A 57671-nucleotide genomic window follows, 5' to 3' on the forward strand; every position below is an offset into this window, starting at 1 on the left:
AAAATTTCAAGCAAATACAATTAAAAATCGTAGGGTACTGTCATTTCTAACTTTAGCCAAACAAGTAATAAAGCAATTCAAAAGGCGTATCACGCTGAACTATATAGAAAAAAGTTTAAAATACTTCATTTTGAATTACCAAAAAGAAGCGTTCAACTAAAATGGGGATCCCTCAGCCCTATGGGGGTGTCTGAGCAAATCATGTTATTCGTTGCATCTCTTTTTAAGGACGCTACATGGATGTAGCTTATTAGTGAATGCAGGAGCACATTCTCCTGAATAACCATTAATAAAAAGATGCGCCTTGATCATGAATCGCTCATACATCCTGAAACGCACATTTTGAGGTATCACGGGTATAGACTAAAATACACAACAAATATCATCTAACATGGAAGTAACCACCCAAACATTTTTGTAGCCCACACGCGTTAATTGCTCAGCCGCAAAGGTAGCTCTTGCACCCGTAGCACAATGAATGAAAATAGCTAAATTTTCATCAGGATGCATTTGTAGCATTTTCATTTCTAACAAACCACGGGGAATGTTGATGGTATTTTCACCCGCTTTTTCAGCAAATTCAGCAGGCTCTCTAACATCAATAATAAGGCCATTTTCAGCCTTACATTTAACAGCAGCATCTGCCGCTGTAATAGTATTAAGCGACTGTCTCGCTTGGGCAATCACTTCAGGGATAGTTTTTAACATAGTTATTCCTTGATTTTTTCTCATTAATTTCAATTTGACACTAATCACTAACTAATCACTACAGCTAGCATTATTGTCCTTCAAACCGAGTTTTTTCAAAATTGTCATCATTAAACACCATTTAGTAAATGATGATTGTAGTAGATTTACGCCAATAAAAGCAGTAAACCATAACCAATTTTGCGAGTAAAAGTGAGTAAGCAGTAATGAAATTAAAATCATAATACCTGCGACAAAACGAAGTGCTTCATTGACCGTCATAATATATCCTCCAAACTGATTCCTTCGAACTAAATAAACATGAATGCTTATTTGCTAATTTAACATTGTCTAATTTATGTTTTTCTTATTAATATATATTAGCCTTTACTAAATTAAAGTTCAATAGTAGACTGAAGTATATTAAATATTCAGTTTGGGGCTTATATGACAAACGATAAAACTAAATTACTAGAGAATGCTCAATACGTTTCCGCTATTTTAAAACAGTTAGCTAACCCCTACCGTTTAATCATTTTATGCTCTTTAGCAAACAGTGAGCTTACTGTTGGCGATTTAAATGAGCAGGTTGATCTTTCACAATCTGCACTTTCCCAACATTTAGCTAAACTAAGGGAAAGCAAAATAGTGACCACGAGACGTGAATCACAAACAATTTACTATCGAATTTCCAATCCAAAAATAAAGGGTTTATTAGAAATTTTACAGCAACAATTTTGTGAAGATATTTAATACCAAATGAAATAATGAATGATTACTTCAATTGGTATAAGTCATTCTTATTTGATTAAATTATTATCTTCCCATTGCGGCATTAACCCATATACCCGCTCCACATTTTAAAGGACTGCTAACTCATTATGCAGACTCCAACTAATTTTATTGCAAAATTGATCAGTAGGGTTTTAGCAAGCAAACTACCCTTTATTATTTTGGTTTTATCCATGCTAGCAGGCATGATGGCACTAAATTACACACCACGAGAAGAAGAGCCACAAATAGTGGTTCCTATGATTGATGTAGTGGTTAACGCTGAGGGTGTTAATGCGCAACAAGTGGAACGCTTAGTCACCACTCCCTTAGAGAAACTTCTCGCACAGGTAAGTGGCGTTGAACATGTTTACTCCGTTACTAATAACGGCCAAACGGTAGTAACGTTGAGATTTTACGTGGGCGAAAATCGCGAAAATGCCTTACTAAATACTTATAACAAGCTTCACTCAAATACCAATAGAATTCCAGCCATTGTCACCAACTGGCGGGTACAACCGATAGAAGTAGATGATGTTCCTATTATTATGCTTGGTTTGTGGAGTAGTGATAACACCACAGTAGATGACTATGGCTTGCGCCGGTTAGCCGAAGAAGTTTCAACATTTTTACAAGCCATAGATAATACCAGTGAAGTGAATATTGTTGGAGGTCGGTCAAGAGAGATACAAGTTAACTTAGCTCCAGAACAAATGACCGCGCGTTCAGTCGCTATCGCTGATGTTTTAAATGCTATTCAAGCCTCTAATACTTTACAATATCATGGTAACCTTGCCTTAGAAAATCAGTCATTTCGTCTCGAAAGTGGTGATGTTTTTCGTGATATAGATACCTTAAAGCAGGCCCCTATTAGTGTTGTTGATGGCAGTGTTATTCTATTAAAAGATATCGCAAATATTACCGATGGCCCAGAAGAACAAAGTAGTTATACTTGGATTGACTTCGCTAATGGTCATCAACAAAAACACTATGCAAGTCATCATTCAAGTAGTAATGGCGATCATCCCATGGTTACGATCAGTGTAGCCAAACAACCGGGTAGTAATGCCGTTACCGTAGCTCAAGCGGTACATGATAAAATAGCCGCGTTACAGCAATCAATTTTTCCTCAAAATGTTCATGTCGAAGTATTACGTGATTATGGTGAAACGGCTAATGAAAAAGTAAACAACCTCACCACTAGCTTAGCGTTTGCTGTATTTACCGTGGTGGTATTTATTGCCGTTTTTTTAGGCTGGCGATCCGCTGTTGTTGTTGGCTTAGCCGTACCTATTTGTTATGGCATTACCTTGTCATTAGATTTAGCCTTCGGCTACACTATTAATCGTGTCACCTTATTCGCACTCATTTTATCTCTGGGTTTATTAGTCGACGATCCTATTACCGGTGTTGACAATATTGAACGCTATTTAAAGAATAAAAGTGGTTCTTTGCAAGACAAAATAGTGGCTGCCATCAATGAAATTAGAGTGCCCTTGTTAATGTCTACGTTAACAATCGTATTAGCTTTTATTCCCCTCGCCTATATAACCGGCATGATGGGACCTTACATGGCTCCCATGGCATTTAATGTTCCCTTAAGTGTTATCAGCTCCACCTTGGTAGCCTTTTTAGTCACCCCTTGGTTAGCATCAAAATTGATCAAACCAAAATCAGCGGCAGAACTGAATGAGGGTATTGAACAAAACCAAGGCTTCAGCCAATTTTATCGTCGTATGCTGACCCCCTTATTAGAAAATAGAAAAAAAGGTAAATTGGTTCTCTGGGTAGTACTCGTACTATTCATCGTTGCTGCCATGTTGCCCGTTATGCGTTTAGTACCACTTAAATTATTACCCTTTGACAATAAAAATGAGCTACAAGTTATTATTGATATGCCAGAAAATGCAACGTTGGAACAAACCGCAGCGATGGCTAAAATAGTGTCAAAGAAAGCACAGCAATTACCTGAAATTAAAGCAATAGCAAGCTACGTAGGTACGCCATCACCGATAGATTTCAACGGTATGGTTCGTCAATATTATCAGCGCCAAGCACCGTACATGGCTGACTTACGCATAATTTTATTGGATAAAACAGCACGGGAACACCAATCTCATGCCATCGTATTAAGATTAAGGCAGCACTTAGCGGCACTTAGCACTGACGGCGTAAATATTAAAGTAGTGGAAGTGCCACCCGGACCACCCGTATTGAGCACGTTGGTTGCCGAGCTTTATGGAGACGAATTTACTCAATACAGTGAATTACAACAAGCAGCAAAAATTGTTGAGCATAGATTAAAACAAGAGCCCTATGTGGTTGAAGTAGATTCAACGGTTGGTAGTGACCAACCAAGGGTGCGCTTTGTTAGTGATAAAATAAAAGCCGCTTTATCTGGTATTTCTACGGCGAATATTAACCAGGCTCTAGCAGTCGCTAATACAGGGGAAATTGCTGGTTACCTACATGTAGATGATGAAGCAACTCCACTCGCAATTAAAGTACAATTACCGATTGAACAACGAGAAACACTCGCTGATTTTTATCGTTTAACCATCAAGGGGCAAGCGGGTATTGTACAAAAAACCACGCCTCAAGGTATCGATATTGCACCGCAGTCACTTGTTTCATTAGGCGAATTAGGACAATTCGAACAGCAAATAAATGATAAAGCTATTTTTCATAAAGACTTAAAACCCGTTGTCTATATTACCGCTGATATTTCAGGAAGAACGCCTGCGGCTATCATTGCTGATGTAAGTAGTGATCTACAAAGCGCTTCTGCCAGCAGTAATATCGCCAAAAACAACAACGCAACAACAGAGCCAAATGATTGGACCAACCGCACTTTTCTAACAAGCGGCGGTGGTCAGTTATGGCAACTACCCGACAACATCACCTTATCTTGGCGTGGTGAAGGAGAATGGAGTATTACCTTACGTGTTTTTATCGACATGGGTATTGCTTTTGCCTTTGCACTCACCGCTATTTACCTTGTTCTTAGAATTCAAACAGGCTCAGCAGCATTATCTGGCATTATTATGTCAGCAATACCATTAACCGTTATTGGTATTATGCCGGGGTTCCTTTTGCTTAATCAATTTGGTGAACGTGAAATAGCTAACGCTCCTGAACCCGTATTATTTACCGCAACCGCCATGATAGGCATGATTGCGTTAGCTGGCATAGTTGTTAGGAATTCATTAATTTTAATTGAGTTTATTACTCAAGCACGTAATCGAGGAGAACCGATTAAAGAAGCACTAATTCAAGCTGGTTCTGTGCGTATGCGACCTGTCCTCTTAACTGCAGGAACCACTTTGTTAGGTAATTTAATTATCACCCTCGATCCCGTCTTTAGCGGTTTAGCTATCGCTATTATTTTTGGCATAATTTCTTCAACCATCTTTACACTACTCGTTGTTCCTATTGTCTACTTATTAGTTTTTGACAATGAACAATTAAACCAAATCAACACAGCTGATAAAAAAAATCCAACAACTAGCTCTATGAACAAATCAACTAAGGCGCAGGTATAGTCATGACTCACACGAAAGCAGATAAAAGCACGATACAAAAAATACTTATTCCTGTGATAGCCGTAACTATTCTTCTGTTAATGGTGGCATGGCTTGCCGGATCATTTAATGAAAAAGTATCACCGGGATTGAATAATAAAATAAGCGCGGCAAAGATTGAACAGCAAAAAATCTATACTCTCGTGGCCAGTAAAAATACCATTTTCGAGCCGGTAGCTGCGAGTCTTGAAGCAAAACAAGCAACCATTATTTCCGCTAGAATTTTAGCGCGTATTGAAAAAATAAACAGTAGAGCAGGCGACCTTGTAAAAAAAGGTGACCTATTAATTCAATTAGAGCAAAACGACTTACAATCGCAAGTGTTACAAGCCAAACAAACTGTTAATGCGATGCAAGCTAGAGTTAAAGAAGCGAAACAAAACTTTGATCGCGCTGTTGAGTTATTTAAAACAAAACTAGTTTCTGAATTTGAATTAGATAAAAATCGCGCCTCTTATCAAACTATTCATGCTGAATTAACCGCAGCTCAACAAGCCTTTTCTCAAGCACAAACAACCTTAAGTTATGCCACTTTGATAGCGCCAATTGATGGACGCATAGTTGACCGTTTTGCTGAGCCCGGCGACACAGCTCAACCGGGAGTCAAATTATTATCATTGTATAACCCGTTATCTTTACGCGTAGAAGCACAAGTACGTGAGCAGCTTGCGTTAACATTAAGCAATGGGCAAGAGATAGAAATTGAATTACCCAGCGTAAATAAAACAATTATGGGTGAAATAGAAGAAATAGTCCCTGCGGCAAACACGGGTTCACGAAGTTTTTTAATTAAAGCACGTATTACTTACCATGAAAATTTATTACCTGGCATGTACGCACGTATGTTAATTCCCGCAGGCGAACAAATCCAGTTAACGATTCCCGCAATCAACGTTGCTCACGTTGGCCAACTAGATTTTGTTTGGCTTAATGTTGATGGTAAAATTCAACGTCGCTTCGTTAGATTAGGTAAAGAAAAAAATGGCAGGGTCACGGTAATTTCAGGCTTAATGGCTGGAGATGAAATAATAACACCTTAAATACAATTTTTTGATAAAGATTTAAACTTGTTAATTTACTATTAATAGCTATCAGCATCTTGATTTGAAAAATAGTCCTAATTATCTCTTAAATATTTAAAGGCTAAACTACAGCATTCATTAAGTTTGGTGCTTTTTATTTCTAATGGCTTATTCATTACATTTAACAGTATTAGACGACGGCATATTAGTACTGATCATGAATACTTAATTTCAGCTTAAATAGTTTTAACTGAAATCATCTAATCACATTTGCTTGCCTAGCCCCTTTACCCTAAAATATCGACAATTATAATTATCTTCAAATAAAAAGGTATCTACATGGCTCAGCCGTTACCAGATAAATTCATCATGACGATGAATCGAGTTTCTAAAGTAGTTCCACCAAAGCGTACTATTTTAAAAGACATTTCTCTTTCATTTTTTCCTGGTGTTAAAATAGGGGTTTTAGGTTTAAACGGTTCTGGTAAATCGACCCTACTTCGCATAATGGCCGGTGTTGATACTGAATTTGAAGGTGAAGCTACGGCATTAGCTGGCACTAATATTGGTTATTTACCGCAAGAACCAATCCTTGATGAAACGAAGACGGTTAGAGAAATCGTTGAAGAAGGCGTTGCTACCGTTAAAAATGCGTTAGCACGTCTTGACCAAGTCTATAACGAATACGCTGAAGAAGGTGCTGACTTTGATAAGCTAGCTAAAGAGCAAGGCGAGCTAGAAGATATTATTAATAGCAACGATGGTCATAATATTGATAACGTACTTGAACGTGCAGCTGACGCCTTACGTTTACCTGAATGGAATCAAGTAATTAAAGTATTAAGTGGTGGTGAACGTCGTCGTGTTGCCCTTTGTCGTTTATTACTACAAAAACCTGACATGCTACTGCTTGATGAACCAACTAACCATTTAGATGCTGAATCGGTTGCTTGGTTAGAGCGTTTCTTACATGACTACCCTGGCACTGTGGTAGCAATTACCCATGATAGATACTTCTTAGATAATGTTGCTGGTTGGATCTTAGAGCTTGATAGAGGACACGGTATTCCTTATGAAGGTAACTACTCTTCATGGTTAGAGCAAAAAGATGCGCGTCTTGAGCAAGAAAGTAAAAGCGAAAGTGCATTACAAAGAACCATCAAACAAGAGCTTGAATGGGTACGTTCAAACCCGAAAGCGCGTCAATCAAAAAGCAAAGCCCGTATGGCACGTTTTGAAGAGCTTAATAGCCAAGCTCATCAAAAACGTAATGAAACCAACGAACTTTATATTCCACCTGGGCCACGCTTAGGCGATAAAGTACTCGACGTTAATAACTTAACAAAATCTTTTGGCGATAGAGTACTCATTGATGACTTAAGCTTTAGCGTTCCTAAAGGTGCCATCGTAGGTATTATCGGACCAAACGGTGCGGGTAAATCAACACTATTCAAAATAATGTCAGGTGCTGAAAAACCAGATTCGGGAAATGTAGAGCTTGGTGATACTGTTAAGCTTGCCAGTGTTGATCAGTTCCGCGATGACATGGACAACAGCAAAACTGTTTACCAAGAAATATCTCAAGGCCATGAAATTTTACAAATTGGTACTTTTGAAATCCCAAGCCGTGCTTATGTTAGTCGTTTTAACTTTAAAGGTAACGATCAACAAAAGATCATCGGTGACTTATCTGGTGGTGAGCGTAACCGTGTTCATTTAGCCAAACTTGTGCAAACAGGTGGTAATGTATTGCTCCTTGATGAACCAACAAACGATCTAGATGTTGAAACGCTACGTGCACTTGAAGAGGCCTTATTAGAGTTCCCTGGTTGTGCTATGGTTATTTCACATGACCGTTGGTTCTTAGACAGAATAGCGACTCATATTTTAGATTATCGTGATGAAGGTCAAATCAACTTCTATGAAGGTAACTTCACTGATTATGAAGCTTGGTTGAAGAAAACATTAGGACCTGCGGCTACCGAGCCACACAGAATTAGATATAAAAAAATAGGTTAATCACTACGTGAAAATAGCCATTACTACTAACTTAGTAAATTTTCTGTGATTAGTTGATAAACTTATTATAAAAAGCCAGTTAAAATTTTGATTTTAACTGGCTTTTTTATGCCCTGTAACTTTGTACTTTTCAATAAAAGGGAGTTATGCTAAAGACACATAATACTAAAATGTAATAGTTAAAATGGAAGATAGAAGACAATTTACTCGCATTTTATTTTCAATAAGTGCAGAGATAGAAATTGAAGATAAGACATACCCTGTATCCATTCATGATATATCACTTAATGGTGCTCTAGTTACTGCCATAGACAGTGAAAACTCATTAAAAGGTAAACTAGGTACTTTAAGCTTTTTTCTGTCTGATAATGAATCAGAAGTGACCATGAACATTACTATTGTTCACGAAGAAGAAAACGAAACAGGTTTGCAGTGTAATGCTATTGATATTGACAGTGTTACTCACTTACGTCGCTTAATTGAACTAAATTTAGGTGATAGCGAACAACTAAACAAAGAGCTTAGCCAATTGTCTCGTACGAATTAATTTTATTTTCCTCTTACCAGAACTCATATTAACAACACCCATTACCGCATTTAAGGAAACCTTATGAACCATCTTGTTATTTCTTGTATTGGCCCAGATAGAACGGGTATCGTTGACACTTTATCTACAATTATTAGCCGTCATAATGGTAATTGGCAAGTGAGTAGCTTGCACCATTTGTCAGGTTTTTTTGCTGGTGTAATTGAAGTGGCTGTGGATGAAAAAAACACTCAAGTATTAACCTCTGACCTTAAAAACATAGCAGGTTTAAGCTGCCAAATAGAGTTAGCTGAGCCAAACTCATCACAAGTAAGCACTAACTTAGTCTTAGAATTAACCGCTAATGATAGAGCGGGTATAGTGCAAGAAATTTCATCAGTGATTCACCAACAGGGTGGAAATTTAATTAAACTTGTTAGTTCGCAATCAAGTGCTCCACATACAGGCCAACTAATGTTTAAAGCAAAAGTGCAAGTAGCAATGAAAGACGATAATCTAGATGACTTAATTAGTGCTTTAGAGCATATTGCTGACGATCTAATGGTAGATATTACTAAGTCATCTTAATGTAGATGCGTGACAGGGAGCGCGTAGTGAGTTTAAAAATACATTAACAAACTAAACCTTCATCAAAATAAATAGCAAATTCACTACCCTGCCCCCATTCACTAGTGATAACTAATTCTGCTTTATGATGAAGTAGAACATGTTTAACAATCGCTAATCCTAGGCCTGATCCACCTGTATCACGAGAGCGCGATTTATCAATACGATAAAAACGTTCAGTAAGCCTATTAAGTTGATCAGCCTTAATACCGTCACCATTATCTTTAACGCTAAAAATAACCTTATCGCCATTACGTCGCCAACTCACATCAATTATGCCGTCAGCTGGTGTATAAGCGATGGCATTCGAAATTAAATTAGCACAAGCACTCTTTAATTCTGTTTCAATACCAAAAACACCAATCCCTTGGGTAATGTGTGTACGAAGCTCATGTTGTTTGGTTTGATTAAGCCATTTAGCATCTTCAACAAGGTTTTCCACTAATGCTGGCATATCAACTTCTTTCATATCCTCGTCATCACGATTGTTTTCAACTTTCGATAAACTTAACAGTTGCTCAACTAAACGTTCCATCCGAGATACTTGACCTTCAATGGTAGTAAAAACTTTTTTCCAATGGGGATCTAACGCATGATCTGTTTCTTGGATCATTTCCACATAACCGCGTACTACCGTTAAGGGTGTTTTTAGTTCATGAGAAACATTGGCGACAAATTCTCGACGCATTTTTTTCAGGCGATGATACTTAGCAATAGCGCGAGACATAAGAATAACTCGCTCACCACCAAATGACATAACAGATATTTCTAACTGCAATTCATCATTAATGGGCGATTTAATCGAACAAGGTGTTTCAAACTTACCTTGTTGAAGGTAATCTGAAAATTCTGGATCTATAAGTAACTGCTCAATATGCTTACCAACATCATCAGGAAAGCGTACACCGAGTAAACGTTGCGCTTTTTTATTTCCTGACATTATCACTAAATCAAGTGATAAAATTAACGCCGCATCGGGTAATGCTTCAATACCAGAATGAAAACGAAAATCTTGCTTACTAGGAGTTAGAGTGTGCATTTTACATATCATATTTTTACGTACCTATGCACATGGATCAGGACGTCATCCCCGTAGTGTATTAATCGGGGATCCAGTTTCTAAAAAGTAATGGCTCTTCAACAAAAGACTTCGAAGATGACGCTATTAATGAACTCCTGAGTAAAGTAGATAGGCAAATTTATTAATAACTAAGCTAACTTTTTAACTTTACTCGTCAACTTTCCAGAGAAGCGATAACCTGAACCACGAACAGTTTGAACAAACTCTTCATGTCCTGCACCAGAAATTGCTTTTCTTAAACGTCTAATGTGTACATCAACGGTTCTATCTTCTACGTAAACATTGGTGCCCCAAACATTATCAAGAAGCTGCTCACGTGAATAAACGCGCTCTGTGTGAGTCATAAAGAAGTGTAATAAACGAAATTCTGTCGGCCCTAAATCTAAGGATTCTTCATTAATAGTCACTTGATGGGCAACGGGATCTAATTTCAAACCATGAAATTCAACTTTTTCTGATAACGAGGTTGGCGAAACTCGGCGAATAACCGCTTTAATACGGGCAATAAGTTCTTTAGGGGAAAAAGGCTTAGTTACATAGTCATCAACACCCGCATCAAGACCTTTAACTTTATCATCTTCATCGGCACGAGCCGTGAGCATAATAATAGGAATATTACGGCTATATTCATTCTGTTTTAATTCTTTGGCAAGCTTAACGCCACTTCCACCGGGTAACATCCAATCCAGTAAAATCAAATCTGGATAAGGTTCTACAATTTTTTCCTTAGCCTGCTTTATATCAATAGCCTCAACTGAATTAAAGCCATTTTGCTCTAAAACAAAAGTGATCATTTCCCTAATCGGGGTTTCATCTTCAACAACTAAAATGTATCCGCTCATACATACGCCTTAAATATATATACCCGTTCCACTTGAAGAGGCTCGTTTCAGGAAGTCTGAGCGATTCATAATCAAGGCACATTTTTTATTAAGGGTTACTCCCTTAAACAAATATGTAACGCAGAGTATGATTTGCTCAGCCTTCCCCAAAGGGCTGGTTTAGAAACGCTTTATGCTGCTTTATTGATTTCGACAATAGAATAACTATTCTCTTCAATCAATGCCTTGCCTAAAGGCGTTTCTAATTCCAGCTGAATCATGCATCTTCAAGTGAAACGGGTATAGTCTGAATGTAATTTCTTATTACGTTTTCTTATTACACTATTGTGCAGATCAAAAGTGACACTTTTATGACAACGCTTAAATAAACATCATCATTTACTAAAAATGTAATATTATTACGTCTGAAATATTATTCACTCAAGTGCACTAATTTTAAATTTTGCCATAATTTTTCCGCGACTGGCCCTAATAAATTTGATTTTAATTTTATTGCTTGATAATTCAAAGCTATTTTCGTATCAAAATTTTCCATATTCAATGCTAATAAAGTGTGTTGTGCTAATTCATCTTCAATCATGTAGTCTGGCAATCGTCCCCATCCTATTCCACTCATTATCAAGGTTTTTTTAGTACTAAAATCATTTACATACCAACATCGTTGTCCTGTTTGTACACTATAATTCACGCCTTGACTGCTTTGCCCAGAATCTTGCACAACTATTTGATATTCATTATTTAATTCTGCAACTGACATCAGCGTAGGATGGCGTTCGACAAAACGAGGGGCTGCAACGTTACATAAGTAACCTTGATAAAGTTTATTTGCTTCAAATTGCCCTGATTGCAATGCTAAATTATCAATAGTAGTCAGTGCTAAGTCTGCTTGTGCTGATTTCACTGCCTCTAATGCACCATTAATATATTCTTGTTTTAAAATAATTTGCGTATGCGGAAATTCAGTTTGTGTCATTTCTAGCACCGGTAATATTTTTTTTAAGTCATAAGAGGCTTCTATCGCTATACTCGCCTCATTACCTGCCGTTAGAAAAGTAGCTAACTGTTTCATATGCTCAGCTTCATCAAGCAATCGTAATGCATGTTGATAAATTTTTTTACCGTTACTGGTTAATGACAATCGATAACCTTGACGATCAAACAACTGCAATCCTAATTGAGCCTCTAGTTGTTTATATCCATACCACCTCAAGATGCGAGTTTCAGGACTACAGAGAAATTATTGATCAAGGCGCATATTTTATTAATGGTTGTTCCCTTAATAAGAGATATAACGATGAGCATGATTTTCTCTGTAGCCCCCGCAGGGCGAGTTTAAAAGGCGTATATACCGCGTTATCGATTTTGACAATAGAATAACTATTATCTTCAATCAATGCCTAGCCTATAAGCCTTTAAATTCTCGCTGAATCCTGCATCTTGAAGTGGCATGGGTATAATACCTTGGCTAATAGCCGGTTGCGTTTTGAAAAGTTTTGCGCTCGCACTTTTAAGGCTGCCTAATTCCGCTACTTGCTTTAGCATTTTTAATTGTTCAAGCGTCATCAACTTACCTATATTAATTATAATCAGAAACACTCACATTAAGTAAAAGTTAACAACTTACAAATAAAGCTTCAATATTTATTTATTAATTTCATGTCATACTACTACCTATCGATGAAGCACAACTTTTAGATGAGATAAAACAAAGCAATGAATAACACTCAAACCAATTATGGCTATGTCAGTATGTTTTTTCATTGGTTATCAGCGCTAAGCATTATTGGTTTGTTTGCTTTAGGTTATTACATGGTAGATTTAACGTACTACCATCAATGGTATAAAACAGCACCTGAATTGCATAAAAGTATTGGTGTTTTACTGTTTATTTTTATGGTAATTAGACTGATCTGGCGCTATAAACAATTAACACCAGCGCATTTAGCTAGTCACAGTAATTTAGAACGTAAAGCAGGTAAATTTATTCATTCCACACTCTACTTACTGATATTCATTATTATGATCAGTGGTTATTTAATTTCTACCGCAGATGATCGTGGCATTGACGTGTTTGAACTTTTTATAATACCTGGCTTTGGCTCATTTATTGAAAACCAAGAAGACATTGCTGGCCTCGTACATAAATGGTTAGCTTACGTACTGATAATACTTTCATTGCTACATGCAATAGCAGCACTTAAACATCACTTTATTGATAAAGATAACACCTTAAACAGAATGATTGGCAGACGCCGAAAAAATCTTAGCCAATCGACAATTAAAATGGATAATACTTAATGAAAAAAACAATAACTAAACTAGCCATAACATCCCTTATAACTGGCTCAATGTTTATGCCGGCAGTAAATGCGGTCAACTATGTTATTGATAATAAAGGCGCACATGCATCAATCAACTTTAAAATTAAGCACTTAGGCTATAGTTGGTTAACTGGACGCTTCGATAAATTCGATGGTAAATTTAGTTATGATCCTGCTAATGTGTCGGCTTCAAAAATTGAAGTAAATATCGATACCAGTAGTATAAACTCTAATCATGCTGAGCGTGACAAACATTTAAAAAGTGATGATTTTCTTGATGTAAGTGCTTTTGCTAATGCTAAGTTTGTTAGTGAATCAGTGACCAAAAAAGCTGATGGCCAATTAGCCGTAACGGGTGTGTTAACGCTACATGGCGTTAGTAAAACGATCACTATTGATGCACAAGCTATCGGTGAAGGAAAAGACCCTTGGGGCGGATACCGTGCAGGCTTTAGTGGCACAACCACTATAGCGTTAACTGATTTTTCTATCAAATTGAGCGCAGGTCCAGCCTCTACTCATGTGCAATTAGATTTACATATTGAAGGGATAAAACAGTAACATTAACCATATCCGTGAACATTCAAAGCGCATATTTCAGAATGCACTTTGCGTGATCGTGGGTATAAAGTGTTATATTAATTAATAATTCTATATAAAAGTTATAACCAATCTCGTGGTACTAAATAGTGACTAAGTTGAGCTTCATCGCTATTTTCTTCGGGTTGATAGTTATACTCCCACCGTGCTAATGGCGGCATCGACATTAAAATAGACTCTGTTCTACCGCCTGACTGTAATCCAAATAAAGTACCACGATCAAATACCAAGTTAAACTCAACATATCTACCACGGCGGTATAATTGAAATTGTCGCTGTTGTTCTGTGTATTCATCATTTTTACGACGATTCATTATAGGAACATATGCATCAATATAACCTTGACCCACTGCTTTAATATATTGTAAACACGTATCAAACTCCCACTTGTTCAAATCATCAAAAAACAAACCACCAACACCACGTGTTTCATCTCTATGCTTTAAGTAAAAATAGTCATCACACCATTTTTTATAATCGCTATAAACTTGTTCTCCAAAAGGAGAACATAAATCATGCGCTACTTGGTGCCAATGAACAACATCCTCATCGACAGGGTAAAAAGGCGTCAAATCAAAACCGCCGCCAAACCACCATACTGGCTCTTCTCCTTCTTTCTCCGCGATAAAAAAGCGCACATTGGCGTGTGAAGTAGGAATATGAGGATTTTTCGGATGAATAACTAAAGAAACTCCACAAGCCTGCCATGTACGACCTGCTAATTCTGGTCTATGTGCTGTCGCTGACGGGGGTAATTTATCACCTGAAACAACTGAAAAATTAACGCCTCCTTGTTCTATTACATCGCCATTGGTCAATACACGCGTGCGACCTCCACCGCCTTCTTTACGTTTCCAATTATCCTCAATAAACTTACCACTACCATCAGCTTGTTCTAATGCATGGCAAATTTGATCTTGTAATTGTTTTAAAAACTCAATAACGATTGAGATATCAGGAACTTTATTTGGGTTAGCGATAGACTGATTCATGAAATAATAATTTTCCGAAAGGGATACGTGAATAAGGCATTATTATACCAAGCAAATTCAAAATGCTAAACTAATACCAAGTGAATTAATCAATGATATGGCTTTTAACTAATCTAAACTACTGATGCCGTGCTGTATATTTGTGGTCACACCTTGATCATCTTCAATTTTAAAATGCACATCTCTTAAGGCATAAGGACGGTAGTCACTCACCTGTGCAAACCGCTCTGCAACACTGTGGTGAATAATAGGCGCATGGTCCGATATAACATCGTTGACATTTACCCGAACTAAACGAGGAGATAAGGTAACTGAATTGGTATTAGTGCGAACCTGAGTATGTAATTTCCCAGCAGGTAAAGGTTTTATATTCAGGTCATCAACACAAATAGCATCTTGAGCACCCGGTATTTTAAGCCCTTCATAATCAATATCTTTCACATCGATTATCGTTAATTCGTTCTCTACACATTTAAGCATATATTGCAGTGTTATATCAGACAAACCGTCAAACCAATAACTGCCGCCAATATCAGAATGTACGCCCGAAAACCAGAGTTCGTTAATCCGGCTATCATGATTAAAAAGAGTGGGTTGAAATAAAATGCGCTTTTCATCTAATGACAATAAATGTACCGCTTTTTTAACATGAGCACCAAGCGTACCATTTTCAAAGACAATACCACTAGCAGGATAAGTATCAGGGTTTAAATCCAGTGAGCCTCGCGTTGCAGCAACCGTATCAAAAACACCTAAAAACTTAACATTGTGCGATAAATTAGCGGCAAACATACGGGCAATTGCAGCACCGCGACTAAAGCCAAAAATATAAATATCATCACCTTCAGCAAAGTTAGCCTTTAAATCAGCCTGTGCTTCATCAAGAATATCATCCATATCACCGTAAGGCGGTGAAAACATAGCATTGAATTTACGTTTCAACCAATTACCACGTGTACCGACACCACTGTAATAAAAGCTATGTTGCTCTTTCAATGTGGCGTTAACGCCATTTTTCGGACTGAGTTTACCACCAAAAAAAGCATGCAGCTTCAGTACATTACTAATACTAGTATCTTCAAAAAAATCTGCTGAGTCTTCTGGCGTATTACATGTACCATCAAAACAAAAAATTAACTTTTTCATAATATCCTCTCATCCATATTAGGTTAACGTATTAAAAATAGGAGATATCATCATAATTAGCAAGCGACTAACTAACACCATTATTCAAAAAATCCTACAATAGTTAATAACATGGGCTAGTCAACAGCACATTCAAACTGTAGAATCTATGGCATTATTATTTAGCCAATAGAAGAAGCATTTAAGATGGGCAGAGCTTACCAAAACCGTAAATTATCCATGGCCAAAACCGCCGGTGCAAAAACCAAAGTTTATTCAAAGTACGGAAAGGCAATTTACGTTTGTGCTAAAAATGGCGGAACAGATCCCGATGGTAACTTATCGTTACGTAGCTTAATTGATAAAGCAAAAAAAGATCAAGTGCCTACTCATGTGATTGATAATGCGCTAAAAAAAGCATCTGGTGCTGGTGGTGAAGATTTTGTTGAAGCACGTTATGAAGGTTTTGGTCCTGGTAATTGCATGGTAATTATTGACTGTTTAACCGATAACGGTAATCGAACCATTAAAGATGTACGCCAGTGTTTTACTAAAACGCATTCAAAAATTGGCTCTTCTGGCACTGTTTCACACATGTTTGATCACCAAGCTATATTTGCTTTTAAAGGTGAAGATGACGAAACCGTTTTAGAAAACTTAATGATGGCTGACATTGATGTTAGTGATGTTGAGTTAGAAGATGGCATTATTACCGTTTACGCACCACATACTGAATTCTTTAAAATAAAAACCGAATTTGCTAACTCTATGCCTGAGTTTGAACTAGAAGTTGAAGAAATCACCTGGGTACCACAAAATTATATCGATATTGAAGGTGAAGATGATCTCGCCAACTTTGAAAAATTCATCGACATGTTAGATGATTGTGATGACGTACAAAACGTATATCACAACGCAGAAGTAAAAGATTAACCAATAAAAAATCAATTGAACTAACACACCAAACCCATCTTTATGATGGGTTTTTTTATATTCTGAATTAAGTGTATTTCGCGATGCCAAGGAGCCTTAGAATAAGTTCGATTAGAAGGCAGTTATGCCACTTGTTGACCTTAGCATTTTCAAATTTCTACTAAAAATTTTTGTATATTTTAATCTAGAGCGGACATGACTGAACAACCACATTACGTTAGCCGTTTCCTGATAGCGGACGTTCGGTATAGATGAGAACAGATGTATCTTGATGATAATTTTGTGCCGATAACCCATTAAATCTGAGTGTGAACTTAGTCACCACAGTGGTCGTTCACATAATAGTATTCGTATGACTTCAAAGTGCGTAATGAAAACCTAAAAATTTTAAAAGTTAAAAGTCGTCTTAGATTTGAACAGAAGACATTGATAAGTTGATGCTTTCACTTAATAAAACTTTAAATAATAAAGTGAAATTTAACAAATGAACAAGGATAAAAAACAGTTTTCAGTTATTAGGAGCTTCTTTTGGGCTTAGTCTGTAATTACTACCTTATACGGGAATTCTCCGACAGATGTTTCTCTGACTCGGATGCTTAGAAAGTATTGCTGCCCATCATAAAGAATAGGACCGGTGAAAGCATGGCCGTGAAATGAAGGCACATCAGTACTCTCTAGCAAAACCTGATTCTCATTATAGAGTTCCATATATAGATCAGACCCTGCATACCAGGGTTGTTGACAATCGGTCGGTGTTGCGCACAGGTAAATGGTTATAGTTGGCTCGCCATCGATAATGAATGCTAAGTAATCTATAGGATCTGAGCTGTTGTCGACCGAGCCAGTCGTAGATACACCACTTTGAGGGCGGAGAATAAATGGGGTTGCCTGCTCAAAGATATCATTTGGCTCGGTTTGGGTAATGAGAGTGGTTGTCCAGTTAGCGGCAACAAAGTCGTCATCAATCACGCCTTGGTCGGGGTCGATCACTGGCACATTAGCGTCCTCTTCACAAAGCACCTCTTCGGTGCACTGTCCGCTGTACCAAGCAAGAGTCAGCGCAATACCAAAAGGATCCCGAAATACCGAGGTCGGGCAGTAATAAATACTGGTTTTAGTACATTTTTCTGGGTTACCTGATGTAGAACTGTCATCGTCTCCTCCGCCACAAGCAGAAAGTAAGGCCACAACAATTATTATAGGTGTAACTTTATCAAAGGAAAGTGGAAAACCAGCCATAGTTTGGCCTCAATAAGTATTAATACTGGAAGTATAGTCTATATAGAGTAAATGTTTGGTCAGCCCTATATAGAGCTTAGAGGGGTCGTAATGATGGTGACGGTTATTTGCCTTCTGTGAACATAAAATGAGTCTTAAAACCGATCATGTTAACGTCCGCTAAGTCGAATATTTTTAAGTTAGATATCGACCTACTTAGGTCAACTAACTGATTTACAGTTGACCTCAACAAGCACTAAAAATTTCAAATCCTTACTCCTCCTTAGCGCACCAAAAAGTCATACTGTTCTTATTTGTTATATTTTTTATGTTTTTTATGTCACTGCAAAGTTTACCAAGTGAACATTAGTTAAATTAATGTGTTGTTTAGCGTGCCAAAGATCATAATTATCTGGCATTGATAGCCAACTCTCAGGAGTTCTGCCAATTGCTTTTGATAAGCGAAGTGCCATTTCCGGAGATATAGCATTTTGACCTTTTAGAACTCGATTTAAGGTAGAAGAAGCTACGTCTAATTGCTTTGCTAAATAGCGACAGCTAAAACCAGCAGGCTCCAAATAAACATCGTAAATGAACTCCCCTGGATGTGGTGGGTTATGCATAGTCATTAATGATAGCCCTCATAGTTGAGAATAAAAGCATTACCATCGATAAACTCAAAAGTAATACGCCAATTGCCATTTACAGTAATAGACCAAATCCCATCTCGATTGCCTTTTAATAGTAAAACAATAATTGAGTTTCAATGGTTTATGGCTTTATTGATGATAATCATCTAAGTAAGGATTTTTGGCTCATGCAGAGCGGAAGTTTAAAACTCTTCATCAACCTCAAAAGTCATCACTTCTTTACTCACCGGATGGCTCAGCGTTAACATTTGTGCATGTAGATGTAAGCGTTTCGGCTTTTTCTGACTGGTATTACCGGTATTACTGCTGTAATTGTTACTACCATACAGATCATCACCTAAGATAGGCATATTCAACCCTTTTGGGTGAGCACAATGTACTCGCAATTGATGAGTTCGTCCCGTTTCAGGATACAAATAGAGTTTCGATTTCCCCTCTACAATTTCAATAACTTCCCATTGTGTTTTAGAGTTTCTTCCGTGTTCAAAACACACTAATTGCTTTGGCCTATCTTCAAAATCGCCTCTTAACGGCAAGTTAATCTCCCCTTGGGTTTTCATTTGTGCTTTGCCAATATCACCTTCTACTTTTCCTTCAAGTATTGCCACATAACGCTTTTTAATGGTGCGATTAACAAATTGTTGCTGGATATTTTTTTGCGCTCGTTTAGTTAACGCCAATACCATCACACCGGATGTAGACATATCTAATCGGTGCACAATATACGAACCGGTTGCCTGAGGAAATTGCTCTTTAATACGTGAATAGACCGAATCCTCAATATTTTTTCCTGGTACTGATAAAAACTCACTAGGCTTATTTACGACAACAATATCATCATCTTGATAAATAATCTCAAGCGCCTTACCCTCTGCCGGATTAACCAATAAAGGGTTATCGTCTATGTCCATACCATCTAACATGTGCACTAGAATTGGTTGGCATTTACCAGAGCATGCGCCATAAAAGTTTCTATGTTGACGAATTTCAGATTTAGGCGCTTGCCCCCACCAAAACTCGGCTATGGCTAACGGCTTCATATTTTGCTTAAATGCATATTGTAGTAATTTTGGTGCTGCACAATCACCCGTACCTGCTGGTGGTATTGGATAAGGCGCATTTTGAAATAATTCAATCAAATCTTTTTCTATACCTGCGCTATTTAACAAGCGATATTGCTTGAACAGCTTCTTTTGTAACTTGGTAGATAGCTGCTTGCGCGTTTTTTTAACTCTGTCAATTTCAGCCGTAAGGATGTTTAATTTTTGTTGAACTTGTGAAATCAGATCATGCCAGTATTCTTTTAAATCGCGAAGTTGATTTTTGTCATCAATACTTTCTTGTGCTAATTGCTTAAGGCGTTGTGCTAAATCATCTCCCTCTAAACTACCTTTTACATGGCTGCGCTGCTCTTTTCTTATTTTTCTATTAAAAGCCATTTTATTTCGGTGTTGATCAAGTTGTTCATCTTGCTGGTTAAGCTTTAATTCAAGGGTATGTTGATATTCACTTAAAAAAGGATTAGCGAGTAGCTTGTCTAATTCGCTATTAAGGCGATTAATGATGCTACTTTCTTCATGAAAAAAATCTGTTTGCGCATCAACATCAAAAACAGGTGGCACAAAGTTAATAGTCTTTTGATGCGAGCTTTCATGAGAATTCAACTTGCCAGAAAAAGCACTAAGGTACCCTGCTTCACCTTTAGAGTTTTCCACTAATAGCACACCAAACATCTTACCCGTTTGCTCAAGTTCTAGCTGTAATGGCTCATAGTTTTGTAATTGCTGTTGTAACTCTTGCGCTGCCAATAGACACAGAGGATGTGGCTCATAGTAAAATGGAAAAGTGAATCGTTCAGGTAAAGCGTAGCTTTCAATATTATCTTTAAAGGAAGTAAAACAAGTTTGCTGACTATTCATATATTTCGTTCTAATACAAAAAAGGCAGTAACATTTTCATGCGACTACCTGTTTTTAAATAATTTCAGTTAACTGATTTCCATTAAATAAGATTAATGAACCTCAGATACCATATTGACTGTGTATTTAGGAATGTCTACCACTAAGTCTTCATCACCAACAATTGATTGGCAACTAAGGCGTGATTCAGGCTCTAATCCCCATGCTTTATCAAGCATGTCTTCTTCAAGTTCATCGCCTTCTTCGATAGAGTCAAAACCTTCTCGAATAATAACGTGACACGTTGTACATGCGCATACTTTTTCGCAAGCATGTTCAATGCCGATGTCATTTCTTAAGGCAACGTTTAAAACGCTCTCACCTTTTTCAGCTTCAACTACTGCGCCATCTGGGCATAGCTCTGCATTGGGTAAAAATATAATTTGTGGCATCTTATCTAATCTCTTTATTTCTCGTCGCTTGTACTAAAGCTTCTCTACCGATTGGCCGGTTAACGCTTTATTAATAGAGCTATCCATTCTACGCTCTGCAAATATCGCCGTACTGTTATCTAATTTCTCAATTGCCGCTTCAATTGTGCCAACATCACTACCTTGGCTCGTTTGTGCTAGTGCTTTAATCGCCGCTTCAATCTCATTAATGTCTTGTGCTGATAATAAATGACTATCCGTAGATAGCGCCGCTTGAATAGATTCAATTACTCGTGCTGCTTCTACTTGCTGCTCTTTTAACATACGCGCATCTATATCAGCTTTTGCATTGTTCATTGAATCTTTAATCATTTGTGCTATTTTACCGTCATCTAAGCCAAAAGAAGGCTTAACTTCAATACTTGATTCAACACCCGATGATTTTTCCATGGCGCTCACTGACAATAAGCCATCGGCATCCACTTTAAAAGTAACACGAATATGCGCTGCACCGGCAGTCATCGGTGGAATACCACGTAGTTCAAAACGTGCTAACGAACGACAATCGTCAACTAATTCGCGTTCGCCTTGGAGTACATGAACGGCCATTGCTGTTTGACCATCTTTAAAAGTAGTAAACTCTTGCGCTTTTGCCACTGGGATTGTGGTATTACGCGAAATCACTTTTTCAACTAAACCACCCATCGTTTCTAACCCTAAAGATAGTGGTATAACGTCAAGCAACAGCATGTCACTGTCTGGTTTATTACCCGCCAAAATATCCGCTTGAATGGCTGCGCCAATGGCAACAACCTTGTCAGGATCGATAGAGGTTAATGGCATTTTGTTAAAGTATTTCTCTACTTCACTGCGCACTAGTGGCACACGTGTAGAGCCACCAACCATAACAACTTCTAACACCTCATCAGTGCTAATTTGTGCGTCTTTTAAACTACGACGACAAGCGCGTAAGGTTTTTTTAACTAAAGCTGAAATTAAACTATCAAAGGTTTCTTTACTTAAAGTAGTAGTCCAAATTTGTTCTTTGTTTATCTCTGAGTCTAGTTGTGAGTCTAACGTTAACACAACTTCTACACTTTCTTGCTCAGTTAGCTGTTCTTTAGCTGAACAAGCTTGTTGCATTAATTGACGTTCTAACGAAGGAGATAATGGTCGAGTCAGCCCTGCTTTTTCGACAAGATAATCAACGAGTACCACATCAAAATCATCGCCACCAAGCGCAGAATCACCACCAGTAGCTAATACTTCAAACACGCCTTTATTTAGACGTAAAATAGAAATATCAAACGTACCACCACCCAAGTCATAGATAGCGATAACGCCCTCTTGCCCTGAGTCAAGCCCATAGGCTAATGCGGCAGCAGTAGGTTCGTTTAATAAACGTAAAACATTAACACCCGCAAGTTTTGCTGCGTCTTTAGTACTTTGACGTTGAGCATCATCAAAGTGTGCTGGCACGGTAACTACTACGCCTGTTAACTCGCCACCTAAAGCTTTTTCAGCTCGCTGTGCTAGGGTTTTTAATATTTCAGCCGACACTTGTATCGGATTAATATTTCCTTGACGAGTCACTATTTCAGGATGATTTTCATCACCACAAAACTGGTATGGCAATGAAGGATACTTACTTTGGATATCTGCCAATGAACGACCAATTAAACGTTTTGCTGAAACAATGGTATTTTGCGGGTCACTAACACTTAGCGCTTTTGCATCTTCGCCAACTAAAATATTATTTCCTACTGAAGTATTGTTGCCTAATGAAGTGTCTGCTGAAGCATCTTGATAGTTAACAATAGAGGGTAAAATATCACGACCCTGTTGATCCGCTAAGGTAGTAGCATTACCACTTTGTACACTGGCAATTAATGAATTAGTTGTGCCTAAATCAATACCTGCGGCTAATCGGTGTTCGTGGGGCACGGTACTTTGACCGGGTTCTGCAATTTGTAATAAAGCCATATTTTATGAATTCGGTTTTGTATTAAATTTCGCTATGATACTGTTTTCTAACTAAGTGATTTGTACTCATTAGTCGTCAAACAAACTATCTTCGAGACGATCAAGCTCAATATTGAGTTTTTGATAAAACTTTAACTTGCGCAAATTATCGCATGCTAGCGCATTTGCTGCTGTATTATTTTCAAGTATTTGTTGTTGCATAACATCAAGGAGCTGTTGATATTCTTGTGTTAAAACCTGTTGAGCATGATTAAAAGCGGTATCGATATCATCGGCAAACTTCACGTCACCAAGCATATCTCTTAGTTCCATTTGTTGCATTAAAAAGCTGGTATCACTAAATGATTTTTGCTCATTAGGCATCTCAACACCGCGCAGAGTTAATATATATTCAGCACGCTTCAATGGTTGCTTCAACGTTTGATAAGCATCATTAATTTCAGCTGATTTTTGTACTGCCAATAATTGCTCTTGAGGTGAAGCATGAGCAAATCTGTCAGGGTGAACTGCTTTTTGCAACGTTTGATAAGATTGTGATAAATGATTTATATCGACATCAAAAGAAACTTCAATGGCGAATAACTGGAAGTAATTCAAAATAGTTCTCGTAGATTAGTGCAATTTTTTCTTTTAAAAACTGTACTCTATATTTAACTAAACCATAACGAATTCAGCTCAAAGATAGTTTGTTCTGATGTAAGGCGAAAGCACGGAGTTGACGCTAGTCAATGAGTACTTTCAACGCAGCAACTGAGCAAAATAGCAAAGAGATGAATTTGTTATCACAACTTTTATACGTTGAATGACTCACCACAACCACACTCGCCTTTGGCATTTGGGTTAGTGAACTTAAAACCTTCATTTAGACCTTCTTTAACGAAGTCTAATTGAATACCATCAAGGTAAACCAAGCTTTTAGCATCAATGATAATTTTTACGTCTTCTATATTAAAAACTTCATCATCTTCATTCAAGTCATCAACAAACTCAAGTACATAAGCTAAACCTGAGCAACCTGTAGTTTTTATCCCTAAACGTAAACCAAGGCCTTTACCTCGGTTAGTCATAAAAGATTTAACTCGCTCTGTTGCCTCTGGCGTCATAGTAACTGACATTTTACTTTCTCACTTTATTCTTTTGTAGCCCAACGTATAAAAATTATTAGCCTTGCTTGCTTTTATAATCTTCGATAGCTGCTTTAATTGCATCTTCAGCCAAAATTGAGCAATGAATTTTTACTGGAGGTAAGGCTAACTCTTCAGCTATAGCCGTATTTTTAATTTCACCAGCTTCTTCAATTGACTTACCTTTTACCCACTCGGTAACCAATGAGCTTGAAGCGATAGCAGAGCCACAGCCGTAAGTTTTAAATTTAGCATCTTCAATAATGCCATCGTCAGATATTTTAAGTTGTAATTTCATTACATCGCCACACGCTGGTGCGCCAACCATACCAGTTGCTACTGATGGATCGTTTTTATCCATTGAGCCAACGTTACGTGGGTTTTCATAATGATCGATTACTTTTTCGCTATAAGCCATAATATTTTCTCCTAACTGCGTACATTTTCTTTAATTATCTTAATCACTATAAGTAAAGAACTAGTGTGCCGCCCATTCAATTGAGTCTAAATCAATACCGTCTTTGAACATTTCCCAAAGCGGTGACATGTCACGTAAATGACCAATAGATTTTTGTATAAGTTCAATAGCATAATCTATTTCTTCTGTTGTGGTAAAACGACCAAAACTAAAACGGATTGAGCTATGCGCCATTTCATCATTTAACCCCAATGCACGTAATACATATGAAGGTTCAAGGCTTGCTGATGTACATGCACTACCTGAAGAGACTGCTAAGTCTTTTAGAGCCATAATTAATGATTCCCCTTCAACAAAGTTAAAGCTAACATTTAAGTTACCGGCATAACGTTTATCAAAATCACCATTAACAAAGACTTGTTCCATCGAATTTAGGCCAGCCCATAAACGATCACGCATAGCGGTTACATGCTCAAGATCTTGGTCCATCTCTTCTTTTGCAAGCTTACAAGCTTCACCCATACCAACAATTTGATGAGTTGCCAATGTACCTGAGCGCATACCTCGTTCATGTCCGCCACCATGCATTTGCGCTTCAAGGCGTATACGCGGTTTGCGGCTAACATAAAGTGCACCAATACCTTTTGGGCCATACAATTTATGAGCAGAAATTGATAATAAATCAACTTTTAAGTGCTTCATATCAATCTTGATTTTTCCAGCACTTTGCGCGGCATCAACATGAAAAACAATCTTACGAGCACGGCACATTTCGCCAATTTCGCTAATATCTTGAATCACACCAATTTCATTGTTTACATGCATGATACTGACTAAAATAGTATCATCACGCATTGCCGCTTCAAGTTTATTTAAGTTAATTAAGCCATTATCTTCAGGGTCAAGATAAGTAACTTCAAAACCTTGACGTTCTAATTCTCGACACGTATCTAAAACAGCTTTATGTTCTGTTTTACAGGTAATAATATGCTTACCTTTTTTGTGATAAAAATTTGCCGCACCTTTAATTGCAAGGTTATTAGATTCTGTTGCACCGGAAGTGAAAACAATTTCACGTGGGTCTGCGTTAATTAATTCAGCTATTTGATTACGAGCAATATCAACTGCCTCTTCTGCCTGCCAGCCAAATTTGTGCGAACGTGATGCAGGGTTACCAAAATGACCATCGGTAGTCATATATTGCATCATTTTTTCCGCAACGCGTTTATCAACAGGGGTAGTTGCTGAATAATCAAAATAAATAGGAAGCTTCATTTGCTATCTTTCTCCACTTAATACTATGTTCTTTAAAAAGTTATGGGGATAATTGTTTCTAACGATTGTTCTTTATTACTGCGCATATGAACATCATCTTGCCTTTTAGAAACAGTTTTTACATCATTTTTAGCAACTAATTCTGCTAAAGTAATATTTTTCAAAAATTCTTCAATACGCTCACTCAATCCTTGCCATAAAGAATGAGTTAGACACTGTTCTCCACCTTGGCAATTTCCTTTACCTTCGCATTTTGTCGCGTCTACACTCTCGTTAACAGCAAGAATAACATCTGAAATGGCTATCTCTGCTGAGCACTTACCTAAGCGATAACCTCCTCCTGGACCACGAACACTATTAACTAGGCCATGTTTACGTAATTTAGAAAATAATTGCTCTAAATACGACAGCGAAATACCTTGTCGCTCAGAAATATCAGCTAATGATACTGGTCCGTGAGAGGCGTGAATAGTGACATCTAACATGGCTGTCACTGCATAACGTCCTTTAGAGGTTAGTCTCATAATGTGCTCAATTTAATACATGCTATTGAATGATTATATTTACCTTTTTGTAGGAGTGTAAATTGCTACAAGAATAATAATTGCGCGCAATTTTACATATCCCTACAAAATAGTCAAATATATACCTGAGTAATATACTCAAGTATTCTACACTAATATTATAAAAGCGAAAAGCAATAGTTGAGTATTTTAGTCAACTATTGCTTTAATGATATAAATTGTTTTATTTAAATTAAGCTATTAAGCCCTGACTATATCTCGGGATCAAAACTTTCTACTATGCTTTCTCGACGCTTAGCTGCCTCTTTTTCATCTTCAACAAATTCACCAATTCTAAGCTCAGGTAAATCATTAGGGCAAATGTCACCACCGAGATTATTCACTTCCTTACATAGGTTTGACACTCGATCATCCATCAAGTGCATATGATCAAGCAAGCGGCCTATCGCTTTAGCGACAGGATCGGGATTATCCGCAGATACAGCATAAGCATCAAAACCAAATTTTTTCGCTGCTTTATCACGTGAATCTTTGTCTAAGTTATCATTAGGTTTTTCGCCTAAGTCACTATCAAGCAAAGAACTTCCATTGCTATCCTTACTATTTACAATACGTGCAGGAATACCAACAGCAGTGGCATTTTCTGGTAGGTCTCTTACGACGACAGAATTTGAACCTACTTTACCGCCTTTTCCTATGGTAATTGGACCCAGTACTTGTGCTCCTGCGCCAATAACTACATTGTCCGATAATGTAGGGTGACGCTTACCTGAATTCCAACTTGTTCCACCTAAAGTAACACCGTGGTACAAGGTAACATCATCACCAATTTCAGCTGTTTCGCCAATAACAACGCCCATACCATGATCGATAAAGAATCGACGTCCTAATGTAGCGCCAGGATGAATTTCAATCCCCGTTAACCAACGTGAGAAAGTTGATAGTAATCTTGCGATTAGTTTCCAGTTAGCACGCCATAATCGATGACTTAGTCTGTGTATCCAAATAGCATGCAACCCAGGATAATTAAGCAATACTTCAAATGTAGTACGTGCGGCAGGATCTCTATCAAAAACACTTTTAATATCTTCTTTCATTCGGCCAATAGTACGGCTAAACATATTATTTCCTTTTATTTATTCTTTAGCTTTTCAACAAAAAAACTTACTATTGATGCCCTTTCATTGAGGCTCTTTCTATTGAAGCAAGAATGCCACGCATCATTTTTATTTCTTTAACATCAGGACGCGCACGGTTAAATAAGCGTCTTAACTTAGTCATCACTAACCCTGGATGTTTATCACCAATAAACCCGGTGGCTTTGAGCGCATTATCAAAGTGCTGATAAAAACGTTCTGATTCTTCAGTCACTGGATAAAGTTCATTGTCTTCGCTTTTGGCATTAAATGTTTTTTTACCAAGGCTATTTTTTCCAATGTAAGTACCATTACCCGTACTGTGCTCTTGCTTGTCTTCGTCTAATGAAAGCAAATAGCTGGTGCGAACTTCGTAACTTAATGTTTGTACTGCCATAGCAAGATTAAGCGAACTATAATCAGGGTTTGCAGGTATCTGTACATGAAAATGACACAGTTGTAATTCGTCATTAGTTAAGCCGCTACTTTCTCGACCAAATACTAACGCTACAGGGTATTCGCTTGCCTCTGTTATCATTTTCTCACCACAACCACGTGGCTCTAACATAGGCCAAGGTAGTGTACGTGAACGAGCGCTAGTACCAATAACTAAGCCACAATCTTCAATAGCTTCACTTAAAGTGCTCACAACTTTTGCATTTGATAAAACGTCAGTGGCTCCTGCTGCTAATGCTTGCGCTTGACCATTTGGCATTTCAATAGGATCAACCAAAACCAACTGGCTTAATCCCATGGTTTTCATTGCGCGTGCTGCACTACCAATATTTCGACAATCTGACGTATTGACTAAAACAATACGAACTCTGTCTAAAAGGCTTACAGCTGATTTAGTGTTTTCTGAATCTGACATTTTTATCTCTATACAATACTTAAGTGATATCTCTTTTCTAAGCGAACAATTCTACCATAGAAATTTATACCAATTCTATTAAATTTATTCCCACCTCAGAGCTATGTCAGAGGTTCAATAACAAATAAAATTCATTTGAATCTAGTCATTCTAAATCAACTGAATTTTTTGCAGTTTAGTGGGCCTCTGACACGCTTCCAAAGGACGAGTTTAAAAGGTTTATAACCTGCGTTATTGATTTCGACAAGGACGCTACATGGATGTAGCTTTTTAGAGAATGCAGGAGCACATTCTCCTGAATAACCATTCTCTTCAATCAATGCCTTGCGTACATGGATGTAGGTACTTAGGTTCAGTCTGGAACTATGAACCTGTGCCTAAAGGCGTTTCTAATTCCAGCTGAATCATGCATCTTCAAGTGGAACGGGTATATAAACCTTTTAATTCTCGCTGAGTCAGAAATAACTTAATAGATTTGGTATCACTGCTGTGCTTAACAAAAATCACACTAAATTAGCCATTATGGCTATGGAAATTCATTATTAATTAGTCTATTTTCCTATAAAGACATAAAGAGCTGACACGAAGGGATAATTTATCATTCGCTTTATTTAAGAATACTGTCGCCAAATGAGTTGTATTTTGCTATACTCCGCGCGCTTGATTTAGCGCTTGTTTTATATGGTGTTTGGGTCAACGTCGTTCTTTTAAAAGTCATTCACAAATAGGTACTCTATTATGCACCCCATGCTAAATATTGCTGTGCGCGCAGCGCGTAATGCAGGAAAAGTTATTATTCGCTCTTTTGAGCAACTTGATAAAGTTGAAATTGAATCAAAAGGCTCTAACGATTTTGTTACTAGTACTGACACTGCTGCTGAACAAGCAATAATTGAGACTATTCGTAATTCATATCCAGACCACACTATAATAGGTGAAGAGTCAGGTGTATTAACAGGCAGTAACGATGATTACCAATGGATAATAGATCCATTAGATGGCACAACTAATTTTATTAAAGGTATTCCTCACTTTGCCGTTTCTATCGCCTTAAAAGTAAAAGGTAAACTTGATCAAGCCGTTATCTTCGATCCTATTCGAGGTGAATTATTCACAGCAAGTCGCGGCAAAGGCGCTCAATTAAATAACATGCGTATTAGAGTCAAAGCACATAAAGATTTATCTGCGACCATTTTAGCTACCGGATTTCCTTTTAAGCATAAACAACATACCAAGGCTTATATGGCCATGTTTACTTCTCTTTTTGAAAAAACATCCGATATGCGTCGTGCTGGCTCTGCCGCACTTGATTTAGCTTATGTCGCAGCTGGACGAGTTGATGGTTTCTTTGAAATTGGTTTAAAACCTTGGGATACTGCAGCAGGTGAGCTATTAGTTATTGAAGCTGGCGGCTTAGTAACTGACTTTACTGGTGGGCATAATCATACACAATCAGGTAATATTGTCGCCAGTAGCACTCGGTTATTAAAAGAGATTTTAAAAGACATTCGTCCACATTTAGGCGAAGCTTTAAGTAAGTAAGTACGTACGTACACCAGAAGCTAAAAAAAAAGTTATATTTAAAAAAAGCGCCTATTGGCGCTTTTTTTGCTTTATGTCTTATTATAATAATGAGTTTGATAAATAAAAGTGGTAATAGATAATGAAAAACATTGGTATAAATAAACAAGCCTTCATAGCCGGTGAGGTAGCTTTAGTGGGTGCTGGCCCTGGTGATGCTGACTTACTAACGATACAAGCATTTCGATTTATTAAACAAGCAGATATAGTGATTTACGATCGTCTTGTCAGTGACGAAATTATGGCTTTATTACCTAGTGCTTGCGAAAAAATATATGTGGGTAAAAAGCAAGCAGAACACCGTGTACCACAAGATGCTATCAACCAATTATTAGTTGATCATGCCAAGTTAGGCAAAAAAGTATTAAGACTAAAAGGTGGCGATCCCTTTGTTTTTGGTCGCGGCAGTGAAGAGGCAATATTTATATTAGCTCATGGTGTTGCTTGTCATATTGTCCCCGGCATGACAGCCGCGTCTGCTTGTACTAGCTACGCAGGCATTCCACTAACTCACCGACAAGTCTCGCGAAGTTGCACGTTTATTACGGGCAATGTGCAAGATAATGGTGCACTAGACTTACCTTGGCATACATTAAATGATGCCCAACAAACCATAGTATTTTATATGGGTATAAAAAGCTTACCCATTATCATTGAGCAGTTGATTAATGCAGGTCGAGATAAAAATACACCTGCTGCATTAATACGCAAGGGTACTCATGCTGATCAACAAGTGGTAAAAGGCACCTTATCTAACTTAGTGGCCCTAGTAAAATCACATAAAATCAAACCACCTAGCCTGATTGTTATTGGTAATGTTATTGATGTTTTTTCAACACAGCAGATGACTAACTTAGGTTACTTTTCACCCAACTAATAATTATTGTCAAAAACTAATAAATAGCAAAGAGGAGTGAAAGCTGCGTTATACCAATCAGATTAATTAATGGTTCAAATTTTAATGAGGGTAAATTTTCAAGAACAAGGCGCTTGATTGACCAATAGCTGGCTATTGGGATTGAAAGCAACGATGTTATTGGATATTTAGACCATTTAAAAAGATCACTTAGTTAGTCTGATTGGTATTAGCCAAGGTTGGCTAACTCTTACAACGATTAACTCTTAACGGTTGTTAGCAGGCTTTGAACGACGATTTCTATTGCTATTATTGCCAGGTTTATTGGTCGCGTTGCTTCTGTTTGCTTGAGACTTATGCCCCTTACTTAAATGTTGACCATCTTTATGCTCAACCTTAGCTTTAGTGGCTTTATTTGTATTGTTCGGGTTTTTAGGTTTTTTCGCTTTTAATGCTCTAATGGGTCGAGACTCACCTAGTGCATTCACTGGTACAAATCTGTCTATGACTTTACGTTCAATATGTTGCTGTATTACTTGTTCAATATCCCACAACAATTTCAAGTCATCATTACAAACTAAAGACACCGCTTGGCCTGTATTGCCTGCACGCGCTGTACGGCCGATACGATGCACATAATCCTCAGGTACATTCGGTAAATCAAAATTAACCACTTGTGGTAATAAATCAATATCAATACCACGGGCAGCAATATCGGTAGCAACTAAAATTTGTACCCTGCCATCCTTAAAAGAAGCCAGTGCTTTGGTACGTGCTCCCTGACTTTTGTTACCATGAATCGCCGCCGCAGTTAGGCCTTCAGCTTCCAAATATTTGGTAAGCTTATTCGCGCCATGTTTGGTTTTAGTAAAGACTAACACTTGTTTCCAGTTGTTTTCTTTTATCAAATGCGTCAATAGCGCAGGTTTACGTTTTTTATCAACAGCCATCAACCACTGGGTAACCTTTTCAGCGGTAGAGTTTTCTGCATTAACTGATATTTCTAATGGGTTATTCACCATACCTTTTGCTAAGGCACGTATATCAGGCGAAAATGTTGCTGAAAAAAGTAAGTTTTGACGTTGCTTAGGTAAAAGCGAAATAATTTTTTTAATATCACGAATAAAGCCCATATCAAGCATACGATCGGCTTCATCTAAAATCAGTACTTCTAGCTGTGAAAACCTCACTGCTTTTTGATTACATAAATCCATCAAACGGCCAGGCGTTGCAACAAGCACATCAACACCTTGTCGAAGGCGCATCATTTGTGGGTTTATTTTTACCCCACCAAAGACTACGGTTGAATGTAGGTTTAAGTACTTACCATAGGTAGCAATACTATCGCTAACTTGTGCTGCTAGCTCTCTTGTTGGCGTTAACACTAACGCACGAACATTGTTTGATTGCACACGACTTTGTTCTCGTCCACCTTTAGATAAACGTTCTAATAAAGGTAAAGTAAAACCAGCTGTTTTACCGGTACCCGTTTGTGCTGCCGCCATGACATCTCGACCAGAAAGAACCGCTGGAATAGCCTGTGCCTGAATAGGTGAAGGTGTGTCGTAACCTTGGTCACGTACTGCTTTAAGCAATGGCTCAGATAAACCTAAATCGTTAAAACTCATCTTAATTGTATTCTCAGCAGTATCTGCGGAAATTAAACTCATAAATTATCTCTTGGTAAGAAGTTACAGGGGTCGAATATCGACGTTAAAGTGTCGATTTTTAAGTAACAAATTTGGTGCTAGTAGCAGGCGTGCAGCATACAGTAAGGATAAGAGTAGTGCAAAGGAATAACATTTTCAGACAAAAAAAAGCCAAGTAGTTAGTACCACTTGGCTTTTACTTGTTATGTTTCATGTACTATTCAAAATGAATAGTACATAAATTCATTACTATGGCGTCATTATCTCTTGATCTTCACCTTCTTTTTCAATCACTTCGGGTATCAAATCTTCTCTAGAAATACCTAAAGCTAGTGCAACTAATGAAGCAACATAAATAGAAGAATACGTACCTACAAACACACCAAATAATAATGCCGTGGCAAAACCGTGAATTAATTCACCCCCTCTAAAGAACAAGGCAGCTAATACTAATAGAGTAGTTATTGAAGTAATGAAGGTACGACTTAACGTTTGTGTTAATGAAATATTGATAACATTTTCAGCCTGACCTTCTCGAATTTTACGAAAGTTTTCCCGAATGCGATCGGAAACAACAATAGTATCATTAAGCGAGTAACCAATAACCGCAAGTATTGCCGCTAGTACGGTTAAATCAAATTCCAACTGCAGAACTGAAAATAGACCAAGTGTTAACAATACATCGTGAAATAATGCAACAACTGAGCCTACCGCAAAGCGCCATTCAAAGCGAAAGGCAACATAAACTAGAATACATATAAGCGCAGTTAACATGGCTAAACCGCCCTGCTCTGCTAATTCGTCACCAACACTGGCACCAACAAACTCGATACGGCGCATATCAACTTTTTGACCCGAGCCTGATTCAAGAATAGCCAGCACTTCATTGCCAAGCATTTCCGCTTTAACATCTTCACGTAAGCCTAAACGAATCACAACATCACGGCTGCTACCGTAAAATTGCACTTTAGCGTCATCAAAACCGTTATCAGCCATTACTTGACGTATTTTTTTAAGGTCAGCTGCTTGCTCGAAGCCGACCTCAATCAAGGTACCACCAGTAAAATCTAAACCAAAGTTTAGTTTATTCGTGGCTAGCGATGCTATCGACGCTATCATTAATAGCGCACTAAAAATCATCGCTATTTTGCGATAACTCATAAAGGCGACGGTTTCTTTTAATTGTAAAATTTGCATAAGTTTAAATTCCCGCCTACTTCTATATAGATAACTTTTTAAGGCTTTTACCGCCCCAAACTGCATTAACGACTGCTCGCGTACCAATAACAGAGGTAAACATTGAGGTAAGAATACCAATTGATAGGGTTACAGCAAAACCTTTCACTGGCCCAGTACCAACAGCAAACAAAATAAGCGCAGCAATTAACGTGGTGATGTTTGCATCTATAATGGTTGAAAATGCCGCATCATATCCTTGATGTATTGCCTGTTGAATGCTTTTCCCTTCGCGGATTTCTTCACGAATACGTTCAAATATAAGTACATTGGCATCAACTGCCATACCAACCGTAAGCACGATACCTGCCATACCCGGCAATGTTAATGTTGCCCCAGGAATAAGTGACATAACCCCAATAATCAACACTAAATTAGCGCCAAGTGCCATGTTAGCTACCACACCAAAAGCGCGATAGTAGATAATCATAAAGATAAAGACTAAACCAAAACCCATTAGGATGGCTTGAAAGCCTAGTTGTACATTTTCAGCACCTAACGTTGGACCAACAGTACGCTCTTCAACAATAGTAATAGGAGCAATTAACGCACCTGCTCTTAATAATAAAGCTAAATTATGTGCTTCAGTTTGTGAACCAGCCCCTGTAATTCTAAAGCTTTTACCCAAACGAGATTGAATGGTAGCGACAGAGATAACTTCTTGTACTTTTTCAAAAATAAGATTACCTTCAGGATCTCGTCTATCGGTTGGTTTATATTCGATAAATACGGTTGCCATCGGCTTACCAATATTACTTTTAGTACCGTTAGACATTTTACTGCCGCCAGCGCTGTCTAAAGAAATATTGACTTGTGGACGTGAATATTCATCAAAACCAGATTTAGCATCGGTAATGTGATCACCCGTTAGCATGATACGTTTTTTCAATAAAATAGGTTTGCCATCTTTCTCTTTTAATAAAATAGAGCTAGCTGGAATTCGTCCATTTATTGCGGCGCTTAAATCACCTTCAGTATCAACGAGTCTAAACTCGATAGTAGCAGTAGCATTAAGAATTTCTTTGGCTTTAGCTGTATCTTGCACACCAGGTAATTCGATAACAATATGCTTTTTACCTTGACGTTGAACCAATGGCTCAGCAACACCAAGTTCGTTAACACGATTACGAATAATGGTAATATTTTGCTGTAATGCGTACTCACGAATTTCTTTTAACATCTGATCCGTCATTTGCGCATTGATGGTTAAAGTATCTTCGTCAGTGCGTAACAATAAATCTCTATAACGTTTTTTCAATAATGATTGAGCTTTTTCAAGATCTTCCACTTTGCGAAATTTAACAACAATTGCATTACCATCTTCTTTTACGCTGCGATAACGAATTTTTTCATTACGTAAATCACCGCGAAAATCACTCACCATACCCACTTTGGCTTTATTAATGGCTTCTTTCATGTTTACTTCCATTAAGAAGCTAACACCACCGCTTAAGTCTAAGCCTAACTTCATTGGCGTTCCGCCAATTACGGCCAACCAATCAGGCGTTGCCGGCGTTAAGTTAAGTGCCACTGAATATTTTTTGCCTAGTTTGTCATCAAGCACATCTCGGGCTTTTAACTGATCTTCGGTATTGTTAAAGCGGGTTAAAACTTGACCATTTTCTAAAACAATACCAGTAAAGGCAATATTATTATCCGTGAGATTAGCTTTAATGGTATCAAGCGTTGCTACATTAGCTTCAACACCACGTAACCCTGATACTTGTACAGCAGGATCTTCACCATATAAGTTCGGAGTGGCATAGAGCGCACCAATGGCAACAATAAATGCCACCATGAGTGTTTTCCATAAAGGGTATCTATTTAACACAATTTGTCCTTTTTTTGGAACGATTGTATTTGCGCTTTATTTTCATAATTATGGCGTTAAAAGTGCTCATTGACATTCGTCAACTCCGCGCTTTTGCCTTGGATTTATTTCAATAAAACACAAACAAAACAACTACTAGTATTCATTATTTATAATTATTCTCTAGTTTTAACTACAAAAGAATAACTGTAGTGTTTAAGCTCGAAGCTAGTTGATACTGTAGCAAAAAGGAAACACGGAGTTGACGAATGTCAATGAGTATTTCCGATGCCGCTACAGTGTTAAATAGCAAAGAGAATAAGTGCTACAAAGATTTCATTGTACCTTTAGGAAGTACCGCGGTAATCGCGCCTTTTTGTACAGTAACTTCTGTCTCTTCAGCAATGCTAACCACAATAAAATCTTTTTCATCAGATACTTTAACGATTTTGCCAACAATACCGCCTTGCGTTAACACTTCATCACCTTTAGTTAATGCTGACATTAAGCTTTTATGTTCTTTAACGCGTTTAGCTTGTGGGCGATAAATCATAAAGAAAAAAACTAGACCAAATACCGCTAACATAATGATCATTTCCATACCACCACCTGCGGGTGCTGGAGCGGCTGCGGCGTGGGCTGTACTGATAAATAAACTCATAAATTCCTCTACTTCTTTTTATAATTAGTTAGTGACTTTTTATTTTTTTGTTCTTTCTTTCAATTGAACGAAATCACTGCAAAATATTAAGTCACAAGATTTATTAAACTTCGATAATTATTTTACTTACTTTGTATCTATTCACCATACCTAGTATTCCCGTCATTCCAGTTGTGTCTTAAGCTGGAATCTCAGTGTTTAAAATTCTAGACTCCAGATTTAAAGACCTCGGGAGTGACGATAGGTGAATAGTTACCTTACTTTTTACTTTAGTAATAACGCTAAACTTGCTTACTACCCTCTGCTAATGGCGGTACAGGTAAACCTCGTAACGCATAAAACTCTGCAACAAAGGCGTCTAATTTACCTTGCTCGATAGCATCACGCAAACCTTGCATTATTTTTTGGTAAAAATGTAAATTGTGTAAGGTATTTAACTGCGATCCTAAAATTTCTTTGCACTTATCTAAATGGTGTAAATAGGCGCGTGAATAATTTTTACAGGTATAGCAGTCACAAGTTGAATCTAGCGGCCCAGTATCCGTTTTGTTAGTCGCATTTCTAATTTTAACCACACCCGTATTAACGAATAAATGGCCATTACGTGCGTTACGAGTTGGCATAACACAATCAAACATATCAATACCGCGACGCACACCTTCAACTAAATCTTCTGGTTTGCCTACACCCATCAAGTATCGGGGCTTATTTTCGGGAATCAAGGGGGCAGTATGATCTAATATGCGAATCATATCTTCTTTCGGCTCACCTACCGATAGACCGCCAATGGCATAACCATCAAAATCTATCGCTTTTAAACCATTAACAGACACCTCACGTAAATCTTCATACATGCCGCCTTGCACGATACCAAAAAGTGCAGAAGGGTTATCTCCATGAGCATCTTTCGAGCGCTGCGCCCAACGAAGTGATAATTCCATAGAGTCTTGTGATTCTTTATGTGTTGCAGGATGTGGCGTACATTCATCAAAAATCATCACAACATCTGAGCCTAATTTACGTTGCACTTCCATAGAACGTTCAGGTGTTAGCATAATTTTTTCACCATTTACTGGCGAGCTAAAACGAACACCTTCTTCAGTAATTTTACGCATTTTACCTAAACTGAATACTTGGAAACCGCCTGAGTCAGTTAAAATAGGTTTATCCCAATTCATAAACCCATGTAAACCACCATGTTGTTCAATGATATCAGTACCTGGGCGTAGCATTAAATGAAAAGTATTGCCCAAAATAATATGAGCACCGGTTGCTTCTACTTCTTCTGTTTTCATTCCTTTTACTGTGCCATAAGTACCTACAGGCATAAATGCGGGCGTTTCTACCACACCACGGGTAAAAGTTAAACGACCCCGACGAGCTTTGCCGTCAGTGTTAATTAATTCATATTTCATTTTGTTTTTCATAAATTTTTCCTAACAGCGAAACAGGCTGATGGTTGTTGTACTAGTAACGTTTTAACTAGGAAGAGGTGCTTTGCTTAGTTAATGATTGTTTAGTAAGAAACATCGCATCACCATAACTAAAAAAGCGATATTGCTCGCTAATAGCATGATGATAGGCATTCATAATATTTTCATACCCCGAAAAAGCACTAACCAGCATTAATAAGGTGGATTCTGATAAATGAAAGTTTGTTAACAACGCGTCCACTAATTTAAATTCATATCCTGGCGTGATGAAAATATCTGTATCACCATAAAAAGCCGTTAATTCTTTACCTGCCACTTCTGCTGATTTGGCTGCACTTTCTAGCGAACGAACAGAGGTAGTACCAACTGCCACAACTCGACCACCATTAGCTTTAGTCTTTTTAATTTGCTCAATTACCTCTGGCGGTACTTCAACATATTCAGCATGCATAATGTGATCAGCAATTTCATCAACTTTTACCGGCTGAAAGGTACCTGCACCAACGTGTAAGGTAACAAATGCTAATTCAACGCCTTTACTTTTAATTTGTTCTAGCAGTGCTTCATCAAAATGCAAACCCGCTGTTGGCGCCGCAACCGCGCCAGGCTTTTCATTGTATACCGTTTGATAACGCTCACGGTCGCTATCTTCATCAGGTCTATCTATATAAGGAGGTAATGGCATATGACCAATATCATCTAATATTGAAAGCACTGATTGCTCACCCTGAAATTTCAGTTCAAACAAAGCACCATGACGCGCAACCATTGTGGCTTTAGCTGTTCCTTCAAGCAACAATTCTGCGCCTACTTTCGGCGATTTACTAGCACGAATATGCGCTAGCACAGTATTTTTGTCTATTAATCGTTCAACCAATACTTCAATTTTACCACCCGTAGCTTTTTGTCCAAACATACGCGCGGGAATAACACGGGTATTATTAAATACTAATAAATCACCTGAATTTAGCTGCGCTAAAATATCTTTAAAACCTAGATCGGTTATTGCGCCTGAGTCCCCTTCCAACAGCATTAACCGACTACCAGTACGATCAGCTTTAGGAAAGCGAGCAATAAGCTCAGTGGGTAAATCGAAAGAAAAATCAGATACACGCATGATGATATATTAAAAAAAGCCTTGTTTGGTGTGAAAATAGTCTAATAAAAACGCGTGATTTTAGAGCCCGAAGCCTTTGATAGCAAGCTAAATAAGAAAGTTTACTTAGATAATTATCAGTTTAGACTTTGAAATTTGATATTAAACAATATTATTGTTACTTATAGTTAGTATTTAATAAATTTTGTAACTATTCACCTATCGTCACTCCCTAGGTCTTTAAATCGGGAGTCTAGAATTTTAAACACTGAGATTCCAGCTTAAGACACAACTGGAATGACGGGAATGCTAGGTATGGTGAATAGATACTAAATTTTTAGATAAAATCTCGCTTAGTCATTATTTTAGCGTATGCTTTTTAAACTTAGAAAAACCATTTAGTTAGTAGGCCTTTATGAAAAACCTCGCTGGCGACATAGCCAACACTATTATCAATGGCTTTGATCGCCATATTCACCTATTTATAGAAATAACCAAATCAGCCCAACAACGCTTTCATAAATCCCAGTGGAGTGAAGTACAAAAAGCAGCTAAAGCGCGAACCACCTTTTATGAAGAAAGGGTGAAAGAAACGTATGAAACCATCAAACAAGATTTTTGCATTGACTCGCTTGATGACAATTTATGGCTTCAAGTTAAACAAAACTATATTAAGTTACTCGCCGACCATATGCAGCCAGAGCTAGCTGAAACTTTCTATAACTCAGTGTTTTGTTGGTTGTTTCATCGTAAGTACTATCATAATGATTATATCTTTGTAGAAAGCACTGCTCAGCGGCTTGATGACAGACCGACACCAAGTATTTACACTAGCTATAAGCCAGAAATAAAAGGCCTGAAAGAAACCGTTTGCGACATTATGAATGCTCACAAAAGCACGGTTCCTTTTAGAGATTTAAGTGGTGATGTTGATATTTTGATCCGAGCTTTTCGCCGTAAAGCGCATAAAACCCGCTTTAAGCTTGAAGATTTACAGTTTGATATTTTAGATTTTACTTTTTACCGTAATAAAGGCGCCTATTTAATTGGTCGGGTATTATCGCCTGCTGGCGAAACCCCTTTTATTGTTTCGGTATTAAATGATGATGAAGGCGGTTTATATATTGATGCATTGTTAAGCAAAAGTGAAGACATGGCGGTCGTGTTCGGTTTTGCCCGTGCTTATTTCTTTGTTGATTGTTTGCATCCTTATGCACTAGTAAACTTTTTACAAAGTTTAATTCCTCATAAAACTAAGGCTGATTTATATTCCGCTATCGGCTTTCACAAACAAGGTAAAACCCAATTCTATCGTGATTTTTTAAATCACCTAGATAACAGTGGTGACAAATTAACGTTAGCGCCAGGCATAAAAGGCATGGTGATGTCGGTATTTACGCTGCCATCGTATCCTTATGTTTTTAAAATTATTAAAGATAAATTCTCTCCTAGCAAAAATATGACCCGTGCTGATGTAAAGGGGAAATATAGATTAGTAAAACTACACGATAGAGTTGGTCGCATGGCCGATACGATGGAATACTCCGAAGTGGCTTTTCCGAAAGATAGGTTTGATACTGAAGTGTTAGAAGAGTTACAAAAGGTTGCCCCATCACTGCTTCGTTATGAAGATGACTTACTTATTATTAAGCATTTATATATTGAACGCCGTATGGTGCCATTAAATCTTTATTTAGCTAAAGCGAGTGATGAAGAAATAGAACAAGCTTTATATGGGTATGGTAAAGCAATTAAAGAGCTCATTTCTGCCGATATATTCCCTGGTGATATGTTATTAAAAAACTTTGGGGTTACCCGACATGGCCGAGTGATTTTTTATGATTATGATGAAATCACTTACATGAACGAAGTTAATTTCAGAGTAAAACCTGAAGCAATTACTGAGGAGCAAATTTACGCGGCTGAGCCATGGTATTCCGTTGCGCCTGGCGATATGTTCCCAGAAGAGTTAGGCACTTTCGCGCTTGCAAATCCTAAATATTTAAAAGCCTTTAAAATACATCACAAAGATTTATTAACGGCAAGTTACTGGCAACAATCTCAGAAAAATGTTGCTGAGGGTATTTATGAAGATGTTTATCCTTACCCTGACAAATTCAGATTTTGTGAAATGAGAAAAACAAATAAATAAAGTTACGGGTAGCGAGTAGCGAAAACACCAGACTAAACGTGTGTAGGCTTCGCAACTCGAAACCTAATACCCAAGTGAATTCAAAGTGCAGGTTTTAGTTGGAATTAGAAACGTCTTTAGGCAAGGCATTGATTGAAGAGAATGGTTACTCCCTTGTCGAAATCAATAACGAAGTATAAAACGTTTCTAAACCAACCCTACGGGGACAACTGAGCAAACCATCTACTTCGTTGTATCCTTTTTTAAGGGAGCAACCATTAATAAAAAGATGCGCCTTGTATATGGCTCGCTCAGTTGTCCTAAAATCCGCTTTTGAGTTCACTTGGGTATATATTACTCGTAACCCTACTTCCTTTGTTTATAAAGTAGCCGAACAGTCAATCAATTCAAACTTTTTAAGCATTTACCCTTTACCTTTGCTTTGGCATCAGTATAATTCACCTCCATTGCAGGGGTGTAGTTCCAATTGGTAGAACAGCGGTCTCCAAAACCGATGGTTGGGAGTTCGAGTCTCTCCACCCCTGCCATTTTCTCTTCTGCTTTTCTATTTACTTTTTTTCAAATACTATTCAATAGTAACCAAGTCTGTCATTATTACGCCATGAGCATTAATCAAAGACAATATCAGCAGTTAACTGAAATGGGCATTAGTTTGTGGCAACATAAGTCCGCAGCTTTTCAAGATTCTTCATCGTCCAAAAATAATTTGGAACATGATATTAGTTATCTAAAACAGGATGTTGAAAGCTTAGCTGTGCTAACTAAACAAACCTTTTTTACTGATTTATTGCTCACACTTGAACTTTCTATTGGTGAAGTTACCGCCCAAAAAGATCACCTTGATTTAGGTTTATTTAATTGGTTTTTCTACGCTGATCTAAACAAAACACCATCGATTCATTGTGCTGATAATAAATTAGTGAGTCCAAGCATTGAATTGATCCGCAAGTCTCCCGCCTTAAAAAAACAATTATGGCAAACAATAACGACGAACCTGTTATAAAAAATATGAATAACTCTTTAACGTTTACGCCAATCACCCCTGCCGATATAAAACCATTAATGCTGATAGAAGACCAATGTCATTCTCATCCTTGGAGTGAAAAAACCTTTAGCAGTTGCATTGGTGGTCGCTACTTCGGAGAAAAACTCAGCGAAACATTAAACGAACCACATAACGTTGTCGGCTTTTATATTGGCGAGCATGTTATTGATGAAGCAACCCTAATGGATATTTGTGTCAGCCCAGATAATCAAGGTAAAGGCTTGGGTAAAAAACTGTTAACACAGTTTATTAATCAAGCCAAAACACAAGGCGTAGTTAAAATATGGTTAGAAGTGCGTGCTAAAAATATTACGGCACAAATGCTCTATATGAATGTAGGATTTATTGAAACAGGTCGCCGAACGGGTTATTACCCTAGTGCTCGCGGGTTTGGATATGAAGACGCTATTGTAATGTGCTTAACTTGTTGATACTGGCATTGCCAAACTAACAACAAAACAACCTGTTTTCTTCCTTACTATGCATGATAAATAAGGCTTTCACATCATCTACAAAGTGATGCTTTTTGGCCTCTCAGCAGACTTCGATTAAATAACCTCAACATACCTTACACCATAGCCTTAAGTGACCATCACTTGAACTATCGTACTTTTACCTAATTAATATTTTTTCATTATTAAAAGAAGAAAAAGTCACTAATTAGGTTTTTTTATTTGTGATATAATCCGCGCATTTATTTTGAGCATTAAATTGAATATTACATTTTTCGCCCAATACCCAATTAAGTACGGCCATTAAATACCGTCATTAAACATTAATACCGCATGTTAAGTGCACTAGTATGTGAAACTAAGAGATTTTAAAAAATGACCACCCCACAAATTGCAGCAGTAGATATTAGACGCACTTTTGCCATAATCTCTCACCCCGATGCGGGTAAAACCACGATTACCGAAAAAGTATTATTGTTTGGTCAAGCCTTACAAAGAGCAGGTACGGTGAAAGGTAAAAAATCAGGTCAACATGCGAAGTCTGACTGGATGGAAATGGAAAAAGAACGTGGTATATCTATCACCACTTCAGTTATGCAGTTTCCTTACAATAATTGCTTAGTAAACCTATTAGATACTCCCGGCCATGAAGACTTCTCTGAAGATACTTATCGAACACTAACGGCGGTAGATTCTTGCTTAATGGTTATCGATGTTGCCAAAGGTGTTGAAGCACGTACAGTTAAACTAATGGAAGTCACCCGTTTACGTGACACCCCTATCATCACTTTTATGAACAAAATGGATCGCGATGTTAGAGATCCTATTGAAGTGATGGATGAAGTTGAAACAGTTTTAAATATCAAATGTGCTCCTATTACTTGGCCGATAGGAATGGGTAAAGAATTCAAAGGTGTTTATAACCTACTTACCGATGAGATATTTTTATATCAATCTGGTTTAGGACACATGATTCAAGAAAGACGCGTAATCAAAGGCCTTGATAATCCAGCCCTTGATGAAGCCATTGGTCCATTTGCCGAAGATTTCCGTGACGAAATGGAATTAGTGCTTGGTGCCTCACACGAGTTTGATCTAGATGAATTCTTAAAAGGTGAGCTAACACCAGTCTTTTTTGGTACGGCATTGGGTAACTTTGGTGTTGATCATATGCTTGATGGCCTAACTAAATGGGCACCTAAACCTCTACCAAGACTTACGGACACAAGAAAAGTGACCGCTGAGGAAGAAAAATTTTCAGGCTTTGTTTTTAAAATTCAAGCGAACATGGATCCTAAACATCGTGACCGTATCGCCTTTATGCGTATTTGCTCAGGCAAGTATGAAAAAGGCATGAAGATGAAACAAGTACGCTTAGGTAAAGATGTAAAAATTGCCGATGCGGTAACCTTTATGGCCGGTGATAGAGCGCAAGTTGAAGAAGCTTATGCGGGTGATATTATTGGTTTACATAATCATGGCAGCATTCAGATTGGTGATACGTTTACGGCTGGCGAAATGATGAAGTTCAGTGGTATTCCAAACTTTGCCCCTGAAATGTTTCGACGTATTCGCTTACGTGATCCACTGAAAGCGAAGCAATTACAAAAAGGTTTAATCCAGCTTTCGGAAGAAGGTGCTGTACAAGTATTTAGACCTTTTATCAATAATGACATGATCGTTGGCGCAGTCGGTGTATTGCAATTTGAAGTGGTAGTACAACGATTAAAAACAGAATACAAGGTTGATGCCATTTATGAGCCTATCAGCGTAGCAACGGCTCGTTGGTGCAGTTGTGATGATGAACGCACCTTAGAACTGTTTAGAAAAAAAGCCGGTGATTACTTGGCATTGGATGGCGGCAATAACTTAACTTATATTGCCCCAACCATGGTGAATTTATCGTTAGCACAAGAGCGTAATCCCGATATAGCGTTCCACTCAACACGTGAACACTAGTTTGGCTTTTTAGTTTGTCATTTTACGGCGTTGCTTAATCATTTTTATGCAGTCACTTAGTGTACTAAGCTCCTTTATAAAAATAATCAAGCGCCTTGTAAAATAAACAAACTACTTTGCCAAACCCGAGCAAATTAAGAAAAAGTTTGATGTTTTACAATAACATCAAAAAATAAATAAATGTACTAACTGTGAGTTGCCCTATTCTCGCAGTTAGTTGGTTCAAGAGTAAAGAAAACGCGCGGAGCTGACGATAGTCAGTGAGCACGATTGATGCGGCTATTGAGCCAAATAGCAAAGAGAATGAGATAACGAAATGAATATTAAAAATATACTATCAGAAAAAGTCAGTGCAGCAATGGTTGCTGCAGGTCTACCTGTAGGAACTAATCCAGCGATTAGTTTATCAAACCGTCCGCAGTTTGGTGATTACCAAGCCAATGGCGTGATGGGTGCAGCTAAGAAATTAAAAACTAATCCGCGAGAGCTCGCAACTAAGGTTGTTGCTGAGCTGGACCTAGACGGTATCGCTAGCAAAATTGAACTCGCTGGCCCTGGCTTTATTAATATTCATTTAGATCAAAACTGGCTTGCCGCACAACTTAATACGGTTGCCCAAGATGAGCATAGCGGCGTAACACAAAGAGGCACTGGCTCAGAAGACTCTCTACAAGATTCTTTACAAGATAAGCAACAAACAGTAGTAGTAGATTACAGCGCACCTAACCTTGCCAAAGAAATGCATGTTGGTCATTTACGCTCAACCATTATTGGTGATGCCGTAGTACGTGCCTTAGAGTTTCGTGGTGATAAAGTTATTCGCCAAAATCACATGGGTGATTGGGGTACACAGTTTGGCATGCTAATCGCGCATTTAAGCGATAAATTAGCGAGCGACGAAGTGGCTGAAACGGCACTTAGTGATTTAGAAAACTTTTACCGGGAAGCAAAAGTTCGCTTTGATAACGAAGAAGGCTTCGCAGACCGCGCTCGTGCTGATGTGGTTAAATTGCAGAGTGGTGATGCTGGCTCTGCCAAATTATGGCAGCAATTTATTGATATATCTATTGCGCACAGTGAAGAGATTTACGCTAAGTTAAATGTGTCGCTAAAACGTAGCGATATCATGGGTGAAAGCGCTTATAACGATGATTTGTCAATTGTTGTAGATGAGTTAATGGCAAAAGAAATTGCGGTTGAAAGCCAAGGTGCTAAAGCTGTTTTCATTAATGAAATGGCCAATAAAGATGGCGATGCTCCTGTACTTATTGTACAAAAGTCGGGTGGCGGATTCTTATATGCCACCACCGATTTATCTGCTTGTCGTTATCGCAGTGATAAATTAGCGGCCGATCGCATCATTATTTTCACTGACGCCCGCCAATCACTACATTTTAAACAAGTTGAAATAGTTGCCCGTAAAGCGGGTTTATTGCCTGAGCACGTTGGTTATGATCACTGTCCATTTGGTATGATGATGGGAGATGATGGCAAGCCATTTAAAACCCGTACTGGTGGCACGATCAAATTAGCTGAGCTACTAGACGAAGCAATCAGTCGTGCCAGTGATTTAATTAAAGAAAAAAACCCAGACATTGATGCTGCTGAGTTAGCGGCTCTTTCCGAAAAAGTAGGCATAGGTGCTGTTAAATTTGCCGATTTATCAAAAAACCGTACCAGTGACTATATTTTTAGCTGGAAAACCATGCTGAGTTTTGAAGGCGCTACCGCTCCTTATTTACAGTACGCTTATTCACGTATTCAAAGTATCTTTGTTAAAGCAGGTGTTACTCAAACTCAAGCGACTATCGCTATTATTGAGCCACAAGAAAAAGCCTTAGCATTAAAACTATTACAACTTGAAGATGTAGTAGATGCGGTAATTAGTGAATGCACGCCTAACTTGTTATGTAACTATCTTTATGAATTAGCCAGCCTTTACATGAGTTTTTATGAAGCTTGTCCTATTCTTAAAGAAGGTATTAGCGACGAAGTTAAAGCTTCACGTTTAGCCTTGTGCCAAATAGTAGCGCAAACCTTAAAACAAGGTTTAGATATTTTAGGCATTGAAGTAATGGATAGAATGTAAATAATACTAATTATTGATAAAATAGGGGGCAATGATGCAGTTTACCGATAGTCATTGCCACCTTGATTTTATTGAGTTTCAGCACAAATATCCTCAGCTACTGAGTCAATGCCAACAAAATAATATTAACCGTATTATTGTCCCTTCAGTAAATCCAGAACATTGGCATCGAGTCTTATCATTACCCGCTCAAGCACACTCTACTCAAGCAAATAGCACCGTTAACATCTCATGCTGTTTAGGCATACACCCGTGGTTTATTATTATTCAAGACAACTTACTTAACGAAAAGTCAGCTAAAAATATCGACCTTGCGTTTAATGAACAACAACTCAAACAAGCTGTAATAAAAAACATTAACGATATAGTTGCCATTGGCGAGTGCGGCATTGATGTATTTAAAGCAAAAAAGAATACTGAAAGTGAGCAAGCATTAACTAATAATTTAAATTTACAACAAGCATTCTTTGAAATGCAACTGCACATAGCCAACCAAAATGATTTACCTGTCGTTATCCATCACTGCCAATCTCATCATTTAATTCTACCGCTATTAAAAAAGATCAAACTAAACAGAACAGGTGTTATTCATGCTTTTTCAGGGAGTTATCAACAAGCTAAAGCCTATGTAGATTTAGGTTTTAAACTGGGTATTGGCGGCACCATTACCTACGAACGATCAAAAAAAACCATTAATGCAGTTAAACGTTTACCATTGTCTACCTTACTATTAGAAACCGATGCCCCTGCCATGCCCCCTTTTGGCCAACAAGGTTTAATCAATACACCATTGAATCTACTTACTGTATTTAAAGCCTTATGTATCATAAGAGATGAGCCAGAAGAAATAATAGCCAAACAAATAGAAAGCAATGTTGACGAGTTATTTTTTAGCCGTTAACTTATCATTTGGTATTAATATCAGGCATTCTAAAACCTTGGCGGCTAAAGCGATTTAACCCTCGCGTTAATAAAAATCCCACCACACCTGCAATAATCAACAAAAATCGGTACAAGGTTTGCGAATTTTCATTGTCTTTTGCTAAGGTAGCGGTCAAATATGACTTTTCAATCGTCAATCGTAAATACCCTATTAATTTATCCGTACGAATTTCACTAACAAAGGGGCTATATTTACCGCTTTTGTTGAGTGTTTTCAAACTTTCATCAATACCATATAGTGATTTTATAGAAGCACTCGCTTCACCACCAGATACCGATTTTAATAGCAATAAACCCGTTTCATCATACAAGTGTACTTGTTTGATAAAATCGGCCTCTCCTAAGTGATTTAAATAAGACTGTAACTGAGCATTTCGTGATTTTTTACTCTGTGATGTTGTTTTTTCAGCGAGTAACACTGAAATACCAGCAATGGCTTGTTGCAAAAATTTATCAGCTGTCTGCTCAAAATGCAGGGATAACACCTGCTCACTTTTTTCCGAGGTAGACACCCACAGCGTCATCAAAAGCACAATAAGTAAAATAGCACTAAGTAATTGCAGAATTTTATTATAAATTGGCGATAATTTAGGGTATAAAGGCTGTTCTGATTGTTTCATAATAAACTTGCTGTGCCTCTTTAACAAAATTGCATGAGCATACATACACTTATAATAGAGAGTTAACGTGTCTTTTTCTACTAATGTGCCTTTTTCTACCAAAATATTATCCTTATCACTTGAATCTTATTTCAATCAACCTCAAATACCTGATTGTTTACCTATTCACTTTGTTTTAAATGATAACGCTTTAACGCTATGTGAAAGAGCAACTATTGATTCGCCAAATCAAGAGCTCGTTGTTTTTGCTGATTTAACTATGAAAAGCTTATTAGCTTTACAAAATACAAGTCACATTGGTATTAATGCCTTAACTACCATTAATACACGCAACCAGCAAACCAGCTATCGCTTTAGTGTAACTTGTACTGACTTTATAAAAGCTCGAAAATCTATCGCTGATTTTGCCTTAGCGCATGGGATTGAAGCAGCATTAATTAAAGATGCTCCAAAACTTGCTGAACCTGGTTTATTAGTAATGGATATGGACTCAACCACCATAGAAATTGAGTGCATTGATGAAATAGCAAAATTAGCCGGCGTAGGCGAGCAAGTAGCAGCTGTTACTGAACTGGCCATGCTAGGAGAATTAGACTTCGCCCAAAGCTTACACCAACGTGTTGCAACGCTAGCAAATGCGCCAGAGCAAATACTGGCAGATGTTGCTAAAAACATCCCCTTAATGACTGGGTTAGAAAACTTAATTAGCGAGCTGAAAAAACATAACTGGCGTATTGCTGTGGCATCAGGCGGTTTTACTTACTTTGCAGATCATTTACAAGAATTGTTAGCACTTGATGCCACCTTTGCCAATGTATTAGATATTGTCGACGGTAAATTAACCGGTAAAGTATTAGGCTCAGTGGTTGATGCACAAGTTAAAGCTGACTCATTAACACTGCTAGCAGAGCAATATCAAATACCCGCCAGTCAAACCGTTGCAATGGGTGATGGTGCCAATGATCTCATTATGATGGCGGCAGCAGGATTTGGTGTTGCTTTTCATGCCAAACCAATCGTTTTAGCTCAAGCGGATAGTAGTATTAATAAACAAGGTTTAGATTGTCTACTTCACTGGTTAGCGTAGCAGTTTAAGTTAATATTTCGCCTCTTGAAGCTTAATTCTTGAGGCTCAGTTATTTGAGGCTTAAGCGTTAGGTAAGTTATAACAAGACAGTGCTTCCTTCGTTATATCAAAGCACTGAATCATACCAACAACACTCCAAATGTCTTGCTCAAGTTTTTTACCACGATGAAGAGCATATGAGCTAATATAACTTAGCTCTGCATTAAGATATTCCATATCTGGTTCGTTTGTTCGTGTAATCATAAGCTTCAAACAATAAAACTGCCCGCGTTTTAAAGATTTCTTGATGAATAATCGTTTTAATTCTGGCGTACTTAACTCACTATCCAGCGTAACCTGTACTGATTTGTCTACTTTAAATTCATTTATATCTACCGCAATATAAAGTAATTCTGCTATAGATTCATCACCCATTAATAACGTCTTTAAATGCTGTTCAAGTAAACCGCTAGATTGTAACTTAGTCAGTAAAGGATACAAGTTATAGTAATTTTCACGGTCACTCAATCGTCTCATTTGCTTAAATAATTCACTCGAATCATTATTACTCGCGATTGCCTCTATCTTGTATCGGCTACCACTCGCTTGCACAAGTAGAGCAGGTACATTCATATTCTTGGCATAACTAGTGCGCAAAGCATCAGCTAAACCCGGCGTTAACATAGCGTATTCGTCTGGCGTTAATTTATGACGGTTTTTACTAATTAATAATTTAAAAAATGCTCGACCAATATGTTTATGAGATTTAACGTGTACTCGCAAATTAAGAATCGTTTTCTTTTTATTGATACGTACTACTTCATAAGACAACTGCTTAAGATCGAAAGCTGAGGTTATTTTTTGTAGTTTAGGAAAAGTTAAATAAACAACATCTCCTTTTGCAAGCATAGCGGGATTATCTAACTCAACTTTCAAGCCTGAAACTGAAAAGTCATGAGAATTTCCCTGCCAGTGTGTTTTTTCACACTCAATAATTACGGGCGTATCATAGATAAAACGTAATTCTTGCCGTTGATTTTTATAACTAACGCCCAACTCATCAACTATAATTGGTTTTGTGAGCCGCCGATGACCATATTTTTTTAAATTCGCAGACGATATTTTCCCACTAGAAATCTGCTGGTAATGGGCAACAAGGCTCGGATGAGTTATATCATTAACAACAGATATAAAGGGTATCAACGCTAAGGAAGTTATAACCTCATCGGAAGGAGGCAAGTTAATATATTGTTCTTTCAAAGAATGAGTATTCGCTAACGTAAATGCAGAGTGAGCGTGATTTTGATCAACCTTTACACAAGATAGCTCAGTAATTGAAAATGTTTTTTGATTCGCTGCAAACGTTAAAAAGAAAGAAGAAAAACCGCTCTCTGCTAGCAATTGCTCTGTATCCATCGAATAAAAAAAACTTTTACCCTGTGTTTGATGAATAAAACTATAGACTAATAACGAGTTATCAGTCGTTTTCTGTAAACGTTCTAGTCGCTTTTCATTTAAGAGCAAAGATAAAGTAGAATTACCTGTTTCATCTTGCCAATATTGATAAATGGCTTGGTTATTATTCGTTGTTAATGCATATCGAGGTACTAATCCACTTTCATTTTTTTCAATAAAAACAGGTAATTCGGTTAATTTAGGTAAAAGGTATTGCTCAAAACTACGCGCTTGTAGCGCAGTGATAGTATTTTCTAAGTTGATTTTATAACGGCGCTTATTCCCTTGAATATAACCTGATAAAAACTGCTTTAAAATATCCTTCTCTGATACTTGAATGCGTTGGCAACCTATTAATTGAGTATTACCATCTCGATGAATATTTCTAACTTCAAAAGGGAATACATCAGTAGTGCTAAACTGAAATTCTTGCTCTAAGCCCGAAAATTGAATTTCTACTATTTGACCAATTTTTAGCGGTCTTTCATTGGTTAAACGAAATTTACAGCCCGTCATACTGATATCAGAACTAGTTGCTTTCAATTCTTGTTTATTTTCTAGGATAACTATAATTGCTATCGCAAAATTCATCCGTTCTTCAAAACGGTCATCGTAATCATCAAATTGATATAAGGAAGCTGGATATTGCAATTTTTCTTGCATTTTCTTCAACGAATCAGCAGAAGTGCGAATATTACCCGCTTGCTCATTTTGATAAATAACCCGAAAATTATTTTCAGTATTTTTAACCGCATCATAAACACCAAAGGTGTAATCACCATACTCGGCAACATTATCTTCAAATACACGAATAGCCACATCATCTAAAAAGTGACTTTGACCGTTATATTCAAACAGTTTACATACACCATCAACTAAACCACGCAAATCAATGGAGCGAGTACAAGCAGCAGCTAAACGTTTTAATTCCATTTTTAAAATGAATGTTTCTGTTTTAGCAAGGTGATTAGTGCTTAATGCAAACTTAGTATCAAAGCCAGCTTTATTAACTTTGCCACGAAAACTATCAATGATATCTTGGTATTTTGAAAAGTCTTTAGTCATGAAATATTGTTTTATTTAGAATCAATAAAGTAATTAAAAGCATTATAATTTGAACCACTTAAATTCAGCAATAGTATTTAACAACTATTCACGTAAATTAAATGCAACTTATTTTATATATAAGAAATGCAATATTTATGCCTTAATAGTAAAGGATAAATATAGAACATTAAAACAGCCTATGCTTGTTCTTACTGAACATCCTAGTATTCACGCTACTTATACCGATTTTAAAGTTTGGAATGCTATATCAGACTTTTGGCAGATAAAGTTCTCAACTCGTAGTGGTGATTTTGCCGGGTATGCTATTTCAGTGCTAAATTATAATGCAAAAGTTCAAAATATTGACGCTATTAACTTATCAGGTTAATCGCTATCACCTTCAGGCTTTGTTGAACCCAATATACCCGTAATCGTTCAAAATACTAAACCGCTTCTTCGATGGGGATAAAAATGATTTAAGCATCGTTATTGATTTTGGGAATGGCGCTACATGGATGTATCTTATTAGATAATGCAGGAGCACATTATCCTGAACAACCATTTCCTGCAATTAAGGGCTTTGGTATAAATAAGTTATAAACGCTTTACTTGCTTTGGAAAGGTAATGATTTTTTTTCCATGCGAGGCTTAACTTAAATTCAATTTTTGGTTCAAAAGGTATTGAGGTCATTTGATGGTCATCTTGTAAAATACGTGACAGACAAGTTGTGATACCCACTTCATTGCAAACCAAGGATTTTTGCAATTCAATGAGATTAGTTTCCATTCGGATATCTAACACTACATGATTTTTTTTTGCATAGTGGCTAACCACTTCACGTAAAAAGTACCCTTCATGAAATAACACCAATGGTTGTTGACAAAATAGTGCCAGTGAAAGCGTTTTTTCTACTGCTAATGGGTGCGTTTTCACCATGCCAGCCACTACTTCTTCATTAATAAGTTCTGTATATCGCAGTTGTGGGTTTTCTAAATCACCTCGAACTAGGGCTAAATCAAGCTCACCGTTTAACAGCATTTTCTCAAGTGCTGCCGTGCCTTGATCAACTAAGTGTATTTTTATATTCGGATATTTCTGTTTGAATTCTGTCAACACTTTCGGAAAATAATAAGAGCCCATCATCGCAGAAACACCAAATCGAATAGTACCGCGCTCAAGATCTTTTAATTCTTCCAGTTCCAATTCTACTTGCTTTGCTTGGCTTAATAATTGAGTTGCCAACTTATAGAGCACTTTGCCTTCAGCTGTTAATATCGCATTTTTTTCAGCACGGTTAATCAGCTTTAACCCAACTTCCTTCTCTAGTTTTTGTATGGTAATAGTTAATGCAGGTTGAGCAATGCCAATTTTATGGGCCGCCCGCGTAAAGTTACCGATGACAGCCAATTGACAAAAATATTCAAGCCGTTTTAAATTCATATAAATACACCAATAAATAAAACATATCAAAAATATAATAACTATATATTATATTTATCTTAGTGATTTAGCTAGAGTGTAACAATAAATTATCAATACGTAATAAAATTCAATCGGAGTAATAACATGAGCCAAGCACTCACCACTTTTAACTGGCAAGATCCTATGTTTCTTGACAATCAGCTGACTGACGAAGAACGCATGATCCGTGATACGGCTTATGATTATTGCCAAGAGAAATTGCAACCACGTGTGCTAGAAGCGAATAGAAATGAAGTTTTTGATCGTGAAATCATGCGTGAGTTAGGTCAGCTAGGTTTATTATGTGCTACCTTACCAGCACAATATGGTGGCAGTGAAGTTAACTATGTTAGCTATGGTTTAATCGCCCGTGAAGTAGAGCGTGTTGATAGTGGTTATCGTAGCGCAATGAGTGTGCAATCTTCACTGGTAATGCATCCAATTTATGCTTACGGCACAGAAGAGCAGCGAATGAAGTACTTGCCTAAGCTTGCCTCAGGTGAATGGGTTGGTTGTTTTGGTTTAACTGAACCAAATTCGGGTAGCGATCCTGCATCAATGACAACTCATGCAGCAAAAGTTGACGGTGGTTATTGCATAACCGGTAATAAAATGTGGATTACTAACTCTCCAATAGCAGATGTGTTTATTATTTGGGCAAAATTCAATAAAAAAATTCGTGGCTTTGTACTTGAAAAAGGCATGGAAGGTTTATCTACCCCCAAGATTGAAGGGAAATTTTCTTTACGTGCCTCAATAACCGGTGAAATCGTTATGGATAATGTTTTCGTTCCCGATGAGAATATGTTTCCAGAAATTTCAGGTTTAGCGGGGCCTTTTGGTTGTCTTAACAAGGCGCGTTATGGCATAGCTTGGGGAGCATTAGGCGCTGCCGAATTCTGTTTTAATGCCGCTCGTAACTATTCCATGGACAGAAAACAATTTGGTCGCCCATTAGCTTCAAATCAATTAATTCAAAAGAAATTGGCTGATATGCAAACAGAAATAAGTTTAGGTTTGCAAGGTTGCCTACAAATGGGCCGTTTAATGGATGCTGGCCAATGTCCGGTTGAATTAATTTCTTTAATGAAACGAAATAACTGTGGTAAGTCTCTTGATATTGCGCGCGTTGCCCGTGATATGCATGGCGGTAATGGTATTAGTGATGAATTTGGCGTAATTCGCCATATGATGAACCTTGAAGCAGTAAACACTTATGAAGGTACCCATGATATTCACGCCTTAATTTTAGGCCGTGCTATCACTGGATATCAGGCATTTTGCTAATGACTTCGGCATTAGAGAATATTAAGGTTATTGACTTAAGCCGTATTTTAGCTGGACCTTGGGCTTCGCAAATGTTGGCAGATATGGGCGCAGAAGTCATCAAGGTAGAACGTCCGGTAAAAGGTGATGACACTCGTTTTTGGGGTCCTCCTTTTATTAAAAACGCTACCGCAGAACAACCTCCACAGGCTGCATATTTCCATTGCGTAAACCGTAACAAGCAGTCAATTGCTATTGATATTACCCAAAAGCAAGGACAAAAAGTGATCAAAGACTTAATTGCTCAGGCCGATGTGCTCATTGAAAACTACAAAGTGGGTGGCCTTGCCAAATATGGTCTTGATTATCAACGTGTAAAAGAGATAAACCCACGGCTGGTTTATTGCTCCATTACAGGCTTTGGTCAAAGTGGTCCAAGCGCACATAAATCGGGTTACGATGCGATGATTCAAGGTGAAGGTGGCTTGATGAGCTTAACAGGGGAACCTGAAGGTCCCCCCATGAAAGTTGGCGTTGCTCTCGTTGATGTCATGACAGGGTTATACAGCTGTAATGCGGTATTAGCTGCATTGATGGCCAGACAGCACACCAACGAAGGTCAGCATATTGATATCGCTTTACTTGATGTTCAAGCGGCCACATTAGCTAATCAGGGGATGAACTATTTAACCACGGGTAAAAATCCGCGAAGATTAGGTAACGGACACCCCAACATTGTCCCTTATCAAACATTTGCGACTCAGGATGGCAGTATTATTTTAGCTGTCGGCAACGACAATCAATTTATCCAATTTTGTCAAGTGGCCCAATGCTCTGATATTGCTGAAGATCCTTTGTTTGCAACAAATGCACAGCGAGTCATAAACCGAGACAAGCTAGTCCCTGTTCTCGCGGGCAAACTTGCTTCATACACCAGCCAATGGTGGATTGAACAACTTGAGCGTGTATCCGTGCCTTGTGGCCCTGTGAATACCTTAGAACAGGTATTTAATCATCCTCAAATAAAGCATCGAGAAATGGTGAAACAAATAGCGAATAAACAAGGGGAACTTATAGATACTGTTGCCTCTCCGATCAATCTTTCAGCAACACCATTGCAATATAACAGCGCTTCCCCTGATTTGGGCCAACATAGCCATCAGGTCCTATCAAAAACGCTCAATTATAGTGAAGATGATATTAACGCGCTATTTCGTAACCATATTGTCAGTTAAAGGGTTAATTGTTGATACTTGCTCCGTAAATAAATTGCATTACATTTATTAAAGGAGCAAGTTTTATTTTTGATTATTTAAGATCTAGCAGTAGCATTTTAATTTCAGTACGTGAGCTATCAATTGAAAGAACGATAGCCTGTACTGATTGTTCGTCGTTATCAATAGACTCCCAATGAGTTGACCAGACTTCTTTTAACTTAAGCGTTGAATGTTTAACTTTTTTGGTCGTTAGCACACTTAAATCAACCGTTAAGCCAACTTTAACCCAGCCTTTTCTTGGGCTACCTTCAATGGTGTTTTTATCATAGTGAGCCGAATATACTAACTGTTCTAATTCAGATAATACTAACAGTAATTCAAAGCATGCCGTTCTGGTATTAGCATTTTCTTCAGTAATCTCCATACGCCAGACATTATATGAAAAGCCAAGCAGAGCAAACAGTAAACTAGCTATTACTGCCACTTGATAGTTTCGAATTTGTTTTTCAGCTTGAATATCCATTACTTTCTCCCACTTTGGATTGAGTTAAATGAATCCACTTAAAATAAAATGTTAACAATAGCCAATCGTACCACATAATACATTTTTAACATCTTGTAATATAAAGGTAAGTGTAAAGTTAACTCGGTGTATACCCATGATACTTCAAGATGTGCGTTTCAGGGCAGCTGAACGATTCATGATCAAGGCGCATCTCTTTTTAAGGACGCTACATGGATGTAGCTTATTAGAGAATGCAGGAGCACATTCTCCTGAACGACCCTTATCTTCAATCAAAGCCTTGCCTAAAGACGTTTCTAACTCCAGCTGAATCCGACATATTGAAGTAACATGGGTATAGATATTTTATAGAGGAGTTTTATTGCTCAGTTTATTCGCGAAGACGTAAGGAGGACGGATGAATATCCGACTAGCTACAATGCATTATATGACCAAGAGGAAATGGAATTGCATTGTTCAGATAGGCGTTATTGCCACATTAGGCACAGTGATTTTTAGTGCTGAAGTGGAAATATGTTTTCTATTAATAACGCATAAGTAAGCGACTACGCATAAGGTATCCGCTTACTTACTTGTTATATATTATCGCTTAAACAGCAACAACTTTATTTGCACATGGACCTTTCTGTCCTTGGCCTACTTCAAATTCTACAGCTTGGCCATCAGCCAATGTGGCGTATTGACCGCCTGCTTGAATTTCTGAATGATGAACAAACAAATCTTTACTTCCGTCTTCTGGAGTAATAAATCCGAAACCTTTATCTGCATTAAACCACTTAACTATACCTTTACTCATAACGTTCTCTTTATCTTTATCTTTGGTGAAAAATATAATTCTGACTTGCTATCACCATTACAAATCAGAATGTAAATTTAATATAAGACGCCTTAAGCGTCAAATTGTATTGTTGATTAACGATGATTACCATTTTTATTTTTCATACTAGCCATCTTTCGCGCTATAGCAAGTAATTCTGGTGAAATATCATCGGCTCCAGATTTTATTAACTTACTTACATCACCTGATGAAAATAATGAACCACGCTCAGATTTTACGCCTAACGATCTAACAAAGTCTTTTGTTTTGCCGGTACTACAGGTATCAATATATTTAAAAATTACTTGTTCATTAAAGCTCTGAGGCGCTTCTTTCAAGGTAGCTATTTGTTCAGTACGTAATTTTATTTCCGACTCTAACGTTTCAATTAATTCGGCAATATCTGAATAGGGTTTCATTAAATTATTTAACTCTTATGGGTTATCTGATGATGCCAAAAGGCATTCACTTTACAGCAAAAGAAAGTCAGTATAACCATCATGCTTAAAATATCATTATACAGTGAATGAAAGTAAGTAAATAGCTTTGCACTTCCTATATTTTAATAAACGCTCAATATAT

Annotated in this window: 53 protein-coding genes, 1 tRNA gene and 1 pseudogene; 22 read left to right on the forward strand and 33 right to left on the reverse strand. The window is 37.6% G+C overall.

Going from position 1 to position 57671, the window contains the following annotated elements:
• Nucleotides 1-363 precede the first annotated feature (363 nt).
• Together DWA31_RS10845 and DWA31_RS10850 are read right to left on the reverse strand one after the other, a co-directional pair.
• Entirely contained in the window at nt 364-708 is a 345-nt protein-coding gene (locus tag DWA31_RS10845; RefSeq protein WP_114326608.1) for a rhodanese-like domain-containing protein, read from the reverse strand.
• Between the two features lie 51 nt (nt 709-759).
• A complete protein-coding gene (locus DWA31_RS10850) occupies nt 760-969 on the reverse strand; it encodes a YgaP family membrane protein (protein ID WP_114326609.1) in 210 nt (69 codons plus the stop codon).
• A gap of 165 nt (nt 970-1134) precedes the next feature.
• Here DWA31_RS10850 and DWA31_RS10855 point away from each other — a divergent pair, with 165 nt between their 5' ends.
• From DWA31_RS10855 to DWA31_RS10880, 6 genes are all read left to right on the forward strand, one after another.
• Nucleotides 1135-1440: an ArsR/SmtB family transcription factor gene (locus tag DWA31_RS10855; RefSeq protein WP_114326610.1), complete on the forward strand. Its 306-nt coding sequence runs from the start codon at nt 1135-1137 to the stop codon at nt 1438-1440.
• A gap of 128 nt (nt 1441-1568) precedes the next feature.
• The gene (locus tag DWA31_RS10860; protein WP_114326611.1) at nt 1569-5000 is read left to right on the forward strand and encodes an efflux RND transporter permease subunit; all 3432 of its coding nucleotides are present in this window, start codon (nt 1569-1571) and stop codon (nt 4998-5000) included.
• A 2-nt stretch (nt 5001-5002) separates the two neighbouring features.
• A complete protein-coding gene (locus tag DWA31_RS10865) occupies nt 5003-6079 on the forward strand; it encodes an efflux RND transporter periplasmic adaptor subunit (protein WP_114326612.1) in 1077 nt (358 codons plus the stop codon).
• A 321-nt stretch (nt 6080-6400) separates the two neighbouring features.
• The gene (gene ettA, locus DWA31_RS10870) at nt 6401-8080 is read left to right on the forward strand and encodes an energy-dependent translational throttle protein EttA (protein ID WP_114326613.1); all 1680 of its coding nucleotides are present in this window, start codon (nt 6401-6403) and stop codon (nt 8078-8080) included.
• Between the two features lie 184 nt (nt 8081-8264).
• Entirely contained in the window at nt 8265-8627 is a 363-nt protein-coding gene (locus DWA31_RS10875) for a PilZ domain-containing protein (protein WP_114326614.1), read from the forward strand.
• Between the two features lie 63 nt (nt 8628-8690).
• Complete coding sequence (locus DWA31_RS10880; protein WP_114326615.1) at nt 8691-9194, forward strand: glycine cleavage system transcriptional repressor; 504 nt, start codon at nt 8691-8693, stop codon at nt 9192-9194.
• Between the two features lie 43 nt (nt 9195-9237).
• On the opposite strand, the gene phoR is transcribed toward DWA31_RS10880, so the two are convergent.
• The 4 genes from phoR to DWA31_RS17855 form a co-directional block, all read right to left on the reverse strand.
• Nucleotides 9238-10272, reverse strand: a complete 1035-nt coding sequence (gene phoR / locus DWA31_RS10885) for a phosphate regulon sensor histidine kinase PhoR (RefSeq protein WP_245942590.1) — start codon at nt 10270-10272, stop codon at nt 9238-9240.
• A 170-nt stretch (nt 10273-10442) separates the two neighbouring features.
• On the reverse strand, nt 10443-11156 hold the full coding sequence (phoB, locus tag DWA31_RS10890) for a phosphate regulon transcriptional regulator PhoB (RefSeq protein ID WP_114326617.1): 714 nt from the start codon (nt 11154-11156) through the stop codon (nt 10443-10445).
• 412 nt (nt 11157-11568) lie between these two features.
• Nucleotides 11569-12318: a LysR family transcriptional regulator gene (locus DWA31_RS10900; RefSeq protein WP_114326618.1), complete on the reverse strand. Its 750-nt coding sequence runs from the start codon at nt 12316-12318 to the stop codon at nt 11569-11571.
• A 224-nt stretch (nt 12319-12542) separates the two neighbouring features.
• A complete protein-coding gene (locus DWA31_RS17855) occupies nt 12543-12719 on the reverse strand; it encodes a LysR family transcriptional regulator (RefSeq protein ID WP_114326619.1) in 177 nt (58 codons plus the stop codon).
• 150 nt (nt 12720-12869) lie between these two features.
• Here DWA31_RS17855 and DWA31_RS10910 point away from each other — a divergent pair, with 150 nt between their 5' ends.
• A complete protein-coding gene (locus tag DWA31_RS10910; RefSeq protein ID WP_114326620.1) occupies nt 12870-13454 on the forward strand; it encodes a cytochrome b in 585 nt (194 codons plus the stop codon).
• A complete protein-coding gene (locus DWA31_RS10915; protein WP_114326621.1) occupies nt 13454-14038 on the forward strand; it encodes a YceI family protein in 585 nt (194 codons plus the stop codon). Before DWA31_RS10910 ends, DWA31_RS10915 begins: the two co-directional genes overlap by 1 nt.
• Before the next feature lie 101 nt (nt 14039-14139).
• Here DWA31_RS10915 and hemF read toward each other — a convergent pair whose 3' ends face one another.
• Together hemF and DWA31_RS10925 are read right to left on the reverse strand one after the other, a co-directional pair.
• A complete protein-coding gene (gene hemF / locus DWA31_RS10920; RefSeq protein ID WP_114326622.1) occupies nt 14140-15069 on the reverse strand; it encodes an oxygen-dependent coproporphyrinogen oxidase in 930 nt (309 codons plus the stop codon).
• Nucleotides 15070-15177: 108 nt separating this feature from the next.
• Nucleotides 15178-16215 (reverse strand): phospholipase effector Tle1 domain-containing protein, encoded by a 1038-nt coding sequence (locus DWA31_RS10925; RefSeq protein ID WP_114326623.1) that lies wholly within the window; start codon nt 16213-16215, stop codon nt 15178-15180.
• A gap of 186 nt (nt 16216-16401) precedes the next feature.
• Between DWA31_RS10925 and DWA31_RS10930 the strand changes: the two genes are divergently transcribed.
• Complete coding sequence (locus DWA31_RS10930; RefSeq protein ID WP_114326624.1) at nt 16402-17127, forward strand: YebC/PmpR family DNA-binding transcriptional regulator; 726 nt, start codon at nt 16402-16404, stop codon at nt 17125-17127.
• A gap of 534 nt (nt 17128-17661) precedes the next feature.
• Here DWA31_RS10930 and DWA31_RS10935 read toward each other — a convergent pair.
• The 13 genes and pseudogenes from DWA31_RS10935 to DWA31_RS10995 form a co-directional block, all read right to left on the reverse strand.
• Nucleotides 17662-18366: a hypothetical protein gene (locus DWA31_RS10935; protein ID WP_114326625.1), complete on the reverse strand. Its 705-nt coding sequence runs from the start codon at nt 18364-18366 to the stop codon at nt 17662-17664.
• A gap of 314 nt (nt 18367-18680) precedes the next feature.
• Nucleotides 18681-18974 carry a HigA family addiction module antitoxin gene (locus tag DWA31_RS10940; RefSeq protein WP_114326626.1) on the reverse strand — a complete coding sequence of 98 codons (294 nt, stop codon included), beginning with the start codon at nt 18972-18974 and terminating at the stop codon, nt 18681-18683.
• Nucleotides 18974-19087, reverse strand: a pseudogene (locus DWA31_RS10945) (type II toxin-antitoxin system RelE/ParE family toxin); the annotation flags it as partial. The pseudogene DWA31_RS10945 and the gene DWA31_RS10940, both read right to left, overlap by 1 nt.
• A gap of 90 nt (nt 19088-19177) precedes the next feature.
• Entirely contained in the window at nt 19178-20914 is a 1737-nt protein-coding gene (locus DWA31_RS10950; RefSeq protein WP_114326627.1) for an RluA family pseudouridine synthase, read from the reverse strand.
• Nucleotides 20915-21006: 92 nt separating this feature from the next.
• Entirely contained in the window at nt 21007-21345 is a 339-nt protein-coding gene (gene fdx / locus DWA31_RS10955; protein ID WP_114326628.1) for an ISC system 2Fe-2S type ferredoxin, read from the reverse strand.
• A gap of 33 nt (nt 21346-21378) precedes the next feature.
• On the reverse strand, nt 21379-23307 hold the full coding sequence (gene hscA, locus DWA31_RS10960; protein ID WP_114326629.1) for a Fe-S protein assembly chaperone HscA: 1929 nt from the start codon (nt 23305-23307) through the stop codon (nt 21379-21381).
• Nucleotides 23308-23376: 69 nt separating this feature from the next.
• Nucleotides 23377-23904, reverse strand: a complete 528-nt coding sequence (gene hscB, locus DWA31_RS10965) for a co-chaperone HscB (protein ID WP_114326630.1) — start codon at nt 23902-23904, stop codon at nt 23377-23379.
• A 194-nt stretch (nt 23905-24098) separates the two neighbouring features.
• Complete coding sequence (iscA, locus tag DWA31_RS10970) at nt 24099-24422, reverse strand: iron-sulfur cluster assembly protein IscA (RefSeq protein WP_114326631.1); 324 nt, start codon at nt 24420-24422, stop codon at nt 24099-24101.
• Between the two features lie 46 nt (nt 24423-24468).
• Nucleotides 24469-24849 carry a Fe-S cluster assembly scaffold IscU gene (gene iscU / locus DWA31_RS10975; protein WP_114326632.1) on the reverse strand — a complete coding sequence of 127 codons (381 nt, stop codon included), beginning with the start codon at nt 24847-24849 and terminating at the stop codon, nt 24469-24471.
• Nucleotides 24850-24909: 60 nt separating this feature from the next.
• Complete coding sequence (locus tag DWA31_RS10980) at nt 24910-26124, reverse strand: IscS subfamily cysteine desulfurase (protein WP_114326633.1); 1215 nt, start codon at nt 26122-26124, stop codon at nt 24910-24912.
• A gap of 32 nt (nt 26125-26156) precedes the next feature.
• Complete coding sequence (gene iscR / locus DWA31_RS10985) at nt 26157-26648, reverse strand: Fe-S cluster assembly transcriptional regulator IscR (RefSeq protein WP_114326634.1); 492 nt, start codon at nt 26646-26648, stop codon at nt 26157-26159.
• 251 nt (nt 26649-26899) lie between these two features.
• Complete coding sequence (gene cysE / locus DWA31_RS10990) at nt 26900-27769, reverse strand: serine O-acetyltransferase (protein WP_114326635.1); 870 nt, start codon at nt 27767-27769, stop codon at nt 26900-26902.
• Between the two features lie 46 nt (nt 27770-27815).
• The gene (locus DWA31_RS10995; protein ID WP_114326636.1) at nt 27816-28655 is read right to left on the reverse strand and encodes a TrmJ/YjtD family RNA methyltransferase; all 840 of its coding nucleotides are present in this window, start codon (nt 28653-28655) and stop codon (nt 27816-27818) included.
• Between the two features lie 738 nt (nt 28656-29393).
• Here DWA31_RS10995 and suhB point away from each other — a divergent pair.
• Nucleotides 29394-30197 carry an inositol-1-monophosphatase gene (suhB, locus tag DWA31_RS11000; RefSeq protein WP_114326637.1) on the forward strand — a complete coding sequence of 268 codons (804 nt, stop codon included), beginning with the start codon at nt 29394-29396 and terminating at the stop codon, nt 30195-30197.
• 121 nt (nt 30198-30318) lie between these two features.
• Entirely contained in the window at nt 30319-31113 is a 795-nt protein-coding gene (cobA, locus tag DWA31_RS11005) for a uroporphyrinogen-III C-methyltransferase (RefSeq protein ID WP_114326638.1), read from the forward strand.
• 245 nt (nt 31114-31358) lie between these two features.
• On the opposite strand, the gene DWA31_RS11010 is transcribed toward cobA, so the two are convergent.
• The 6 genes from DWA31_RS11010 to queA form a co-directional block, all read right to left on the reverse strand.
• Nucleotides 31359-32720, reverse strand: a complete 1362-nt coding sequence (locus DWA31_RS11010; protein ID WP_114326707.1) for a DEAD/DEAH box helicase — start codon at nt 32718-32720, stop codon at nt 31359-31361.
• A gap of 270 nt (nt 32721-32990) precedes the next feature.
• Nucleotides 32991-33938: a protein translocase subunit SecF gene (secF, locus tag DWA31_RS11015; RefSeq protein WP_114326639.1), complete on the reverse strand. Its 948-nt coding sequence runs from the start codon at nt 33936-33938 to the stop codon at nt 32991-32993.
• Between the two features lie 22 nt (nt 33939-33960).
• Entirely contained in the window at nt 33961-35808 is a 1848-nt protein-coding gene (gene secD / locus DWA31_RS11020; protein ID WP_114326640.1) for a protein translocase subunit SecD, read from the reverse strand.
• Nucleotides 35809-36112: 304 nt separating this feature from the next.
• Nucleotides 36113-36448, reverse strand: a complete 336-nt coding sequence (yajC, locus tag DWA31_RS11025) for a preprotein translocase subunit YajC (RefSeq protein WP_114326641.1) — start codon at nt 36446-36448, stop codon at nt 36113-36115.
• A 281-nt stretch (nt 36449-36729) separates the two neighbouring features.
• Nucleotides 36730-37863 (reverse strand): tRNA guanosine(34) transglycosylase Tgt, encoded by a 1134-nt coding sequence (gene tgt / locus DWA31_RS11030; RefSeq protein WP_114326708.1) that lies wholly within the window; start codon nt 37861-37863, stop codon nt 36730-36732.
• A gap of 67 nt (nt 37864-37930) precedes the next feature.
• Nucleotides 37931-38998 (reverse strand): tRNA preQ1(34) S-adenosylmethionine ribosyltransferase-isomerase QueA, encoded by a 1068-nt coding sequence (gene queA, locus DWA31_RS11035; RefSeq protein WP_114326642.1) that lies wholly within the window; start codon nt 38996-38998, stop codon nt 37931-37933.
• Between the two features lie 394 nt (nt 38999-39392).
• Between queA and aceK the strand changes: the two genes are divergently transcribed.
• The 7 genes from aceK to DWA31_RS11070 all read left to right on the forward strand — a co-directional run bounded on the left by aceK (nt 39393) and on the right by DWA31_RS11070 (nt 47575).
• A complete protein-coding gene (aceK, locus tag DWA31_RS11040; protein ID WP_114326643.1) occupies nt 39393-41129 on the forward strand; it encodes a bifunctional isocitrate dehydrogenase kinase/phosphatase in 1737 nt (578 codons plus the stop codon).
• Between the two features lie 450 nt (nt 41130-41579).
• Nucleotides 41580-41656 (forward strand) — tRNA-Trp (locus DWA31_RS11045).
• A gap of 74 nt (nt 41657-41730) precedes the next feature.
• Nucleotides 41731-42132, forward strand: a complete 402-nt coding sequence (locus DWA31_RS11050) for a DNA polymerase III subunit psi (RefSeq protein WP_114326644.1) — start codon at nt 41731-41733, stop codon at nt 42130-42132.
• Entirely contained in the window at nt 42102-42605 is a 504-nt protein-coding gene (gene rimI, locus DWA31_RS11055; protein ID WP_342766957.1) for a ribosomal protein S18-alanine N-acetyltransferase, read from the forward strand. Before DWA31_RS11050 ends, rimI begins: the two co-directional genes overlap by 31 nt.
• Before the next feature lie 396 nt (nt 42606-43001).
• Nucleotides 43002-44585 carry a peptide chain release factor 3 gene (gene prfC, locus DWA31_RS11060; protein ID WP_114326645.1) on the forward strand — a complete coding sequence of 528 codons (1584 nt, stop codon included), beginning with the start codon at nt 43002-43004 and terminating at the stop codon, nt 44583-44585.
• 316 nt (nt 44586-44901) lie between these two features.
• Nucleotides 44902-46674, forward strand: a complete 1773-nt coding sequence (gene argS, locus DWA31_RS11065) for an arginine--tRNA ligase (protein WP_114326646.1) — start codon at nt 44902-44904, stop codon at nt 46672-46674.
• Between the two features lie 34 nt (nt 46675-46708).
• Nucleotides 46709-47575, forward strand: coding sequence for a TatD family hydrolase (locus DWA31_RS11070; RefSeq protein WP_114326647.1), 867 nt, complete (start codon nt 46709-46711; stop codon nt 47573-47575).
• Nucleotides 47576-47579: 4 nt separating this feature from the next.
• Here DWA31_RS11070 and DWA31_RS11075 read toward each other — a convergent pair whose 3' ends face one another.
• A complete protein-coding gene (locus DWA31_RS11075) occupies nt 47580-48236 on the reverse strand; it encodes an AhpA/YtjB family protein (RefSeq protein ID WP_114326710.1) in 657 nt (218 codons plus the stop codon).
• 67 nt (nt 48237-48303) lie between these two features.
• Between DWA31_RS11075 and serB the strand changes: the two genes are divergently transcribed.
• Nucleotides 48304-49323: a phosphoserine phosphatase SerB gene (gene serB, locus DWA31_RS11080; RefSeq protein ID WP_245942591.1), complete on the forward strand. Its 1020-nt coding sequence runs from the start codon at nt 48304-48306 to the stop codon at nt 49321-49323.
• Nucleotides 49324-49383: 60 nt separating this feature from the next.
• Here the strand turns inward: serB and DWA31_RS11085 are convergent, their stop codons facing one another.
• A complete protein-coding gene (locus tag DWA31_RS11085; protein WP_114326648.1) occupies nt 49384-51822 on the reverse strand; it encodes a PilZ domain-containing protein in 2439 nt (812 codons plus the stop codon).
• A 181-nt stretch (nt 51823-52003) separates the two neighbouring features.
• On the opposite strand from DWA31_RS11085, the gene DWA31_RS17040 reads away from it, so the two are divergent.
• Nucleotides 52004-52192, forward strand: a complete 189-nt coding sequence (locus DWA31_RS17040; RefSeq protein WP_136037988.1) for a hypothetical protein — start codon at nt 52004-52006, stop codon at nt 52190-52192.
• A gap of 183 nt (nt 52193-52375) precedes the next feature.
• Here DWA31_RS17040 and DWA31_RS11095 read toward each other — a convergent pair whose 3' ends face one another.
• Complete coding sequence (locus DWA31_RS11095; RefSeq protein WP_114326650.1) at nt 52376-53245, reverse strand: LysR family transcriptional regulator; 870 nt, start codon at nt 53243-53245, stop codon at nt 52376-52378.
• Between the two features lie 126 nt (nt 53246-53371).
• On the opposite strand from DWA31_RS11095, the gene DWA31_RS11100 reads away from it, so the two are divergent.
• Both DWA31_RS11100 and DWA31_RS11105 read left to right on the forward strand, forming a co-directional pair.
• Entirely contained in the window at nt 53372-54553 is a 1182-nt protein-coding gene (locus DWA31_RS11100; RefSeq protein WP_114326651.1) for an acyl-CoA dehydrogenase, read from the forward strand.
• Nucleotides 54553-55767, forward strand: a complete 1215-nt coding sequence (locus DWA31_RS11105) for a CaiB/BaiF CoA transferase family protein (protein WP_114326652.1) — start codon at nt 54553-54555, stop codon at nt 55765-55767. The genes DWA31_RS11100 and DWA31_RS11105 overlap by 1 nt, the downstream gene beginning before the upstream one ends.
• Before the next feature lie 73 nt (nt 55768-55840).
• Here the strand turns inward: DWA31_RS11105 and DWA31_RS11110 are convergent, their stop codons facing one another.
• The 3 genes from DWA31_RS11110 to DWA31_RS11120 all read right to left on the reverse strand — a co-directional run bounded on the left by DWA31_RS11110 (nt 55841) and on the right by DWA31_RS11120 (nt 57508).
• Complete coding sequence (locus tag DWA31_RS11110; RefSeq protein WP_114326653.1) at nt 55841-56272, reverse strand: hypothetical protein; 432 nt, start codon at nt 56270-56272, stop codon at nt 55841-55843.
• A gap of 589 nt (nt 56273-56861) precedes the next feature.
• Entirely contained in the window at nt 56862-57068 is a 207-nt protein-coding gene (locus DWA31_RS11115; RefSeq protein ID WP_114326654.1) for a cold-shock protein, read from the reverse strand.
• 116 nt (nt 57069-57184) lie between these two features.
• Complete coding sequence (locus tag DWA31_RS11120; RefSeq protein ID WP_114326655.1) at nt 57185-57508, reverse strand: hypothetical protein; 324 nt, start codon at nt 57506-57508, stop codon at nt 57185-57187.
• Nucleotides 57509-57671: the final 163 nt, after the last annotated feature.

Source organism: Candidatus Colwellia aromaticivorans (assembly GCF_003333305.1).
GTDB lineage: Bacteria > Pseudomonadota > Gammaproteobacteria > Enterobacterales > Alteromonadaceae > Colwellia > Colwellia aromaticivorans.

Coding starts and splice junctions, on each gene's coding strand:
- DWA31_RS10845 (WP_114326608.1), bottom strand. CDS start 708: ATGTTAAAAACTATCCCTGAAGTGATTGCCCAAGCGAGACAGTCGCTT.
- DWA31_RS10850 (WP_114326609.1), bottom strand. CDS start 969: ATGACGGTCAATGAAGCACTTCGTTTTGTCGCAGGTATTATGATTTTA.
- DWA31_RS10855 (WP_114326610.1), top strand. CDS start 1,135: ATGACAAACGATAAAACTAAATTACTAGAGAATGCTCAATACGTTTCC.
- DWA31_RS10860 (WP_114326611.1), top strand. CDS start 1,569: ATGCAGACTCCAACTAATTTTATTGCAAAATTGATCAGTAGGGTTTTA.
- DWA31_RS10865 (WP_114326612.1), top strand. CDS start 5,003: ATGACTCACACGAAAGCAGATAAAAGCACGATACAAAAAATACTTATT.
- ettA (WP_114326613.1), top strand. CDS start 6,401: ATGGCTCAGCCGTTACCAGATAAATTCATCATGACGATGAATCGAGTT.
- DWA31_RS10875 (WP_114326614.1), top strand. CDS start 8,265: ATGGAAGATAGAAGACAATTTACTCGCATTTTATTTTCAATAAGTGCA.
- DWA31_RS10880 (WP_114326615.1), top strand. CDS start 8,691: ATGAACCATCTTGTTATTTCTTGTATTGGCCCAGATAGAACGGGTATC.
- phoR (WP_245942590.1), bottom strand. CDS start 10,272: ATGCACACTCTAACTCCTAGTAAGCAAGATTTTCGTTTTCATTCTGGT.
- phoB (WP_114326617.1), bottom strand. CDS start 11,156: ATGAGCGGATACATTTTAGTTGTTGAAGATGAAACCCCGATTAGGGAA.
- DWA31_RS17855 (WP_114326619.1), bottom strand. CDS start 12,719: ATGACGCTTGAACAATTAAAAATGCTAAAGCAAGTAGCGGAATTAGGC.
- DWA31_RS10910 (WP_114326620.1), top strand. CDS start 12,870: ATGAATAACACTCAAACCAATTATGGCTATGTCAGTATGTTTTTTCAT.
- DWA31_RS10915 (WP_114326621.1), top strand. CDS start 13,454: ATGAAAAAAACAATAACTAAACTAGCCATAACATCCCTTATAACTGGC.
- hemF (WP_114326622.1), bottom strand. CDS start 15,069: ATGAATCAGTCTATCGCTAACCCAAATAAAGTTCCTGATATCTCAATC.
- DWA31_RS10925 (WP_114326623.1), bottom strand. CDS start 16,215: ATGAAAAAGTTAATTTTTTGTTTTGATGGTACATGTAATACGCCAGAA.
- DWA31_RS10930 (WP_114326624.1), top strand. CDS start 16,402: ATGGGCAGAGCTTACCAAAACCGTAAATTATCCATGGCCAAAACCGCC.
- DWA31_RS10935 (WP_114326625.1), bottom strand. CDS start 18,366: ATGGCTGGTTTTCCACTTTCCTTTGATAAAGTTACACCTATAATAATT.
- DWA31_RS10940 (WP_114326626.1), bottom strand. CDS start 18,974: ATGACTATGCATAACCCACCACATCCAGGGGAGTTCATTTACGATGTT.
- DWA31_RS10950 (WP_114326627.1), bottom strand. CDS start 20,914: ATGAATAGTCAGCAAACTTGTTTTACTTCCTTTAAAGATAATATTGAA.
- fdx (WP_114326628.1), bottom strand. CDS start 21,345: ATGCCACAAATTATATTTTTACCCAATGCAGAGCTATGCCCAGATGGC.
- hscA (WP_114326629.1), bottom strand. CDS start 23,307: ATGGCTTTATTACAAATTGCAGAACCCGGTCAAAGTACCGTGCCCCAC.
- iscA (WP_114326631.1), bottom strand. CDS start 24,422: ATGTCAGTTACTATGACGCCAGAGGCAACAGAGCGAGTTAAATCTTTT.
- iscU (WP_114326632.1), bottom strand. CDS start 24,849: ATGGCTTATAGCGAAAAAGTAATCGATCATTATGAAAACCCACGTAAC.
- DWA31_RS10980 (WP_114326633.1), bottom strand. CDS start 26,124: ATGAAGCTTCCTATTTATTTTGATTATTCAGCAACTACCCCTGTTGAT.
- iscR (WP_114326634.1), bottom strand. CDS start 26,648: ATGAGACTAACCTCTAAAGGACGTTATGCAGTGACAGCCATGTTAGAT.
- cysE (WP_114326635.1), bottom strand. CDS start 27,769: ATGTTTAGCCGTACTATTGGCCGAATGAAAGAAGATATTAAAAGTGTT.
- DWA31_RS10995 (WP_114326636.1), bottom strand. CDS start 28,655: ATGTCAGATTCAGAAAACACTAAATCAGCTGTAAGCCTTTTAGACAGA.
- suhB (WP_114326637.1), top strand. CDS start 29,394: ATGCACCCCATGCTAAATATTGCTGTGCGCGCAGCGCGTAATGCAGGA.
- cobA (WP_114326638.1), top strand. CDS start 30,319: ATGAAAAACATTGGTATAAATAAACAAGCCTTCATAGCCGGTGAGGTA.
- DWA31_RS11010 (WP_114326707.1), bottom strand. CDS start 32,720: ATGAGTTTTAACGATTTAGGTTTATCTGAGCCATTGCTTAAAGCAGTA.
- secF (WP_114326639.1), bottom strand. CDS start 33,938: ATGCAAATTTTACAATTAAAAGAAACCGTCGCCTTTATGAGTTATCGC.
- yajC (WP_114326641.1), bottom strand. CDS start 36,448: ATGAGTTTATTTATCAGTACAGCCCACGCCGCAGCCGCTCCAGCACCC.
- tgt (WP_114326708.1), bottom strand. CDS start 37,863: ATGAAATATGAATTAATTAACACTGACGGCAAAGCTCGTCGGGGTCGT.
- queA (WP_114326642.1), bottom strand. CDS start 38,998: ATGCGTGTATCTGATTTTTCTTTCGATTTACCCACTGAGCTTATTGCT.
- aceK (WP_114326643.1), top strand. CDS start 39,393: ATGAAAAACCTCGCTGGCGACATAGCCAACACTATTATCAATGGCTTT.
- DWA31_RS11050 (WP_114326644.1), top strand. CDS start 41,731: ATGAGCATTAATCAAAGACAATATCAGCAGTTAACTGAAATGGGCATT.
- rimI (WP_342766957.1), top strand. CDS start 42,102: ATGGCAAACAATAACGACGAACCTGTTATAAAAAATATGAATAACTCT.
- prfC (WP_114326645.1), top strand. CDS start 43,002: ATGACCACCCCACAAATTGCAGCAGTAGATATTAGACGCACTTTTGCC.
- argS (WP_114326646.1), top strand. CDS start 44,902: ATGAATATTAAAAATATACTATCAGAAAAAGTCAGTGCAGCAATGGTT.
- DWA31_RS11070 (WP_114326647.1), top strand. CDS start 46,709: ATGCAGTTTACCGATAGTCATTGCCACCTTGATTTTATTGAGTTTCAG.
- DWA31_RS11075 (WP_114326710.1), bottom strand. CDS start 48,236: ATGAAACAATCAGAACAGCCTTTATACCCTAAATTATCGCCAATTTAT.
- DWA31_RS11085 (WP_114326648.1), bottom strand. CDS start 51,822: ATGACTAAAGACTTTTCAAAATACCAAGATATCATTGATAGTTTTCGT.
- DWA31_RS17040 (WP_136037988.1), top strand. CDS start 52,004: ATGCTTGTTCTTACTGAACATCCTAGTATTCACGCTACTTATACCGAT.
- DWA31_RS11095 (WP_114326650.1), bottom strand. CDS start 53,245: ATGAATTTAAAACGGCTTGAATATTTTTGTCAATTGGCTGTCATCGGT.
- DWA31_RS11100 (WP_114326651.1), top strand. CDS start 53,372: ATGAGCCAAGCACTCACCACTTTTAACTGGCAAGATCCTATGTTTCTT.
- DWA31_RS11105 (WP_114326652.1), top strand. CDS start 54,553: ATGACTTCGGCATTAGAGAATATTAAGGTTATTGACTTAAGCCGTATT.
- DWA31_RS11110 (WP_114326653.1), bottom strand. CDS start 56,272: ATGGATATTCAAGCTGAAAAACAAATTCGAAACTATCAAGTGGCAGTA.
- DWA31_RS11115 (WP_114326654.1), bottom strand. CDS start 57,068: ATGAGTAAAGGTATAGTTAAGTGGTTTAATGCAGATAAAGGTTTCGGA.
- DWA31_RS11120 (WP_114326655.1), bottom strand. CDS start 57,508: ATGAAACCCTATTCAGATATTGCCGAATTAATTGAAACGTTAGAGTCG.